Below are 54,875 nucleotides of genomic sequence, written 5' to 3'. Positions count from 1 at the left end.
GCCACCGACGGTCGACTCGTCATGGGAACCTCCTGTGGCCACCCTGCCAGATGTGCCCGGTTTGCTCCCAATGGAGGAAGGGCAGACCCCGGAGGGGGTTCACACTGCGCGTGGGACGACACCGCACCGGCGCCTCACCCTACGCACGCGGGCGTCGAGGACGCCACATGCGAAACATGCGTTGGTCGAGCCACGTCGGCCCACAACTGACCTCGACACCGTCGTGGACGAACCCCTGCCGCAGGTAGAAGGCCTCCGCCCGTGGGTTCTTCCACATGCACCACAGGTAGGCCTCCTGCTCGGGAGGCAGGGCGGTCCGCAGCAGGTCCTGGGCCAGACCCGAGCCCTGTGCGTCGGGCGTCAGGTAGAGCTGGGCCAGCTCACGCTGGACGGGAGGTTCGGGCAGTCCGAGATCACGCTCCCACTGCGCCGGACCGGCCGCGATCGTGCAGATCCCCAGTACGCGGCCGGCCTCGTCGGTCGCCATCCAATGGGCGCGGAAGTCGACGTCGGCGATGTCGCGGGCGTAGTCAGCGACCAGCTCTTCGAACCTCTCCAGCCGGCGGTCGAAGAACTCCTGTGGCATGAAGTGGGCGTAGGCCGCCGCCATCGACTGTTCACGACAGCGCGCATACGACTCGGCATCGCCGGGGGTGGCCCGGCGGATGCTGACCGTCCTGTCGGGGGGCACTGGCTCAGACCTGCAACCGCGGGTCGGCCGCCTCGAGCCGCTCGCCGGTCTCGAACCAGCCCGCCGGCCGGCGATTCACGACCGGTGCCTGCCGACCGTTGGCGGGGGCCACCCACTGCACGGCATTGGCGATCACCCGCCGCACGTCGGGATGGAAATAGGTGGGGTACTCCTGGTCACCGGGACGGAAGTAGAACACGCGGCCGCGGCCTCGGGTCCACGTGGCGCCCGAGCGAATCACCTCACCGCCACTGAAGGACGACACGAAGATCAGCTGGTCGGGGGCGGGAATGTCGAAGGGTTCCCCGTACATCTCCTCGGAGTCGATCACGATCGGGTGCGGGACGCCCTGGGCGATGGGGTGGGAGGGGTCGACGGTCCAGACCAGCTCACGGTCGTCCGACCCGCGCCAGTCGAGGTTGCACGAGGTTCCCATCAGCTGGATGAACGGCTTGGAGTGGTGGCCCGAGTGCAGCACGATCAGGCCGAGGCCTGACTGGACGGCCCGCTGGACGCGGGTGGCGGTCTCGTCCGAGACCTCGTCGTGGCGGGCGTGACCCCACCACAGCAGCACGTCGGCGCTCGCCAGCAATTCATCGGTGATGCCCTGGGAGTCGTCCTGGAGCACCCGGGTCTCGACCTCCGCGCCCTCGCCGAGGTGGGTGCGGATGCCTTCGGCGATGGCGGTGTGCATGCCGTCGGGGTAGATCTCGCGGACTGGCTCGTCGTGGTTCTCGTGGAAGTTCTCTCCCCACACGACGACGCGGATCGGCTGGCTCATGTGACTCCTGCTTGGGTGATGCTCGGTCTGGTCTGCGTCGCAAGCCTAGGGGGGCTGGCGGTGGCGACGACCCCGGGTTGCCCGGTGGACGCCTGACTGGGTCCATGGCCCGCACCGCGCGATTGGGGAAGAGGTCCAGAAATGGCCGCCAGTGGTGGAGCCGGCCCGATTCGCGTGCCATGAGCGCAGCCCAGACCATTTCTGGACCACCGGGGCCTGCACGAACCCAACCCCTGACGGTTCGGCCCGGGCCTGATTGACTGGAAGCATGCTTGTCGCCTTCTCCGTCGCCCCCTCGGGCCGGCCCTCTGATGCCACCCTTCGCGAAGGCCAGCCCCGCGACGACCAGACCCCGGACGGCCAGAACCGCGTTCACCAGAACCGCGACGATGCCTCCGTGCATGACGCCGTGGCGGCGGCCGTCAGCGTCGTGCGCGCCTCGGGACTGCCTCACCGCACCGACTCGATGTTCACCACGATCGAGGGCGAGTGGGACGAGTGCATGGCCGTGGTGAAACAGTGCGTCGACGCCGTACAGCCCTTCGGGTCACGGGTCGCCCTGGTGCTGAAGGCCGACATCCGCCCCGGGTACACCGGTGAGCTGACGGGTAAGCTCGAGCGTCTGGAGCAGGCCATCGCCGATCGGGGATGACGGCCACCACCCCAGCGGACGACGAACGGGGCGCCCACCTGCTGGTGGGCGCCCCGTTCCTGTCGACGGGTCGGTCGGCTCAGCCGATGCCGAGCTTGGCGGTGCAGGCGGGCCATGCACCCCAGCCCTGGCTGGCCTGGACCTTGGTAGCCACGGCGATCTGGGCCTCACGGCTGGCCAGGTCAGCGCGGGAGGCGTAGGCGCCACCCCCGTAGGCGAGCCAGGTCGACGAGGTGAACTGCAGGCCACCGTAGAAGCCGTTGCCGGTGTTGATGTGCCAGTTGCCGCCGGCCTCGCACTGCGCCAGGCGGTCCCAGACGCTACCCGAGGGCACCGAGCTGGCGGCCTTCTTCGTCGTGGTCGCCGGTGAGCTGGTCGTCCGCGAGGTGGTGGATGCAGGGGCGGGGGCCGGGGCCTTGGTCCCGACCTTGACGATCTGGTTCACGGGCTTGACGACCTTCTGGTCGTTCAGCTGGTCGGCGAACTGCTTGCCATCGCTGGTCCAGCGGGTGCGCCAGTTGGTGATCGATCCGTCCTTGCCCTGCTGCACGACCTTGGTCTTGCCCTGGGCGAGGGTGGGGTCGTTGACCTTGACGACGCTGAAGGGAACCTTGGCGCTCTTGGTGTAGGCGACCTTGGCCACGTCAGCGAAGGTGATCACCTGTCCCTCGGTGAGCTCACTCGAGGTGTCGGCCGAGACCTTGTCGTAGGAGTCCACGGAGATGTTGGCGGCCTTGAGAGCGTCAGCGACGGTTCCCACGACCTCGACCTTGACGTCACCCTTCGCGGTGGAGATCGTGACCGACTTGGCGGTGTCCACCGACACGGTCAGACCCTGGCGACCCAGCGGGGTCGAACGGTTGACCGAGACCTGGTCCTTGGGGTCGAGCAGGGCGAACTGGGCCAGCGCCTGGTCGAGGGAGGTGGCGGTCGTCCACCTGGTGGTGGTCTTGCCGTCGATGGTGAGGGTCACGGGACGTCCGTACTTCACGGAGATCTCCAGGCCGTCCGAGACCTTGGTGTCGAGGGAGGGCTGCACCACGTCGTGCTGGGACAGGGTGATTCCCTGAGCGGCGAGGGCGTCACGCACATCCTTGGCCCGGACGTCGGCGGTGCTGGTCGCACCCTCGATGTCGAAGGTGACCGAGTCAGTGGCGTAGGCCCTGGAGATGCCGACACCGCCGAGGGCAGTACCGGCTGCGAGCACGGTGGCGAGCGCAACCTTGGCGCCAATGGGGAACTTCACGCGGGACCTCTTCTTGGAAAGATTCGGGGACGGCTCGGTCACCCGAGCAGGTCCTACCCTAACCTCTTGTTGAGAGAATCCCAAAGAAATCCTGAGAGTAACCCCCGAATGGGTGAGCCGATTGGACGCCACGCCGAGGTCGGGGAACGTTCCGTGACTTCTCTCCACGCCCCACTGCTCGCCGCTCTCCAGCCATCGCGACACCCGGCTGACCGGGCCGCCGGGCCGCGGTCCAGAAACGGACCCAAGCCGCTCGGAACCAGACGAGACAGGGCCCCAGGGCGAGATCGGGTCCGTTTCTGGACCGACCCCGCCCGGCGCCCTGGTCTGCCTGGTCAGGCGCGGGGCGTGAACCTGCGCAGGAGGAGCGAGTTGAGCACGACGAAGACCGAACTGAAGGCCATGGCGGCGCTCGCGATCATCGGGTTCAGGAACCCCAGCGCGGCCACCGGCAGAGCGACCACGTTGTAGAAGAAGGCCCAGAACAGGTTGATCTTGATGGTCCGCAGGGTGGCCCGGCTCAGGCGCACCGCGTCGGCCGCCAGGACCATGTCGGGCCGCATCAGGGTGATGTCGCTCGCAGCGATCGCCGCGTCGGTTCCCGACCCCATCGCCATGCCGAGGTCGGCCTGGGTGAGAGCGGCCGCATCGTTGACCCCGTCACCGACCATGGCGACCCTTCGTCCCTGGGCCTGGAACTCGCGGACGATGTCGACCTTGTTGGCCGGCAGCACGGAGGCCCGCACCTCGTCGATGCCGAGGCTGTCGGCCACCACCCGGGCGGCCGCCTCGTGGTCGCCGGTCACCATGACCGGCGTCAGGCCGAGCGCCTTCAGTTGGCGGATGCCCTCGGCAGACGTGGTCTTGATGGTGTCGGCCACCCCGATCACGCCGAGCACCTCGTGCTCGGTGGCGACGAAGACCAAGGTCTCACCGCGACCGGACGCCGCCTGGGCCGCGTCCTCGACCTCGGCGCCGAGTGCGAGGCCGTTGTCCTCCAGCAGGCGCTGGTTGCCGACCAAGTGGACGACACCGTCGATCGTGGCCACCACGCCTCGTCCCGGGTGGTTCGAGAAGTTGGACACCTCGGGCAGCCCACGGGTGCCGGCGGCCGCGACCACGGCCCTGGCGATCGGGTGTTCGGAGTGGTTCTCGAGAGCGGCGGCGACCAGGGTGAGCTGCGACTCGGTGGTGCCCGCAGCCGGGTGGGTCGACGCCACGGACATCTGGCCCTCGGTCAGCGTTCCGGTCTTGTCGAGCACCACGGTGTCGATGGACCGCGCCTGCTCGAGCACCTCGGGTCCACGGATGACGATGCCGAGTTCGGATCCTCGTCCGGTCCCGGCCAACAGGGCGGTCGGCGTCGCGAGGCCCAGGGCGCAGGGACACGCGATGATCAGCACGGCGACAGCCGCGGTGAAGGCGAAACCAACCTCGGCGCCAGCCACGAGCCAGCCAATCAGGGTGACCAGGGCGAGCCCGATGACGATGGGCACGAAGATGCCCGAGATCCGGTCGGCCAGGCGCTGGACGGCAGCCTTGCCTGTCTGGGCCTGCTCCACGAGCCGGGCGATGTGGCTCAGTTGGGTGTCCGAACCGACGGCACTGGCGCGCACGAGCAGTCGACCGGAGGTGTTGATGGTGGCGCCCACCACCAACGACCCGGGGCCGACCTCGACCGGCACCGACTCGCCGGTGATCAGCGAGGCGTCGACGGCCGAGTTGCCCTCGACCACCTCACCATCGGTGGCGACCTTCTCGCCGGGGCGCACCACGAAGTGGTCGCCGACCACCAACTGGTCGATGGGCAACCGGGTCTCGACCCCGTCGCGAACGATCGAGGCCTCCTTGGCACCCATGGTGAGCAGGGCGCGCAGGGCCGCGCCCGCGTCGCGTCGTGAGCGGGCCTCGATCCAGCGGCCCAACAACAGGAAGGTGATGATGCCGACGGCGGCTTCGAAGTAGGTGGCGGTGCCGGCGTGGTGACGGTCGAGGGTGAACCCGAAGTCGTGCCGGTAGGCCGGGTGGCCCGCAGAGGTGAACACCAGCGCGTAGAGGCTCCACAGGGTCGCGGCCGAGGTGCCCATCGAGATGAGCGTGTCCATGGTGGTCGCCGCGTGACGTGCGTTCACCCAGGCCGACTTGTGGAAGGGCCAGGCAGCCCACGTCACCACCGGCAGGGTCAGCACGAGTGAGACCCACTGCCAGAAGGGGAACTGCAGGCTGGGCACCATCGCCAGCAGGATCACGGGAACGGCGAACACCGCCGCCACGATGAGACGACGTCGGTAGGCACCCGCGCGATCGGGAGGAGTCGAGTCCGGTTCGGGAAGGTGCGCGCCGTAGCCAGCCTCCTCGACCACCTTGATCAGGTCGGCGGCGGTGAGGCCCGTGGGCGCGAGCACCAGGGCCTTGTCGGTGGCGTAGTTCACGGACGCGTCGACACCCTCGACCTTGCCGAGCTTCTTCTCGATGCGCGCCGCACACGAGGCGCAGGTCATGCCGTCGATGTCGAGTTCGATGGACTGTCGGGTGTCACGCACGGTGTCGGTGGTCATGGGTGTCCTTCATGGGTTTCTGGCCGGCCTGGGGCACGGCGGGGCCCACCCGTGCGACAGGAGGCCGCAGCGAACGGGAGGGGGAAGGGTGGGCCGCCGGGGGGACGGACGACCCACCCTGCAGGACGGCGAGGTCGAAGGGATCGACCAGCGGTCGGTCAGGCGGCCGAGACGGCGTAATTGCCGGCCTCGGAGACGGCCGCCTTGACGGCCTCGAAATCGAGGGGCTGGTCGGACTCGACGATCATCGATCCGCCGTCGAGCTCGACGTTGACCGAGGTGACTCCCTCGACCTCGGAGACCTCCTCGGTGACGTGCTTGACGCAGTTCCCGCAGGTCATGCCGGTGACGGTGTAGGTGGTGATCATGTGAACTCCTGGTGGTGGACGGTCAGCTCTTGACGAGCCTGGTGATGGCATTCATGGCCTCGGCGATCTTGGCGTCGGCCTCCCCGCCTCCGTGGCGTACCGCCTCGGAGACGCAGTGGCTGATGTGCTCGTCAAGCAACGCGAGGGCAAGTGACTCCAGGGCGCTGGTCATCGCCGACACCTGGGTGAGGATGTCGATGCAGTACTTGTCGTCCTCGACCATCCGCTGAAGACCGCGGGCCTGACCCTCGATCCGCTTGAGACGACGCAGGTGCGCGTCCTTGTTGTCGTGGTAGCCGTGGTGATGGGTGACTACGTCTTCGCTCATGGCTCCTCCTTGCTCACCCCACCATACCCCTCTGGGGTATCGCGGCAAATAGGGGGGCGGGGTATTCCTGGTCCATGTGCCCGCGCCAGCGCGGGGCGGGACCTGCGAGGCCCGAAGCAACCCGGTTCACCGACCCTGGACCATGATCGACATTCCAACGCGCCAAGGGCGTCTCGCCTAGACCGCCCGTGACCAACCATGATCATCTTCCGGTGGATGGAGCTGTGGACAACCACAGGCCCCCGCGCCCCGGAATGGAGGGCCGTCCCATCCCTGCCGCCACTTCGGGTGACCGGCCCGACCCTCGAGACGCGTAGAACTGCGACGGGAGAGTTTTCTCACGATTCCGAAGAAATGTTGATCGTGCCTTGTCAGCCCGCTGTTGGCCGACCAAGGTGAACGGATTGTCAACAGCCGGGGCCTCGACACGCCGGGCTTGTGCACAGTTGTCCACACGCTGCCCACAGGGTGCACGGATTGTCCACATCCCCCTGTGGACAACTTCTCCCCCGACCGGTTGCGCTCTCACCCCCCCGTGCGTAGCGTGTGCGCAGTCCGTACGCGGGCCGCCCATGGCCTGTGAGCCAGAAGTGTCAGACCCCAGTTGGACCATGGGGCCATCCGATCCGCAGGAGTGCGGCGGCAGAGCAGGAGGTGCCCCGTGAGCCAGGACGATTTCGGTGAGGGTGGCATCGACCGCACACCACCCCAGGACCTGGCGGCCGAGCAGAGCGTGCTCGGGGCCATGCTGATGAGCAAGGACGCCATCGCCGAGGTCACCGAGATCCTGCAACCACGTGACTTCTACCGTCCGAACCATGAGGCGATCTTCGACGCGATCGTCGAGCTCTTCGCCCGCGGTGAGCCCGCCGACCCCATCACCGTCGCCGATCTGATGAACAAGAAGGGCACTCTGGGCCGAGCCGGCGGGCACGTCTACCTCGTCGACCTGCTGCAGAGCGTGTCGGTCGCCGCCAACGCGGTCTACTACGCCGAGATCGTGCGGGACAAGGCAACCCTGCGGCGTCTGGTCGAGGCGTCGATCAAGATCGCCCAGATGAGTTACGCCGGTCAGGGCGACGTGAACGACATCGTGGACTCCGCCCAGCAGGAGGTCTACAACGTCTCGACGGGCAAGGTCGCCGACGACTACCAACCGTTGTCGATGTTGATCGAGCCGACCATCGACGAGATGGAGGCCATCGAGTCCCGCGATGGCGTGATGAGCGGGGTGCCCACTGGGTTCCAGGAGATGGACGAGTTGACCAACGGCCTCCACCCCGGGCAGATGATCATCGTCGCGGCACGTCCGGCGGTGGGGAAGTCGACGTTCGCCCTCGACCTCGCCCGTGCCTGCTCGATCAAACACCGCCTGACCAGCGTCTTCTTCTCCTTGGAGATGGGACGCACCGAGATCGTGATGCGGCTGCTCTCCGCCGAGGCACAGGTGGCCCTGCACGCCATCCGTTCGGGCAAGCTGAACGACCAGGACTGGGACCGCGTGGTCGCCAAGACCCAGCAGATCTCAGAGGCGCCGCTGTTCATCGACGACTCCCCCAACCTGACGATGATGGAGATCCGGGCCAAGGCGCGCCGCCTCAAGCAGCGCCACGACCTCAAGCTGGTGATCATCGACTACATGCAGTTGATGAGCTCGGGCAAGAAGGTCGAGAGCCGCCAACTCGAGGTCTCGGAGTTCTCCCGCCAGATCAAGCTGTTGGCCAAGGAACTCGAGATCCCCGTGATCGCCCTCTCCCAGCTCAACCGAGGCCCCGAACAGCGCACCGACAAGCGTCCACAGATGAGCGACCTGCGTGAGTCGGGCTCGTTGGAGCAGGACGCAGACATGGTGATCCTGCTGCATCGCGAAGACATCTACGACAAGGAGTCACGCGTCGGTGAGGCCGACCTGATCGTGGCCAAGCACCGCAACGGCCCCACCGCAACGGTGCCGGTCGCGTTCCAGGGCCACTACTCACGCTTCGTCGACATGCAGCGCTGAGCGGCGTCGTAATGTGTGGATCATCGCCACCCCGAGGGTGACGAGACCGCAGGAGGAAGACATGGGTTACGCACTCAGCACCATCGTCTACAAGCCGTTCGACCAGACCCTGGCCGCGACACGCGAGGCCCTGGCCGCCCAAGGGTTCGGCGTGTTGACCGAGATCGATCTGGCGGCCACGCTGCGCAAGAAGCTCGAGGTGGAGATTCCTCCGCAGGTCATCCTGGGCGCCTGCAATCCCCCCAGCGCCTACGCCGCGCTGCAGGCCGAGGAGTCCATCGGCGTGCTGCTGCCGTGCAATGTGGTCGTCCGTTCGGTGGACGAGGCCTCCACCGTCGTGGAGGCCATCGATCCGCAGACCATGCACGAACTCACGGGCAACGAGGCCATGGCGCCCGTCGCCGAGCGGATCGGTGGCATGCTGCAGGGCGCACTCGACAGCCTGACCAGCTGACGCTGCTCACAGGCGACTCTTCGCCTCCTTGAGCAACTGGGCGGGTGCGATCCACATGGAGGGGTAGTCCCCCTGCCACCGCTGCACCCCGCTCGCATCGATCAGCACGAACCCGTGCCCCGGCAGCCCTTCGTGCATGCCGGTTCCCAAGGTGCCGTAGGCCTTGGAGACGCTGCCGCCCTCGTCCAGCAGGTAGGTCGAACGGACGCCGAACTGGTCAAGGTCTGGCTGGATCTGCTCCTTGGTGTTCATCACGATCGGCAGCACCGTGATGCCGGCCTTCGCGAAGCCGGGGTCCTTCTCGATCTCTGCCATCTGCTGGGTGCAGGACCCGCAGCCGGCACCCTCGTTGAAGTAGAGGAGCACGGGCTTGCCGCGGTAGTCGGACAGCGAGACGGTGGTTCCCGCCGTGGTGCGCAGGCTGAACGCGGGCGCCTGGCGCGACACTGACGAATCGGTGGCACGTGAGTTCAACAGCCCGACGGTGACCAGCCCGGCGATCACCACGAGGACGACCACGGTCGCCACCCGGCTGACCAGGCGCCACCTGGCCCGGTGGGCGTCCTCCATGGCGCGCTGGTTGCGCAACGTCTCGCGGGCGGTGAGCGCGGCACTCTCGCGGTTGGCGCGCCGGGTTCGGCGAGAACTGGTGGTCATGATCGGCTCCTCGGGGCAGATGGTTCGGTGGGATCGCTGCTCGGCACCTCGTGGCAGCTCACCGCGGGCGGTGGCGCGGTCCGCCGGTCACGCAGGGTGAACCAGACGAACAAGCCGGCCAGGGCGAGCAGTCCCAGACCGAGGACGGCCTCGGGCACCGGTTCGAGCCAGCCGAGCAGGCTGCGGGCCGCCCGGGTGACGCCGGCGCCCGCAGCCCGTTGGAACCAGGTGGCATTCCCGGTCATGGTCGTCGAACTGGCAAGGGAGATCACGGCGACGCCCATGGTCATGAAGGCGAGTGCGACGATGACGTTCACCGTGGTGGTGCGCAGGGTTCGGCCCGCCACACGAAGCGCGATAGGACGCGACCGACCCCATCGGCGTTGGTCGAGCCGGGCGACGTCCCACAGCAGCGCCATGGCCAGGAGTGGCAGCACCATGCCGAAGACGAAGGCGAGGCCCAACACCATCCCACCGGCAGGATTGCCCGCCAGCGCCGAGAGGGTCATCACCCCGGCCAGCACGGGGGCGCAGCAGCTCGAGGCGATGCCCGAGAAGACGCCGAGGCTGAAGAAGGTCGCCGAGTCGCCGCGGGTGGTGTCCGGGGCCCGCAACAGGGAGGGCATCGACCACATGCGGCCAGACAGTGCCAGCAGGCCCAGGCCGATCATCAACAGCCCACCCGCCCAGTAGAGGGGCTCGTGATAACGGGCGATGGCTCCCGCGAGGATGCTGACGCCGAGGGTGATCGGTACCAGCACCAACGCGAGCCCGGCCGCGAACACGAGGGTCAACGGCAGCAGCCGCCACCGATTGTTCTTGACCGCCGCTGCCAGGTAGGAGGGGGCGAGGAAGACGATGCAGCAGGGAGCGAACAGTGCCACCGTGCCGGCCAGGAATGCCGCGAGGACGCTGCCGGTTCCGAGGAGTTCGGCGCCCATCATCGACCCCGGCCTGCTGGAGCCAGGCGTTCGAGGGCCCGGTCGAGCTTGCGGCGGGGCAGTCGTCCGGCCGAGAACCACTCACCCTCGACCAGCACCAGCGGGAACATCGCCGGGCGGTGCCTCATCAGCAGTTCTCGTCCTCGTGCAGAGTCCGCGTCAACGAGTTCGACCCCTGCCTCCCCGCGAGCGGCGCGCTGGGCCAGTTCGGCCCGGGCGTCCTCGCAGAAGTGGCAGCCGGGAGCGATGAGCAGGGTCACCTGTGGTGGCACGGGAGCGGTCTCGGCTCCATGCCCGGGGTGCGCAGCGATGTTCACCCCACCAGCGTCCCGGCCTCGCCCGGTGGGCCCGGTCAAGCCAAGGTCAAGATTCTGTGTAGCGCAGCTCAGTCATCATGCCTGCCTCGGCGTGGTAGATGTTGTGGCAGTGCACGGCCCATCGTCCGACGTTGTCGGCGTCCAGATCGATCGCCAGTCGCTGCACGGGTGCCAACAGCACGGTGTCCTTGCGCAACCCCGAGGGCAGGGCGAAGGTGTGGCCGTGCAGGTGCAGAGGGTGGGTCATCATCGTCTGGTTGGTCACGTCGATCCTCAGCCGCTGACCCTGCTGGACGGTGAGCGGGTCGTTCTTGCCGAACGGCGCCCCGTTCATGCCCCACACGTACGGCTTCATCGATCCGTCGAGGCTCAGCTGCAGCGTCGCGTCGGGCACCCGGTCGGGCAGCTTGGCCGACTCAGCGGGCAGCAACTGTGACCCGATGAACACCTCACCCGACAGTTCCGCCGGGCGCACGTCAGCTGCGGGCGACGATCCGGCGCCCGTGCGGACCACGGCCATGGCCTGACCTCCCGACGTCTTCCCGAAGGGGGCAGCCACCAGCGGGAAGACCCCGTCAGCGAGGGTGACCACGGCGTCGTAGCGCTCGCCCATGCCGATGTGGAACGCACCCACCTCACGTGGCACCACCGGGTGACCGTCGGTGTGGGTGAGAGTCATGCGATGACCGCCGAGTGCGACGGTGAAGATGGTGTCGGAGGCCGCGTTGATGATCCGCAGCCGCACCTTCTGGCCCGGCTTGGCCGTGAACCTCTCGGGAGCTGCAGGCACCCTGCCGTTCACCAGGAAGTGCGGATAGGTGACATCGCCGGCATCTCCCCAAGGGGCCATGGCGGTGCCCCCACCCCCCATGTCGTGGCCACCCATGTCGTGCCCACCACCCATGCCGCCCATGTCGTGCGAGCCGCCGCCGTCGTCGACCAACTTCTTCAGCACGTCGTCGGGGGTCCGGCCGGTGCCGTCAACCCAGTCATCGAGGACCACGACCCATTCGTCGTCGTGACCACCGGGTTCGTTCGGGTCCTCGATGACCAGCGGCGCGTACAGGGCGCGGTCGAGTTGGACCCCCACATGGGGATGGAAGAAATAGGTGCCCGGGTCAGGCGCGGTGAACTCGTAGACGAAGCGGTCGCCCTGCTTGACCGCGTCCTGGGTCAGTCCCGGAACACCGTCGGCGGCATTGCGCAGGCGCAACCCGTGCCAGTGGATGCTGGTGTCAGCGGGGAGCTTGTTCTCGAGGCTGATGCGCAGGAAGTCACCGGCCTTGGCGCGGATCAGCGCACCCGGGACCGTGTCGCCGTAGGCCCAGGTGGCAACGGTGGGCCCACCCAGGTCGAGCGTCGTCTCGCGGGCCACAAGGCTCTTCTGCACGAGTCCCTGTCCGGCCGACGGCGAGGCAGAGGGCACCGGTCCGATCGGGTGGGTCGACCCGTGCGTGGCGTCGGTGGTGGAGCACCCGGTCAGGGTGGCCGCCAGACCGGCGCTCCCCACCAGTCCGGCCCCTCCCAGAAGGGTGGCGCGGCGTGACAGACGATGCACGGTGACTCCCATTCCGGTCCCGGGTGGGGGACCCTCCCCATCCACCGTGCCATCCCTGGCACGCGGATCGGGTCTGGGGAATGTTCAGGTTCGGTCAAGATTGGCCGGACGACCTCGGCCCCCGATGCCGGTCCCCCGTGCGAGCGGGGGCAGACTGGCCTGGTGAATCCCCCTGTCCCAGCCACGGTTCCGGCCCCGCCCACGGTTCTGGTCGTCGACGACGAGAAGCCCCTGGCGGGGATGATCGCGGCGTACCTGTCCCGTGAGGGTTTCGGAACGCTGCTGGCCCACACGGGCCCGGATGCGCTCACCCTGGCCGAGCATCAGGCCCCGGACGTGGTCGTCCTCGACCTGGGGCTGCCCGGCATGGACGGCCTGGAGGTGTGCCGCCGGATCCGCACCTTCAGCGACTGCTACATCATCATGATCACAGCCCGGCAGGACGAGGTCGACACCCTGATCGGCCTTTCGGTGGGCGCGGACGACTACGTGAACAAACCCTTCAGCGTGCGTGAGCTGGTCGCCCGCGTCCAGGCGGTCCTGCGTCGTCCACGCACGTCGGGTGGCTCGCACCCGCAGGAAGCGCCTGTCCGGGTGTTCGGCGACCTGCACGTCGACGTTGCCGGGCGGGAGGTGAGCCTGGCCGGGGTGCCGGTGGAACTCACCCCGACCGAGTTCGACATCCTCGCCACCCTCACCTCGAGGCCACGGCTGGCCTTCAGCCGCAGGCAGATCCTTGACCTGGTGTGGGGTGACACCTGGGTGGGTGACGACCATGTGGTCGACGTGCACGTGGCCCACCTGCGGCAGAAGCTCGGGGACGACTCCGCGGACGCCCGCTACGTGCGCACCGTTCGTGGTGTGGGTTACCGGATGGGTCCGGCATGAGTGCTCGGCGCCCCGCCAAACAGAGGTACCCTGCCAAACAGAGGTACCCTGCCAACCAGAAGTACCCCGCCAACCAGAGTCTTGCCGGACGACTCATGGTCGGTCAGACCATCGTGCTGCTGGCGAGCGTGCTGACGGCCGGGCTGGTGGCCTCACTCGTCGGGCCCCCGATCTTCCATGATCACCTGGTCGAGGCCGGTCACACCGCCCGATCACCCGAACTGACCCACATCGAGGCCGCCTACCGGGAGGCGAGCGCCATTGCGTTGGGCGTCGCGCTGCTGCTCTCGCTGCTGTGTGCCCTGGTGGTGTCATGGTTGGTCAGCCGTCGACTGCGTCGCTCCCTGCACGACCTCACCGAGACGGCTCGAGAGGTGTCCCAAGGGCGATACGGACGGCGCGCTCCCGTGACCGGCGGCGGTTCGGAGCTGGACTCGTTCGCCGTAGCGTTCAACTCCATGGCCAGCCGGCTGCAGGACGTCGAGGCGACCCGGAGGCGTCTGCTGTCTGATCTCGCCCATGAGCTGGGCACCCCGATCGCCACGCTCAGCGCTTACCACGAGGGGCTGGCGGACGGCGTGATCGAGCTGGACGCCGACGCGCGGGCCGTGTTGGTCTCCCAGACGGCACGACTCTCGCGCCTGGCCGAGGACATCGACGACGTCTCCCGGGCCGAGGAGGGACGGCTCCGACTGGAGCTGTCACGCCAGCCCTTGGAGGACCTGATCACCGCCGCCCTCGACGGGGCCCGAACGGCCTTCGCCGAGAAGGGGGTCGACCTGGTGCGCTCCCCGGGTGGGGGTGCGGTGGTCGTCTGCGTCGACCCCTCCCGGATCGGCCAGGTGCTCGGCAATCTGCTCACGAACGCCTTGCGCCACACCCCGGCCGGGGGACGGGTCATGCTCGGGGCATCGCGCTCGGGCGAGAACGAGGTCGCCATCCGCGTCAGTGACACGGGCGAGGGCATCACCGAGGAGCAGCTGTCCCACGTCTTCGAACGGTTCTTCCGCGGCGATTCCGCTCGCGACCGCGACCGCTCGGGGTCGGGCATCGGGCTGACGATCAGCCGAGCCATCGTCCTCGCGCAGGGCGGGACGATCACCGCCAGCAGCGACGGACCCGGGCACGGCGCGAGCTTCGAGATCTTGCTGCCCCGCGCCTGAGGGAACATCCATGGGCGATGATGTCGAGAATCGTGAGGCAGCCTCGTCCCACCAGTGACGCCGCCCACCAGGGCCGCGCGAGACAAGGGAGATGACCATGGCCAAGTACCTGTTGCTCAAGCACTACCGCGGCGCCCCCAAGGGGGTGAACGACCACCCGATGCACGAGTGGACCCCCGAAGAGGTGACCAACCACATCCAGTACATGCACGACTGGTCGGCCAGGCTGGAGCAGACCGGGGAGTTCGTCGACGGCCAGGCGCTGTCGCCGGACGGCACCTTCGTCCGCTCCGACGGCGAGGGACGACCCCCCATCACCGACGGGCCGTTCGCCGAGACCAAGGACCTCATCGCCGGCTGGATGGTGATCGACGTGGATTCGTGGGAGCGGGCCCTCGAGGTCGCGGGGGAACTGTCCGCGGCCCCGGGATACGGCGGCAAGCCGATCCACGAATGGCTCGAGATCCGTCCCTTCCTGACCGAGCCCCCCACCGTCACCGAATGACACTTCCCACCAGCACCCCTTGACCGGAACCGGCGTGACCAGCGTGGACGAAACCCTGCTGCGAGCCCTGGTGCCCACGGTGATCGGTGTCCTCGTCCGCCGCGGCGCCCCGTTCGCGGCGGCCGAGGACGCCGTGCAGGAGGCCTTGGTCAAGGCATTGACCAGCTGGCCGGACGACCCACCGGCGCATCCGCGTGCCTGGCTGGTGACGGTGGCATGGCGTTCCTTCATCGACGCCAGCCGTTCCGAGGGGGCCCGCCGAGACCGGGAGCTGCGGCTCGAACTCGAGCCGGAGCCGGGAGCGGTGAGCGATGCGGACGACACCCTTCAGCTGTACTTCCTGTGCGCCCACCCGAAGCTGACCTCGTCCTCGGCAGTCGCTCTGACCCTGAGGGCCGTCGGTGGGTTGACCACACGGCAGATCGCCCGGGCCTACCTGGTGCCCGAGGCGACCATGGCGCAGCGGATCAGCCGGGCCAAGCGGACCATCGCCGACACCCGCCTCACCGAGCCCGGTGACCCGGCGACGGTGTTGCGGGTGCTCTACCTCGTCTTCAACGAGGGCTACTCGGGCGACCTCGACCTCGCGGCCGAGGCGATCAGGCTCACCCGGCAGTTGGCCTCGGTCAGTGCGGACGAGGAGGTGGCGGGCCTGCTGGCACTGATGCTGCTGCACCATGCCCGTCGCCCGGCCCGAAGGCTGCCGGACGGAACCCTGGTGCCGTTGGCGGAGCAGGACCGGTCATTGTGGGACACGGCCCTGATCGCCGAGGGGGTCGACCTGCTGCAGGGGGCGCTGGCTCGTGACCGGCTCGGGGAGTTCCAGGCGCAGGCGGCCATCGCCGCGTTGCACGCCGATGCGAGCCGGGTCGAGGAGACCGACTGGGTGCAGATCGTGGAGTGGTACGACGAACTCGTGCGGCTCACCGACAGCCCCATCGCCAAACTGAACCGGGCCGTGGCCGTGGGGGAGGCCGACGGTCCCCGCGCCGGGCTGGCGCAGTTGGACGAACTCGACCCGGCCCTCCCCCGCCACACGGCAGCCCTCGCGCACCTGCACGAGCGCGCGGGTGACCGGCGGGTGGCGGCTGCGCTGTATGCCCAAGCTGCCGGGCTGGCTTCGAACACGGCCGAGCGGGACCACCTGATGCGACAGGCAGCCCGGCTCGGACAATCCGCCGGGCTCGCCTGAGGATCAGCCCAGCACCAGATCAGCCCAGCACCAGATCAGCCCAGCACCAGATCAGCCCAGCACCATCCAGCGATGGCCGAAGGGGTCACGGAAGACGAGGATCCGGCCCGTGGGTCCTCCGGGCTCGGGGCCCCGGGTGATCCGGGCTCCCCCGGCTGACACCGAGTTCGCCAAGGAGTCCAGGTCGTCCGCCGAGACGACGAGCGTCACCGCGGCGCCGCGTTCGGGAAGGGGAGCGGCGACGTCGAAGGCCTCGAACTCGTCCGACATCATCACCCTGCCGCCGAAGGCGGTGAACTCGCAGTGACCGACCGACCCGTCCTCGCCGACCATGGGTGCGCCGCTCACCCGGGCGCCCAGGTGCTCGACATACCAGGCGAGGGCGGCGCGTGAGTCGGGGACGCAGATGTAGAGGTCGACCATGGCACCACTCTGCCCCGCGGTCGGCCCGCTGTCAGCAGATGCCTCCCAACCCCTGGGTCTGGCGCCTGGTCCGTTCGGATCAGACCTCCAGCAACACCTTGATGGCGCGTCGCTCGTCCATCGCGCGGTAGCCCTCCGCAGCGTCCTCAAGTGGCAGGCGCAGATCGAAGACCTTGCCGGGGTTGATCTCCCGACGCCAGATCAGGTCGATCAGGTGTGGCAGGTACTCCCGGACGGGAGCGGGACCTCCGTGCAGGTGCACTCCCGAGAAGAACAGTTCGGCACCGGGGAGGTTGACATCGTGGGCCACCCCGACGTATCCGACGTGACCTCCCGCACGGGTGGCCCGGATCGCCTGCATCATCGATTCCTGGGTGCCCACCGCCTCGATCACACTGTGGGCGCCCAGGCCATCGGTCAGCTCCTTGATGCGGGCCACACCTTCGTCCCCACGCTCCTCCACGATGTCGGTGGCGCCGAACTCCCGCGCCAGCGCTTGGCGGTCGACATGGCGCGACATGGCAATGACTCGTTCCGCGCCCAGCTGCCTCGCCGCCATTACTCCCATCAGTCCGACGGCACCGTCACCCACGACTGCGACCGTCTTTCCCGGGCCGACCTCGGCGGCCAGAGCCGCGAACCAGCCGGTCCCGAGCACGTCGGACGCTGCCAGCAGTGACGCCATCACGTCCTCGTCCGGTGTTCCAGGGGTGGCCACCAGCGAACCGTCGGCCATCGGGATCCGGGCGCGCTGGGCCTGGGTGCCCACTTCGGAGCCGGTGAAGATGCGGTGCACGCAGTGGGACTGGTACCCGGAGCGGCAGATCTCGCAGGTGTTGTCGGAGAGGACGAAGGACCCGACCACGAAGTCCCCGGGCTTGACCGAGGTCACCTCCGAGCCGACCTGCTCGACGAAGCCCACGAACTCATGGCCCATCGGCTGGTGGTCGACCGGCTCGGCGCCTCGGTACGGCCACAGGTCCGAACCGCAGATGCAGGTGGCGGCCAGCCGGACGACGGCATCGGTGGGGTCGACGATGCGGGGGTCCGGGCGGTCCTCGACGCGTACGTCCCCGGGGGCGTGCATGACAACTGCTCGCACGGTGGTCTCCTTCTTGGGTCTTCTGGGTGGGCCGTCTCGACCCGTCACCGCCAGTCAACCCCCGCGCCGGTCGGGGCGGGAGTCACTGGCATGAGGTGTACCGGTAGGGACCCCCACAGCCGTCGCCCTCGCTCTAGCGTGTGATGCATGCCCGAGCAGCCCTCCCATGCGAGCGAACCCCGGGGCACGGGTGAACGCCCCACCCTTGACCAGCGAGCCGAGGTGCGTGAGTTCCTCACCACCCGACGCGCCAAGGTCTCGCCTGCCGAGGCCGGGTTGCCCTCCGGCGGCGACAGGCGGGTGCCCGGACTGCGACGAAGCGAGGTGGCCCAGCTCGCCGGTGTCAGCATCGAGTACTACACCAAGCTCGAACGCGGGTCCCTGGGCGGGGCATCGGCCTCAGTGCTCTCGGCCATCGCCCGGGCACTGCGGCTCGACGATGCCGAGAGAGCCCACCTGTTCAACCTCGCGCACGCGGCAGACGGTACCGCGGCGGGCATGCGAGCCCAGCGGCGCAGCCCCTCGATCTGGACGCCGCCCCCGGCGCTCGGGTGGGCCCTCGACAACTACGTCGGCCCGGCATTGGTCCGCGATGGCCGCATGGACCTGCTGGCGACCAACCAACTCGGGCACGCCATGCACCAGGCCATGTACGACGTCACCCCGACCGGACAGGTACCCAACTTCGTCCGGTTCACCTTTCTGCACCCCACCGAGGCCCACGAGTTCTACCCCGACTGGCTGACGGCCGCCGAGATCGCAGTCGCCATCCTGCACACCGAGGCCGGGCGCGACGCCCACGACAAGCAGCTCCAGCGGCTGGTCGGCGAGGTCGCGACCCGCTCCGAGGAATTCCGCACCTTGTGGGGACGACATGACGTGCGCACCCATGGCGCCGGCACCAAACGTTTCCACCATCGGGTCGTCGGCGACCTCGAACTCGCCTACGAGTCCTTGGAGCTCGCCTCCGAGCCCGGGTTGAGCCTGACCCTCTACGCCGCTGAACCGGGGTCGCCCACCGCTCACGCGCTGGACCTGCTGGGCTCGTGGACTGCTGCTCCCGCCGCGCGCACCGGAACCCCCGCGGGATCGTGAATCAGTTGCCCTGGCTCAGCCCGATCACCAGATTGATGGTCGACCCGATGATCACGACGCCGTAGACCCACGACAGCAGGCAGTGGCCGGAGACCACTCGCCTCAGCGCCGAGGTGGTGGTGGGGGTGTCCGAGACCTGGTAGGTCATGCCGAGGTTGAAGGAGAAGTAGACGAAGTCGCTGAACCGGGGCGGTTCGTCGGTGTTGAAATCGATGTCGGTGGTCTCGCCGTAGTAGTAGAGGCGGGCGTAACGCAGCGCGTAGACCGTGTGGATCGTGACCCACCCCACCCCGACGGCCACGAAGCTGATCAGGGCATCGACGGCGGTCTGGGACTTGCCTCCGGCGATGAGCGCCCCGATCGCCAGCAGGCTGGCGAGGGCGGAACCGATGGCGATGACGTCGGCGATGCCCGCGCCGGGGTCATCGGTGGCCATGCGCTGGCGGGTGGCATCCGGGCCGAGGCGCAGGTCGCTCACCAACGTGGGCAGGGCGAAGCCCAGCCCGAAGCCGATGTAGCCGAGCAACACATCGGCCAGCATGGGCAGTTGGGCGACGAGGTTCGACAGCACCCCGACGACCACGCCGATCACGACGCCCACGGCGAGGTGCCTGACCACCCTTCGTCCGAAACGTTCGCTCGCGTCACCGGCAACCATGGTCCACCCCTCGGATCGGTCCAGAAATGGTCACCACGTGACCATCCGTCCGCCATCCTCCCGCCGGACGCAATCCCGGGGCCGATTCTGGACACGTGTCGCGAGAACACCCGCACAGTCAGGAACACCCGAAGGCGTTCGGGGGGCGCGCCCCGGTCCAGTTCTGGTTCAGTCCTCGTAGCCGATCAGCCACCGCAATCCGTAGCGATCGGCCACCTGCCCGTCCGTGGCACCCCACGGGCGCTTGACGAGCGGATCCAGCACGCGTCCACCGTCGGCGAGCGCGTCGAACCAGCGGGTCAAGGTCGCCGGCTCCGCGGTGCCCAGCAGTGCGAACATGCCCCCGGTCATCGAGAAGGCGTCCTCGTCGGCGCCGGCATCGCTGGCGAACAGGGTCACCAATCCGTCGGTCAGCATGCCGTGGGCGATCGCGTCACCGGGCCCGTCGGTGCGCGAGAACTCCTGGTAGGTGTTGAGTTCCAGGCGTCCGCCGAAGACGCCTTGGTAGAACTCGAGCGCCTCCATGGCCGTGCCGGGGAACAACAGGTACAGGTGCGGAGCAGTCATGCGCAGACCCTACGGGCGAGCCGGCGAGGGCGCACGGCCTGTGCCAGTTCCCCTGTGCCAGATACCCTGCACCACGGTCGCCCGTGCGCGGCCGCGACGGGACGGGTGCCCGAGGAATGTTTCGCACCGCGCACAGGTTGCTTCAAGCATGAAGATTGACATCTGGTCCGACATCGCCTGCCCTTGGTGCCACATCGGGCTCACCCGGTTCGAGCGGGTCCTGGCCGACTTCGAGCACGCCGACGAGGTCGAGGTGACCGTCCACTCCTTCCAGCTCGATCCGACCCTGCCCGAGCAGTACGACGGCACCGAGCTGCAGTACCTCTCCGAACGCAAGGGCCTGCCCGCGGCCCAGGTCGAGCAGATGTTCGCCCACGTCAACGAGGCGGCCGCCACGGAGGGGCTGCACCTGAACTTCGACACGGTCAAGGTCGCCAACTCGCGCAAGGCGCACCGGGTGCTGCATGCCGCCCGATCAGACCGGGCCGCCGACGCCCACGCGCTCGAGACCAGCCTGCTGCGCGCCCACTTCGTCGACGGCGAGCGCATCAGCGACCCCGAGGTGCTCGTCCGCCTCGCCACCGAGGCCGGCCTCGACGAGACGACGACACGGGCCGCCATCGACTCCCCCGAGCACGACGCGCTCGTGCAACAGGACATCGACACCGCGGCGATGATCGGTGTCACCGGGGTGCCCTTCTTCGTGCTCCACGAGAAGTACGGCATCTCGGGCGCACAGCCAGCCGAGGTCTTCGAGCAGGCGCTCGCGCAGGTGTGGGACGAGGCGCACCCGACGACAGGTCTTCGGCCGATCAGCATCGCCGGCAGCGAGAACGCGGAGGCCTGCGGGCCCGACGGCTGCTGAGGGTCCGTGCCCGGGATCCGGGGCCTCGACCGTCGAGGGGGTGGAACGGTCCGGATGGAGGGCCAAGCGGCCCCCACGACGACCTAGAGTGGGCGATCATGCGTGCCGACGACACCCCCGACGAGCCCCGCTGGCTCGATGCCGACGAGCAGCGGGCCTGGCTTGCCCTGGCCCGACTGCTGGTGCGGCTGCCAGCCCTGCTCAGCGCCCAGTTGCAGCACGACTCCGACCTCACGCACTTCGAGTACACCGTCCTGACCTGCCTCAGCGAGGCCGACGACCGCACCCTGCGCATGTCGGAGCTCGCGCAGCTCTCCGAGGGGTCCCTGTCGAGGCTGTCGCAGGTGGTCGGCAAGCTCGAACAGCGGGGCTGGGTGATCCGCCGTCGCAGCCGGGACGATCGCCGCGCCATCCTGGCCACGTTGACAGACGCGGGCATGGAGGCCGTGGTGGCTGCCGCCCCCGGTCACGTCAACGCGGTGCACCAACTGGTGATCGATCCGCTCACCCCCGAACAGCTCGAGCACCTGCGCTCCGCCTGCGTCTCGATCATGAAGGCAGCGGAGGGTGAACTGCCCTGGTTCCCCGGTATCGACCACGGACGTCACGCGGGCACCGGCTCGAACGGCGGAGCGGCCGAAAGAATTGCGCTCGGAGGATGCCGAGACGGCCTGACTGCAGGCCCTTGAGACATGACAACGGCGGGGTCGCGACCATTCGTGCGACCCCGCCGTTGTCCACCACAGCTGAGGGTGATCAGCTTCGGAAGGCGTCCTTCACCTTCTCGCCAGCCTGGTTGAGGTCGGCCTTGGTCTGATCGGCTCGGCCCTCAGCCTCGAGTCGCTCATCGTCAGTCGCCTTGCCAGCGGCTTCCTTGCCCTGACCAACGACCTTGTCCTTCGCGTTCTCCAGCTTGTCATCGACACCCATGTGCGTTTTCCTTTCTGGATCTGCGGCGGTTGCCACAGGCGGTTGCCATCCACGCTAGCGCGAGGGACCCCACCTCAGTGCACCCTTCTGGGTGGATCGGGCCCGTCGACAGCTGACGCGTTGATGGGGGGCCAGCCCCACCCCTCTCAGGGAAGATTTCGGCTGGGTGCTGCTCTCGCCTCAAGTTTTTCGGCTTCAGGTATGGATTACTGATGATTGTCGTGTCAGACTCCGTTGATGACGACATCCACGCTGGCCGCCACAGCCACCGGAGCGATCCCTCCTCGAGCCATCTCCGTGCTCATGTGCGAACCCCGGTACTTCGAGGTGAGCTACGCCATCAACCCATGGATGGACCCGAGCACAGGTGCTTCGTCCGAGCTGGCAGTGGAGCAGTGGCGCAGGTTGGTGGACGTCTATCGGACGCTCGGTTTCGACGTTGACCTCATCGAGCCGATCCCCGGCCTGCCCGACATGGTCTACGCCGCCAATGGTGCGTTCACCCTCGACGGCATCGCCTACGGGGCATCCTTCACCCATCCTCAGCGCCAGCCCGAGAGCGCTGCCTACCTGCGCCGGTTGGAGGAACTGGGGTTCGACTGTCGGGAGCCGCACTTCGTGAACGAGGGCGAGGGCGACATCCTGGTCGTCGACGACGTGCTGCTGGCAGGACACGGGTTCCGCACCGACCCCCGAGCCCACCGGGAACTGCGCGACGTCTTCGGCCGCGAGGTGGTCAGCCTGCGCCTGGTCGACCCCCGCTACTACCACCTCGACACGGCCATGTCGGTGGTGGCGCACTCGGTCGCCTTCCTGCCCGATGCCTTCGACGGACCCAGTCAGGCCGAGATCCGACGTCGCTTCCCCGATGCCATCGAGGTCGGCGCCGACGAGGCCGGGGTGCTGGGCCTCAACTCCTTCGGCGACGGGTCCTCCATCGTCCTCACCGACCCGGCCCCCCGGTTCGCGGCGGCCCTCGAGGCTGCCGGGCACACGGTCGTGGGGGTGGCACTCCCCGAACTGCTGAAGGGTGGCGGCTCCGTCAAGTGCTGCACCCTCGAACTGCGTCGCTGACGCAGGAAGGACGACATCATGTCCGCCACCGAACGGGCGATCGAGCAGGTCGAGAGGCATGCCGCGCACAACTACCACCCCCTTCCGGTCGTCATCGCCGCCGCGGACGGTGCCTGGGTGACAGATGTGGAGGGCGGACGACACCTCGATTGCCTCGCCGCCTACTCGGCGGTCAACTTCGGCCATTCCAACCCACGCCTGGTCGAGGTGGCGAAGGCCCAACTCGACCGGGTCACCCTGACCAGTCGGGCGTTCCACTCCGCGGGCATCGGCCCGTTCGTCGAGGCACTGGCCCAGCTGTGCGGCAAGGAGATGGTGCTGCCCATGAACACCGGCGCCGAGGCTGTGGAGTCGGGCATCAAGGTGGCTCGCCGATGGGGGTATCTCGTCAAGGGAGTACCGGCCGACCGGGCCGAGATCATCGTCGCCCACGGGAACTTCCACGGCCGCACCACGACCATCATCAGCTTCTCGGACGATCCTGACGCGCGCGAGGGATTCGGCCCGTTCACCCCCGGCTTCGTTCTGGTACCCCACGGCGACGCCGCGGCACTCGAGGCCGCCATCACCCCGAACACCGTGGCGGTGCTGCTCGAACCGATCCAGGGGGAGGCGGGAATCCATGTGCCCTCCCCCGACTACCTGCGCGAGGTGCGCCGGATCACGCGAGAGCGTGGCGTGCTGTTCATCGCCGACGAGATCCAGTCAGGTCTGGGACGCACCGGCGAGACCTTCGCCTGTGACCTGTGGGGGGTCGTCCCCGATGTCTACCTGCTGGGCAAGGCGTTGGGCGGTGGCATCGTCCCCGTCTCGGCCGTGGTCGCTGATGCCGAGGTGCTCGGGGTGCTGACCCCCGGCTCCCACGGCTCGACCTTCGGAGGCAACCCACTGGCGGCAGCCGTGGGACTGGAGGTGGTCCGCATGCTCGAGGAGGGCACCTTCCAGGAGCGCGCGCGGCGCCTGGGCCACAGGCTGCATGACGAGCTCGCCGGGCTGGTCGGGCACGGGGTGACCGAGGTGCGCGGGGCGGGTCTGTGGGCGGGGATCGACATCGACCCGGCCGTGGGTTCGGCGCGCGACGTCTGCCTGCGCCTGCTGCGGGGCGGTGCCGGGCTCACCAGTGTGCTGGCCAAGGACACCCACGGCCAGACGGTGCGGTTGGCTCCCCCACTGGTGGTCACCGAGGACGAGATCGACCTGGTGGTCGCCGCCTTCCGTGCTGCCGTCACCGGGGTGTGAGACGCTGGTCACCGCCCCCCAGGGGCCCGGACGAGGGAGCCGTACCCGGACCATGGACAAGACGGCCATCACCCCACTCCCCCACCTGAACCAAGGAGTGCCTGATGGCATGGATCGTCCTCGTCGTGTCCGGACTGCTCGAAGCCGTGTGGGCCACAGCCCTCGGCAAGTCCCAGGGTCTCACCCGGCCCGTCCCCTCGATCGTGTTCGGTGTCGCCGTCGTGGCCAGCATGGTCGGGTTGGCCCAGGCCATGCGCACGCTGCCGGTCGGAACCGCCTACGCCGTCTGGGTCGGCATCGGTGCGGCCACCACCGTGGCCTGGGCCATGGCCACCGGTGCTGAGCCGGTCAGTCTGGTGCGGGTGCTGCTGATCGTGGTGCTCGTCGGCTGCGTGGTGGGGCTGAAGTTCACCCACTGACCGCCCGGATCGCCGGCGGCATGGGTCATCAGCGCGCATGGGTCATCAGCGCACATGGGTCGTCAGCGCAGCAGTCCCAGTTCGCGCGCGCGGGCAACGGCACCGGTACGCGAGTCGACCCCCAGCTTGCTGAACGCCCTGACCAGATGGGTCTTGACGGTGGCCTCGGTGACGAACAGGTGCTTGGCGATCTGGCGGTTCGTCGCTCCCTGCGCGACCAGGCAGAGCACCTCGAGTTCGCGGTCGGAGACCTCGACCCTGGGGCCCCTCAGGGTGGCCGTCACCCGCACCGTCTGTTCGGGTGAGAACACGTCGTGCCCCATCGCCGCGGCGCGCACCGCCTCGATGATGCGCTCCGGCGAGGCATCCTTGAGCAGGTATCCGGACGCCCCGGCCTCGACCGCCCGCACGATGTCACGGTCGTGGTCGTAGGTGGTGAGCACCAGCACGGGCACGCGAGCACTGAGTTGGCCCGCCAGCCAGACGCCGTCCTGGGTGAGGTCACCCAGCCGAAGATCGGTGAGCACCAGGTCGGGGGGGTGGGTGTCGACAGCGGCCAGCGCCTCCCGGGCGGTGGCCACGCCCGCCACCACGTCGAGATCGGGCTCACTGCGCAGCAGGGCCTGCAACCCCTGACGGACGACCGGATGGTCGTCGACGAGCACGATGCGGATCACGAGCCCACTGTAGGAGGCTGCGTCGCTGGTTCCGACCCTCGAGGCGGCTACCCTCGGAGCGTTTCGAGCGAAGGGGAGCGCCCATGGCGACCAGGAGTCTTGTCCGAACGATCATGGTGGCGCTGCTGGCGACACTGACGGTGGCCGGGACCACTGTTCTCGCCGCCCCACCCGCCCACGCCGAGCAGGCCGGAAAGCTGCTGCTGGTGCTGGACTCGTCCGGTTCGATGGCCGAGAAGGCTGCCGATGGCAAGACCCGCATGGAGGCCGCCAAGGCCTCCCTCAACACCGTGATCGACTCCCTCGACCCCGCCGCCAACGTGGGACTCCGGGTCTACGGGGCGAAGGTGTTCGACCGCAACGCGGGCAACGCCTGCGCTGACTCCCAGCTCGTCGTCCCGATCGGCCGGAACAACAAGGCTGCCCTCAAGGGGGCCGTGGCCACGTTCAAACCCTTCGGCGAGACACCCATCAGCTACTCCCTCGAGCAGGCGGGGAAGGATGTCGGCAATTCGGGACAGCGCTCCATCGTCCTCATCTCCGACGGCGAGGAGACCTGCAGCACCAATCCGTGCACCGCGGCCCAGAAGTTGGCCAACCAGGGCATCGACGTGCGCATCGACGTGGTCGGGTTCGACGTGGCGGGCAAGGCCAAGCAGCAGTTGCAGTGCGTCGCCAAGGTGGGCCGCGGCCAGTACACCGACGTGAAGGACACCGCCGAGCTGACCGACCAGCTCAACCAGGCGAAGAAGCGTGCCTCGGAACCGTTCGAGGTGTCGGGAACCCCCGTACAGGGAGCCCCGGACGCCGCCTCAGCGACCCCGATCACCGCTGCCACCTGGACCGACACCATGCCGGCGCCGGGAAAGAAGAAGTTCTACCGGCTCGACCGCACCATGGACCGGTCCACCTTCTGGGCCGGCCTCACGATGACCCCGACGCTGACCCCCGACAAGAACTACGCCTTCACCTCGATGAAGGTCGTCCCCCAGGACGCCGGCTACCCGACCTGCGGCTCCGGCTACCCCTATGCCTGGACCACGCGCGGACGCACCGCAGGCCTGATGACCGGACGCGCCAACTCGGCGGGACGCCGGGACGACTCCATCACCGAGTGCCAGACCAGCCAGTTGGTGCTGCAGATCGAGGCGGACGACGCCGACGACGCCCCCGACCTGTCGAAGCAGAAGTTCCAGCTGAACGTGTTCGAGGAGCCTCCCGTCGAGCAGGAGTCGTCGCTGCCGACGGCCGTTCCCGAGGACAAGCTCCCGTGGACGCCCATCAAGCCCGTGAAGGCCACCCCGGTGGTCACCGCCACCAGCCTGACCAAGGCGCCCAGCGTGCAGCCGGGCACCCACACCTTCGACATCGTCCCCGGTGAGTTCCGGGTGCTGAAGGTGCCCGTCGGGTGGGGGCAGCGCCTCGAGGCGACCCTGTCGACCGGCCGACTGCCCCAGTACAAGGGCAAGGACGACTACGACAAGATGGAACTGACCCTGCTCGCACCGCTGGGCGGCGAGGCCAACGCCCGCTACGACAAGCCCCCACACGCCGACTCCGACATCGTCTGGGACGACGGGGTCAACCTGGCCGCAGGGACCCGTGAGGTGCGCTACCGCAACCGTCACTCCCTCGACGAGGCGAGCGTGGCCGCTGGCCTCGCCGGCGAGTACTACGTGGTGGTGACGTTGTCGAAGAACCCCACCTCGCCCGCGAACACCATCCCGGTCACGCTGACGCTGCAGAACATCGGCACCGCCGGCACCGGGGCGCCCACCTATGAGGAACCGTCGCTGCCGAAACCCTCCGGGAGCCCCTCGGCTGAGCCGACCTCCGACCCGACCTCGGCCTCGTCGGGTGACCCCACGTCGGAGGCCTCGCAGTCATCGAGGCCGACCGGGGCCAACACCCCCCGTGACGGTGGACGCAACTGGCCGCTCATCGCGGGGCTCACCCTGCTGGGGCTGGCTCTGGGCGGGTTCAGCGTCTGGTACGCCAACCGCACCCGGCGTCGCGCCTGACTGGCGCCACGCCAGTCGAGTGGCAGCCTGCGAGCGTGTCGAGACCCGTGAGCTCACAGGCACGCCCTCAGCCCTGCGCGCCCGCCCCGGTGCGACGCCGAGGCCACCAGATGCGGTGCCCGATCAGCGTGAACAGGGCCGGAACGATGACCGTGCGCACCACCAGGGTGTCGACCAGCACCCCGAGGCACACGATGATGCCCAGCTGGCCCATCACGACCAGGGGGAGCACCCCCAGTGCCGCGAAGACAGCGGCCAACACGATGCCTGCCGAGGTGATCACCGCGCCGGTGTGGCGGACGGCCTCGACCGTGGCCAACCGGGTGGCGTCCTTGCCCGAGCGCAGTGCGTACTCGGAGCGGATCCGTTCGACGAGGAAGATCGTGTAGTCGATGCCGAGTGCCACCAGGAACAGGAAGGCGAACAGCGGGACCTCGATGGCGTAGGCGGGCTTGTCGATGAACGTCCGGCTCAACCACCAGCCGGCACCCAGGGCAGCGGCCGCGCTGGCGGCGTTGACCGTCAGCAACAGCAGCGGCGCGATCGCGGAGCGGGTGAGGGCCGTCACCACCACGAAGCAGACCAGCAGGATCAAGGGGGCGATCACCTTGAGGTCACGGCTCTGGGCCTCGCGCTGGTCGAGGTCCTGGGCGGTCTGCCCGCCCACCACCGCAGTCGGGTCGATCGCAGCGGCGGTCGTCCGCAGGTCACGCACCAGCTGGAGCGACTCGGCGGTGCCGGGCACGGGGCTGCCGGTCACCTGCAGCGACACCCGGCCACGAGCCTCGTCCGCGCCGGTCGGCAGCACCCGGACGACACCGGGCTCGGCCGCCAGGCCCTTCAGCAACGCCGCCTGGCGATCACTGGCCGCGACCACGGTCAGGGGGGAGGTCTCCCCGGCGGGGAAGTGCGAGGCCACGGTCTCGAGACCGGTGGCCGACTCCGAGGCCACGCGGAACTGGTCGGCCTGGTCCAGACCGACCCGCACCCCCAACAGCCCGGTGGCGAACACACCCAGCACCGCCAGGCCCGCGACCAGGGAGACCACCGGACGAGCGGTGACCCCGCGGGCGATGGCGCCCCAGACACCCGGCTTCTGCACCTGGTCGGAGTCGACCCGAGGCACGAAGGGCCAGAAGATCCGGCGGCCGACGATCGCCAGCAGGGCAGGCAGTCCCACCAGGACAGCGATCAGCGCGCAGAGCAGCCCCGCCGCGCTCGCCAGGCCGAGCCCACGGGTGTTCGGGAGGGCGGCGAACAGCAAGGTCATCAGGCCACCGACGACGGTGAGGTTGCTGGCAAGGATGGCGCCGAGGCTGGCCCGCCATGCCGTCCAGAGCGCGACGCGGTGGTCGCTGTGCCGGTGCAGTTCCTCCCGGTACCTGCTGATCAACAGCAGTGCGTAGTTGGTTCCGGCCCCGAAGACGAGCACGCTGACGATGCCCGGCTCCCCGTGCCACCCCGACACGATCGCCAGCGCATTGGTGAGGGTCTGGGCCAGCCGATCGGCGATGCCGACCACCACGAGGGGGATGAGCCACAGCACCGGGGAACGGTAGGTGATCAACAGCAGCACGGCGACGATGCCGACGGTGACCGCCAACAGGGTGAAGTCCGCGCCCTCGAAACTCGCTGCGATGTCTGCGCCGAACGCGGGACCTCCGGTGATCTGCATGGTCAACTCGTTCGGACGCTGCTCGGCCACGGCAGCGCGCAGTTCCTTGACCTGCTGCTTGTTGGCGGCGTCGTCCTCGGTGGCGGGCACCGGCACCAGCGTGATCGCGGCCTTGCCGTCCTCACTGATCGTGGGCTTGGGCACGGCCTTCAGGGCGCCAGCCACTGTGGCGACCCCACCCAGGTCGGCCTGGGTGAGCGCACCACCGTCCGTCCGCGTGGTGACCAGCAGGACGACGGAGCGGTCTGAGCCGGGGAACGATGCCAACTGCTCGGCAGCGATCCGGGACTGGGCCTCGGTCGGCAGGTTGGCGTCACGGCTGGCGGTCGACAGTGATCCCAGCACCCCGCTCAGTCCGACGAAGACGACCAGGTAGGCGACCAGCACCACCCAGGCGCCGACCTTGCCCACCATGGTCCTGCTCGTCAGCGCCTTGCCCTGCTTGCTCATGTGCATTCCTCAACCCGCCCCGATGGCTTCTTCGAGGTTAGGTGCGGGGCACCTCCCGGCGCGTGGGCGGATCGTCCATCGTCTGGTTGACAACGAACCGGCGAGGCCGGGGTGGGGGTTCCCGCGCGTGTCCAGAAATGGCCCCGACTCGCGTCCGTGGACCAGATCCAGCGGCACCTGCCGATCATGGGTCCACTTCTGGACATGGAAGAGGGGCGCCACCGTGTGGTGGCGCCCCTCCATCGGGCGTCTGTGACTCAGGCAGCGTCCTGGTCTGCCGCTTCCTCGGCGAGGGCGTGCTCGACAGCCGTGAGCAGGCCGAGCACCTGGTCGGCGACGGGCGCGACGAGGGCCGCGGGGTCGGCCACCAGTCCGTTCTCACCGGGGGCGTTGTCGCCGAACGGGATGGCGACGGGCTCGGTGACCAGCTGCATCTGGTAGTTGGGGATGATGCTGGCGAGCTGGGCGTTCGCGCGGCCCGCGCCTCCCCAGCCGTAGCCGACGAGGCCGGCGGGCTTGCCATTCCACTCGGCGAAGACCACGTCGAGGGCGTTCTTGACCGAGGCGGGATAGCCACCGTTGTACTCGGGGGTGACGAAGATGAAGGCGTCGGACTCATCGACGACCTTGGCCCAGGCGCGGGTCGACTCCAGCTCGTAGCGGCCCATCCGGGGCGGGAGGGTCTCCTCGGCGAGGGGCAGGTTCTGCTCCTTGAGGTCGACCAGGCGCACCTCGTGGTCCGTGGCGTTCTGCAGCAGGGGCAGCAGCTCACGCGCGACCTGCTCGCCCACCCGAACGGGGCGGGTACTGCCGATGACAACCGAAATGGTGGACATGTGGTTCCTCTCAGTTGGCCGTACTGCGGCCTGACGTGTTCCGCCTCCCCAACGCAGTTGAACACTCAATCATTCCCGCGGAGGTCGGGATTTCGCCGAATGGGACGCCCACCGTGGTGGGCCCGTGCGCAGCTCGTCAGGCCGGAGGTGTCGCTTCCACGACCGTCCCGGTGCGCTGGTCGTCCTGGCCCGAGGACGTGACCACCAGCCGCCAGCCGATCTCGTCCAGACGTCGTCGGATCAACTCAAGCCCGTAGCCGGAGCCGGTCCGTCGGGGATCGAACCCTCGTCCGTCGTCGGAGACCACCAGGCCCTGCGGTGACACCTGCACCGTGCACCGGTGTGCTCCGGAGTGACGGACGGCATTGGCCACGGCCGACTGGGCGACCCTCAGCAGGGCAACCTCGACCTCGGGCTGGAACCGCCGGCCCGCCAAGTCGTCCTCGAGTGTCACCAACAGGTCTGGGGTGGACGAACGATCCGCCAGGCGCGCCAGGGCCGCCACCAGGGTGGTGTGCGTCAGGTCGGCTGGCGCCAGGGCGGCGACGAGTTGGCGGGCCTCGGCGAGCCCCGAGAGGGACGACTCGCGCGCCTGCACCACCAGGGGCTCCGCAACTGCCGGGCTGTCCGGGAGCGCGCGCAGCGCGGAGGCCAACAGCAGGCTGATGCCCTGGAATTCCTGGGCGAGGGTGTCGTGGATCTCGCCGGCCAGTCGTTCGCGCTCGGCCATCACCCCCGCGTCGTGTTGGGCGGCGGACAGGTCAGCCCTGGTGCTCTCGAGTTCGGTGATCAACCGCTGACGGTGGTCGCTCTCGCGCACGAGGGCGTTGAAGGTCATCACCGTGGCGACCGCGACCGCGGCACCGATGGTGGGCCCCAGCACCAGCGGCCACGTCAGTCCGCCGTAGTGACGGGCCATCCCGGCCTCGGTGGCGACGAGTTCGACCACGAGGGCCACCACACCCAGACGCATCCCGAGCAGGTGGAGCGACAGGAAGAAGAGCGGGAAGGCGACGTAGGCCGCCCCCACCGAGAGCCACAGCAGCATGAGCCAGGCCAGCAGGAGGGCCACGAACCAGATCAGCAGGGTCACCCGCTGGCGCCCGCGCAGGTCGTGGGCATCGGCTCGTCCATCACGCAGCACCGGCAAGGCCACGACCCCCACGAGGTGGACGAGCACCATCACCACCGCGGCCGCCCACGTGAGACCACGCGCCTGGTCAGTGCTCGGGAGGACGGCGACGGTGCCCACGGTGAGCGCGATCACGAGCGCGTGCAGTGCCCAGCGGATCCGGGTCACGGCGTGGGCTTGCACCCGTCCAGACTAGGGGGCTCGACCGGGGCGAGCGTCATGGGGCGCGGCCCGTGCTGGGTCCCCCTGTTCCGGGCTGGATGCCCGCGTTCCGTGCTGGATGCCCGCGTTCCGTGCTGGATGCCCGCCTTCCGCACTGGATGCCCGCGTTCCGCACTGGATGCCCGCGTTCCGTGCTGGATGCCCGCGTTCCGAGCACCTGCCCTCGTCCGGGGACAGGGCAGATGAGCACAACGAGGGCAACTGGTTCCAAAGGCGGGCAACTGGTCCCGGAGGAGGGCAACTGGTCCCGGAGGCGGGCAACTGGTCCCGACCCCGACGGCCCACCCCTCGGCGGCCCACCCCTCCGCTCTATAGTTGAACTCTCAACTAAGTGGAATGCCGAAGCATCCCCCGGCGTTGAGACGGACGAATCGGGAACCACCCCCGCACCAGACTCCAGGTCACCACATTGGGAGACATCATGCAGTTCGGACTCTTCACCGTCGCCGACGTCACCACCGACCCGACCACCGGCAAGACACCCAGCGAGTACCAGCGCATCAAGGCGCAGGTCGAGATCGGCAAGCTGGCCGACCAGGTCGGCCTCGACGTGATGGCCTACGGGCAGCACCACAACCCGCCCTTCGTCGCCTCGTCCCCCACCACGACGATGGCCTATGTGGCGGCGCAGACCGAGAACATCCTGCTGTCGACCGCAACCACGCTGATCACGACCACCGACCCGGTGCGCATCGCCGAGGACTACGCCACCCTGCAGCACCTGACCGACGGACGCATGGACCTCATGCTCGGACGCGGCAACACCGGCCCCGTCTACCCGTGGTTCGGCAAGGACATCCGCAAGGGCATCGAACTGGCCATCGAGAACTACGACCTGCTGCACCGGCTGTGGCGCGAGGACGTCGTCAACTGGGAGGGCAACTTCCGCACCCCGCTGCACGGTTTCACCTCCACCCCGCGTCCGCTGGACGGTGTGGCCCCGTTCGTGTGGCACGGCTCGATCCGCAGCCCCGAGATCGCCGAACAGGCCGCCTACTACGGTGACGGGTTCTTCTCGAACCACATCTTCTGGCCGGCCAGCCACACCAAGGCGATGGTCAGCCTCTACCGTCGTCGCTACGAGCACTACGGTCACGGCGCCGCCCACCAGGCGATCGTCGGGCTGGGTGGCCAGGCCTACATCGCCCCCACCTCGCAGCAGGCCGTTCGCGAGTTCCGTCCCTACTTCGACAACGCCCCCGTCTACGGCGGTGGACCCTCGCTGGAGGACTTCACGGAGCAGACCCCCCTGGTCGTCGGGAGCCCCCAGCAGGTGATCGAGAAGGTGCTCGGATTCCGTGACTACGTCGGTGACTACCAGCGCCAGCTCTTCCTGATGGACCACGCCGGCCTGCCGCTGCCGACCGTGCTGAAGCAGATCGAACTGCTGGGCACCGAGGTCGTCCCCGTGCTCCGCAAGGAGTTCGCCGCCCTCAAGCCGGCCGACGTACCGGACGCCCCGACCCACCGCTCGCTGGTCGAGGCCGCGGGAGGACCTCACGAGAGCATCGACACCACCCCCAGGACCGACCGGTGGACCGGTACCCGCGCCGAGGACGCCAATCACCTCGAGCCCGCCAATCACCTCGAGGCCGCCAATCACCTCGACCCCGCCAATCACCTCGACAGGGTCACGACCGGGCTCAGCCAGGAAGGAAACCACTGATGCGCCGCATCACCATCGTGCAGGCCGGCCTGCGCAACCCCTCCACCACCGCCATGCTGGCCGACGAGCTCAAGGTCGCCGTGCAGGATGCGTTCGTGATGGCCGGGGACGAGGCCGAGGTCACCGTCGTCGACGTGCGCAGCCACGCCCATGCCGTGGTCGACAACATGCTCACCGGGTTCCCGTCGCAGGCACTCGAGCAGGCGATCGCGTCCGTCACCGAGGCGGACGGCCTGGTCGTCGTCACCCCGACCTTCTCCGCTTCGTACTCGGGCATGTTCAAGAGCTTCATCGACGTGATCGAACCGGGAGCCCTCGCCGACAAGCCGGTGCTGCTGGCCGCCACCGGGGGCACGGAGCGCCACTCGCTGATGATCGACCACGCGCTTCGTCCGCTGTTCGCCTACCTCGGGGCTGACGCCGTGCGCACCGGTGTGTTCGCCGCGACCGCCGACTTCGGGGACGCCGAGGGCTCGCAGGTCTCGACCCGGGTGGCCCGGGCCGCCGGTGAGTTGGCGGCCCGCGTCGTCGGGTCCGGGCGATCCGTCGCGGTGGAGCAGTCGCTGGCAGCGACAGAACCGGTCGGCGACGACGAGGTACCGGGGTTCACGCCTTTCGAGCAGTTGCTGGCCCGCGTCACCCGCTGACCAGCACCCGCCCATCGACCCAGCCCCATCCCCCCACGCCCCCACAGCCCATCTCCCCCGCACCCGGATCCACTGACCGGCAGAGGGACTGTGATGGGATGGCTGGCGTGGAGCACGACGACCTGATCCGGTTGCGGCGAGCCCGCGACCGGATCGATCGCGACTACGCCGAGCCGCTCGACGTGCCGGCCCTCGCCTCGGAGGCGCTGATGTCGGTCGGCCACTTCCAGCGCCAGTTCAAGGCCGCCTTCGGCGAGACGCCCCACCAGTACCTGATGACCCGGCGGATCGAGCGCGCCCAGGCCCTGCTGAGGCACGGCACGATGAGCGTCACAGAGGTCTGCATGGCCGTCGGGGCCACCTCGCTCGGCTCGTTCTCGGCGCGGTTCACCGAGTTGGTGGGCATGACACCGAGTCAGTACCGCGCCTCCTCCCATGACGAGTGGGCCGGTATCCCCGGCTGCTTCGCCAAGCACGCGATCCGGCCCCGCCGCAGCTGACCCCACCGGCAACCGGTCAGGAACGGAGAAGCCTCCGCCCCTGGCCCGCCGTAGCGTTGCGGTCATGACGAACTCACTCACCCTGGCCAATTGCTTCATCACCGTCGACGATCCCGAGGCCGCGCTCGCCTTCTACCGCGACGTGCTCGACCTCACGGTCGTCAAGGACGTCAAGAACGGCGACTTCCGCTGGCTCACCTTCTCGACCCCCACCCAGCCCGAACTCGAGATCGTGGTGCAGCAGATCGGCGTCGGCGGCCTGCCCATGTCGGACGAGGACAAGCAGGCCCAGGCGTCCCTGCTCGCCAAGGGACTGCTGTCGGCACTCATCTTCTCCGTGGACGACGTCGACGCACTCTTCGAGAAGGTGCGGGCCTCCGGCGCCGAACTTCTGCAGGAACCGCAGGACCAGTTCTACGGTGTGCGCGACTGCGCCTTCCGCGATCCGGCCGGGAACATGGTGCGGTTCAACCAGGTGCTGCCCCAGCCGGCGGGCGGCCAGGCTTCGGGGGGCCAGGCGTCGGGGGGCCAGGAGAGGGTGCAGGCCTGAGATGTGCCTACCGGCGGCCCTTCGAGGGCAGGTACCTGTGGGTGACCGCGCTGCGCGCCACCACGGCGCGCAGCTCGGCCGGGTCGTCGCCGAGGAGACCGGCGACCCGCGCCTGCACGAGCAGGTTGCCCAGGGCAGTGGCCTCGACGGGACCGGCGACCACCGGCAGTCCGACTCGATCGGCCGTGAGCTGGCAGAGCAACCCGTTCTGGGCCCCACCGCCCACCAGGTGCACCACCTCGACCTCGTGCCCGGCCAGCGCAGCGGCCTGGCGCACGGCGTCGGCGAAGGCGGCGGCCAGCGACTCGACCACGAGTCTCACGGTGCCGGCGCGCGAGGTGGGCACCGGTAGAGCGTGCTCGCGGCACCAGTCGACGAGACGGTCGGGCATCGTTCCTCGTCCGGCGTCGTTCGGGGCGAGGAAGCGGTCGTCGTCCACGTCGACGAGACCGACCGGAACGGGTAGCCGCCCGGCCTCGGCGAGCAAGCCCTCCAGGTCGTCGGCCGCGCCCCAGGCCCGCAGGCACTCCGTGATCAGCCACAGGCCCATCACGTTGTGCAGGAATCGGGTGGTCCCGCCCAGCCCACCCTCGTTGGTGAACCCGGCCAGGCGGGCGTCCTCGGTGATGACGGGGCGGTGGAGCTCGAGACCGACCAGGCCCCAGGTGCCACAGCTGATGTAGGCGAAGCGGTCGCTGACGGCGGGTACTGCGGCGACCGCACTGGCGGTGTCGTGGGAGGCGACCGCCACCACCTCGGACGAGTACCCGACCCGTTCGGCCACTGCGGGCAGCAGTGACCCCAGTCGTGTTCCCGGGTCGACCAGCGGCGCGAGCAGCCCGGTTGGCAGGCCCAGCCTCCGCATCAGGTCGAGGTTCCACCCACGGGTCAGCGGGTCGAGCAGTCCGGTGGTGGAGGCGTTCGTCCGCTCGGTGACCTCGACCCCGCACAGCCAACTCGCCAGCAGGTCGGGAACGAGCAGCATCCGATCGGCGGCCTCGAGCCAGCCGGGGGCTTCGGCCGCCAGCTGGAAGCAGGTCGTGAACGTCAGGTGCTGCAGCCCGTTGAGGCGGTACAGCTCGGCCGGCCCGATCTTGGCGTGGACCCGCTCGACCCCACGCTGACAACGGTCGTCGCGGTAGTGGAAGGGAGGATGGAGGAGGCCACGCGTCCCCCCGCCGGTGGTGCCGACCAGCCCGTGGTCGACCGCCCACGAGTCCACGGCGACGGAGTCGACGGCACCTGCCCGGTGCAGACCCTCGAGAACCTGCTCGAACAATCCCGCGACGTCCCAGTGCAGACCGTCCTCCATCCGCGCCGGCTGGTTCGGGAAACGGTGCACCATGCCGAGCTCGGCCCTCCGGTCGGGCGTCAGTGACCCCACCACGACCCTCCCACTGGAAGCGCCCAGGTCGGCGGCCGCGAACCGCCCCCCAGCAGCGCTCACGGCAGGGCTCACCGCAGGAAGGCGGCCGCAACCCCGGCGTCGACGGGGACGTGCAGGCCGGTGGTGTGGGAGAGATCGGGTCCGGTGAGCACGGCCACGGCATTGGCGACGTGCTCGGGCAGGACTTCTCGCTTGAGCAGGGTGCGTTGGGCGTAGAAGGCGCCGAGGTCGTCCTCGGCGATGCCGTAGGTCTTGGCCCGGTTGGCTCCCCATCCCGAGGCGAAGATGCCGGACCCACGCACCACCCCGTCGGGGTTGACCCCGTTCACCCTGACCCCGTGCTGCCCGAGTTCCACGGCGAGCAGGCGCACCTGGTGGGCCTGGTCGGCCTTGGTCGCCGAGTAGGCGATGTTGTTGGGCCCGGCGAACAGCGAGTTCTTCGAGGCGATGTAGACGATGTCTCCGCCCATCCCCTGCTCGACCAGCACCTTCGCAGCCGCCTTCGCAACCAGGAAGGAGCCCTTCGCCATCACGTCATGCTGCAGGTCCCAGTCGGCCTCGGTCGTCTCGAGCAGCGGCTTCGACAGCGACAAACCGGCGTTGTTCACCACCAGGTCGAGCCCACCGAAGGCCAGCACCGCCGCGTCGACGGCCGCCTGCACCTGGGCTGCGTCGGTGACATCGCACTGCACCCCGATCGCCACGTCGGAAGCGCGGGCTCCCTTGCCTGACTGGGCAGCCGCCCCCACCTCCTCGGCCACCTGCTGCGCCTTGGCGAGGTCGAGATCGGCCACCACCACGCAGGCACCGTCGGCCGCGAGTCGCTGGGCCGTGGCCTTGCCGATGCCGGACGCCGCCCCGGTCACGACCGCGATGCGGGTGGCGTGCGACTTCGGGCGGGGAAGCCGCTGCAACTTCGCCTCCTCGAGCGCCCAGTACTCGATCCGGAACTTCTCGGCGTCGCTGATCGGGGTGTAGGTCGACAGGGCCTCCGCTCCCCTCATCACGTTGATGGCGTTGACGTAGAACTCGCCGGCGACCCGGGCGGTCTGCTTGTTCTGGCCGTAGCTGAACATGCCGACTCCCGGCACCAGCACCACCAGGGGATCGGCACCCCGCATCGCCGGTGACCCAGCGGTGGCATGGGCCTGGTAGTAGGCGGCGTAGTCCGCCCGGTACTGCTGGTGCAGGTCTCGCAGTCGCGCCAGTTGTTCGTCCAACGTCGCGGTCGCGGGCAGGTCGAGCAGCAACGGCTTGACCTTCGTCCGCAGGAAGTGGTCGGGGCAGGAGGTCCCCAGACCGGCGAGCCTCGGGTGCTCGGCCCGGGCGAGGAAGTCGAGCACCACCTCGGCATCGGTGAAGTGCCCCACCATCGGACGGTCGGTGCTGGCCAGTCCGCGCAGGGTGGGTGCGAGAGCCGCCGCCCTGTCCCGACGGTCTGCCTCGGGCAGGGCTTCGTGTCCGGCCAGCACCGGGCCGAAGGGGTCGGGTCGTCCGTGCTCGGCGATGTGGCGTTCAGCGGTCTCGATGATCCACATCGAGTTGGCCTCGCACTCCTCGGAGGTGCTGCCCCAGGCGGTGATCCCGTGGCCACCCAGGATGCAGCCGATCGCCTGCGGGTGCGCGCGGTGCAGGGCGGCGATGTCCAGACCCAGTTGGAACCCCGGTCGGCGCCACGGCACCCAGACCACCGAGCCCCCGAAGATCTCCTCGGTCAGCCGCTCGCCGTCGGCTGCGGTGGCCAGGGCGATGCCGGCGTCGGGGTGCAGGTGGTCGACATGGGCTGCGTCGACGAGCGCGTGCATGGCTGTGTCGATGCTGGGAGCAGCCCCACCCTTGCCGAACAGGCAGTGGTCGAAGGCTGCCACCATCTCGTCCTCACGATCGACCCCGGGATACACGTCGACCAGCGAGCGCACGCGGTCGAGGCGGAGCACGGCCAACCCCGACTCGGTGAGCGTGCCGAGGTCACCGCCGGATCCCTTCACCCAGAGCAGGTCGGTCTCGGTTCCGGTGACCGGGTCGTTCGCCCGGCCCTTGGCCGAGGTGTTGCCGCCGGCGTAGTTGGTGGTGCGGGGGTCGGCACCCAGTCGGTTGGAGCGTGCGATCAGGGTTTGGGCGGTCAGGGATTGGGGGGTGGTGCTCATGGGTCCTCTGCTGGTCGTGGGAAGGGGGTCGGACGAGCGCCGTCAGGCGCCCCACCCGGCCTGGGTACCGCCCACCCGGGCGGCCTCGATGGTGGACTGGTAGCCGGATTCCCGCTGGGCCCGCATCGGGTCGGCGGGCAGGCCCCTGCTCTCGCGCCACTGCGCGAGGGCCGGTCGCACGTCGGTCTGGAAGGCGTCGACGAAGATCTCGTTGGCCGTCAGCACGTCGCCCTCGGCCTCGGCGGCGGCCAGCGCCTCGCGGTCGAGCAGCAGGGCGCGGCCCGACATCTCCTGCACGTTCAGCACCGAACGGATCTGGCCGAGGATCTTGTTCTCGACGTTGTGGCACTGGTCGAGCATGAACGCCACGTCGGGGGAGTTGAATCCCCCGCCCCTGATCACCTCGACCAGGATCCTGAACAGTTGGTAGGGGTCGGCCGCGCCGACGATCAGGTCGTCGTCGGCGTAGAAGCGGGAGTTGAAGTCGAAGCTGCCCAGCCGGGAGAGGCGGAGCAGCTGCATGACGATGAACTCGATGTTGGTGCCCGGCGCGTGGTGCCCCGTGTCGAGGCAGACCACGGCCTGCTCACCGAGGGCTGTCACCTGGGCGTAGGCCGTGCCCCAGTCAGGGACGTCGGTGTGGTAGAACGCCGGCTCGAAGAACTTGTACTCCAGCACCAGGCGCTGGTGAGGGGCCAGCCGGTCGTAGATGGCCTGCAGGGACTCGGCCAGGCGGTCCTGCCGTCCGCGCAGGTCGGCCTGCCCGGGGTAGTTGGACCCGTCGGCCAACCAGATCTTCAGGTCACGGGAGCCGGTGGCCGCCATCACCTCGAGGCAGCGGTAGTGGTGGTCGATCGCCTGTTGGCGCACCGCGCGGTCGACGTGGGTGAGCGAGCCGAACTTGTAGACGTCGTCCTGGAAGGTGTTGGAGTTGATGGTGCCCAGCCGCACCCCCTCCGACTCGGCATGCTCACGCAGCGCCCCGAAGTCGTCGACCAGGTCCCACGGGATGTGCAGGGCGACGCTGGGCGCGAGCCCGGTCATGCGGTTGACCTGGGCGGCGTCGGAGACCTTCTCGAAGGGTGTGCGTGGGGTGCCGGCAGTGGTGAAGACCTTGAACCGGGTGCCGGAGTTGCCGAAGGCCCAACTCGGCAGTTCGATGGCCTGCCGCTCGAGTTGGGCCAGCACCTCGGCGGGCAGGGAACCGGCGTCGGTCAGGGTCATCGTTCGTCGCTCCGTTGCTTTTGAATCGTTTCAATCGGAGCCTAGGTGTACCCGGTCACAGTGGTCAAGGGTGCGCCCGGGGGGTGGGTTAGGGTGACGCCGTGGTCAGTGTGCGTGATGTGGCGACCGAGGCCGGGGTGTCGGTCGGAACCGTCAGCCACGCGCTGAACCACCCCGAGCGGGTCTCCCCCGAGAACCTGAGCCGCGTGCACGCCGCGATCGAGCAGTTGGGGTTCGTGCGCAATGACGCCGCCCGCCAGCTTCGTGCCGGACGCAGCCGCAGCATCGGCCTGGTGGTGCTCGATGCGGGAAATCCGTTCTTCGCCGAGGTGGCCCGCGGGGCCGAACTGGCCGCGGCCGCTGCTGGCTTGTCGGTGCTGGTCGGCAACAGTGTCGAGGACCCCGCCCGCGAAGCGTCCTATCTCGACCTGTTCCGGGAACAGCGGGTGGGTGGGCTGTTGATCACTCCGACCTCGGACGACCCCTCCGCACTGCTCCGCCTGCACGAGTCGGGCACCCCGGTGGTGCTGGTCGACCGAGACCCCGGCGACAGCCCGTTCTCGTCGGTCTCGGTCAACGACGTGCTGGGCGGCGAACTCGCGGCCGAGCACCTGCTGGCCCGGGGCAGGCGCCGGATCGCCTTCGTCTGTGGGCCGTCGTCCTTGACCCAGGTGAGGAATCGGCTCGAGGGTGCCCGCCGCGCCGTGGAACGGTGTGCCGGAGCAACCCTTGAGGTGATCGAGCGTCCGGCGTTGACCGTGCTCGAAGGACGAGCGGCCGGCGACCTGCTCGCCGACCGGAGCCCGGTCGATCGTCCCGATGCGGTGTTCTGCGCCAACGACCTGATGGCCGTCGGGTTGCTGCAGGCGCTGGTCATGTCGGGGCGGGTCCGGGTACCGGACGAGATCGCGCTGGTGGGCTACGACGACATCGACTTCGCCAGCGCCACCGTGGTGCCGCTGACCTCGGTGCGACAACCCGCACGGCTGATCGGCACCACCGCCGTCGACCTGCTGTTGCAGCAACTGGGCGCGCGCGGGGCTGAGCGACGGGCCGTCCGCTTCGAACCTGAACTGGTGGTGCGGGCCTCCAGTGGTGGCCAGGTGGGCTGACCCTCGGGTCGTGCGCCCGGTCCCGGCATGAGGCGTCACGCCAGGAATGATTCAGTCCGAGAGATCCGCCACCGTGGCGTCGAACAGCGCGATCACGTCCTCGGCGGCGACCGTCAGGCCCACCCCGTGACCACCGCCTCCCAGCGAGACGGTGCGTCCGACCACGGACGAGTCGACGTACACCGGCAGTGCCTGGGACGAACCGAACGGCGTGATCGTCCCCCGCTCGTAACCGGTCACCGCGAGCGCGGTGGCCGCGTCGGGCATCGACAATCGGTTGGTGCCCACCAGGGCTCGCAACTTGGGCCAGCTGAACTGTCGGTCGCCCGGCACCAGCACGAAGATGTGGGAGTCGTCGGGCATCCGGACGACGAGGGTCTTGAGCAGATCCCTGGGCTCGATCCCCCGCGCGGCTGCCGCCTCCTCCACGCTGGTGACGCGACCGTGGCGGGTGACGATGAAGGGGATCCCGGACTCCCGTGCAGCCACGATCGCCCGGGTGTCGGGGGTCGGGCTGTCGGGGGCCGGGCTGTCGGGTGCAGGGGTGTGGTCGGCCATCTCAGCCCCGCAACCTGGTGACGAGGTGGGTGAGTTGGTCGAGCAGGGTCGTCATCGAGCGGCTCCTGCGCTGGTCGGGACGGAACCCGTCGGGGCCGAACTCGTTGAACGTGCTCATCGAGACCTGCTGGCGTACGTCGACCATCTGGAAGTTCGAGACGATGGTGCGCCAGTGCTCCACGGCCCGCACGCCCGAATCGGCCCCGTAGCTGACGAAGGCGACCGGCTTGAGGGTCCACTCGGGAGCGATGGAGTCGAACGCGTTCTTGAACGCTCCGGGAACAGAGTGGTTGTACTCGGGGGTGACGAAGATGAACCCGTCGAGGTCGTCGATGGTTTGACTCCAGCGGGTCACCTGGGGACTCTCGTAGTTCCGGTTGGCGGATCCGGGAACCGTGGGCGAGGTCAACACCGGAAGCTCGAAGGTCTTGAGGTCGACCACCTCGAACCTGAGCCCAGCCTCGGCCGCGCCCCGGTGCTCGTCGGCACGGTCCTTCACCCAGCGGGCGACTGCCTCGCCCTTGCGGCCCTCCCGCACTGATCCGATGATGATGCCGATCCGCATCTGCTGCTGGTTGGTTGGCATGGTCTCGCTCATCGACTGCTCCTCGTCCGCTCGTGTGGGGCGCGCTCCACCGTAGCCCCGCTGCCCGCGCTGGGTGTGAGGGCGGTCAGGTGCGTCAGTCCTGAACCCGGGCGGGGCAGCCGACGGGGGTCACCTAGAGTGAACCCGTGGCCGTACACCCCTCCCCCGCGGAACCCCAGTCTCCCGGTTCGCCGGACGAGACCAAGCCGCACCACCCCCGGGTGGGCGGGCGGGTCACGCTGGTCGGCGGAGGGCCGGGCGACCCCGGTCTGGTGACCCTGGCGGGAGCAGCGGCGCTGATCCAGGCCGATGTCGTGCTCACCGACCACCTCGCCCCCAGCGATCTGATCTGGGAACTCAACCCAGACGTGCAGGTCATCGACGTGGGCAAACTGCCACGCGGAGCCTTCACCCCGCAGGAGTCGATCAACCAGCAACTGGTCGACCTGGCCCGCCAGGGCAAGGACGTGGTGCGCCTCAAGGGCGGCGACTCCTTCGTCTTCGGACGAGGCGGCGAGGAATGGCTGGCGTGCACCGAGGCCGGCGTCGAGGTGCGCGTCATCCCCGGGGTGACCTCGGCCGTTGCCGTGCCCGAGTTGGCTGGTATCCCAGTCACCCATCGCGGGGTGACGCAGGGATTCGTGGTCGTCTCGGGGCACGTCGCACCCGACGATCCCCGCAACCAGGCCGACTGGGGCGCCCTCGCCGCCACCGGTATGACCCTGGTGGTGCTGATGGGCGTGAAGTCCCTCCCGTCGATCGCCGAGACCCTGATCGCCCACGGACGACCCGCCGACACCCCCGCATCCGTGGTCGCCAACGGTGGCCTGCCCAGCCAGCGGCGGATCGACGGCACCCTGGCCACCATCGCCGCACGCGCCGCGGAGGAGCGAGTGGCCCCGCCGGCGGTCTGCGTGATCGGCGAGGTCGTCCGTGCCCTCGGCTGAGTACGTGAGCTCGGCTGAGTCCGTGAGCTCGGGTGGTGCAGGCGCGACGGAATTCCCCCGGGTCGGACGGGGCGACCTGGTCGAGGGGCTGAGACTCATCCTCGCCCTGCTGACCGTGGTTCCCGTCGGACGCCTGTCACAGATCACAGCCGGCTCGGCGCGCGTCGCCATGCTGGGCGCTCCGCTCGCCCGCGCCGTGATGGGAGCACTCGCGGGGGCCGTACTGCTGGGTGCGTCCCTGGTGGGTCTGCCGCCGCTGGTGGCGGCGTTGCTGGCCGTGGCTGCGCTCATGCTCGGCAACCGCGGCATGCACGTCGACGGCCTCAGCGACACCGTCGACGGGCTGGGTGCCGGCTGGAACCGCGAGCGGGCCCTCGAGGTGATGCACCTGGGCAATGCAGGACCCATGGGGGTGGCGGCCATCGTCGTGACCGTCGGGGTGCAAGCGGCAGCCTGGTCGGCGCTCGACTGGGCCTCACCGGGGGCGGCCGCCAGGTCGGCCCTGCTGGTGGCCACCCTGGTCACGTGCTCGGGCGTGGCCGCAACCCTTGCCGCCGCGCGAGGGGTTCCCGCGGCCCCGCAGTCGGGGCTCGCCCGCGAGGTGTCCTCCGTCGTCCCCCTGTCGTTGGTGGTGACCTGGCTGCTGCTGGCCGCCGTGGCGATGACAGCCGCTGCCACGTGGGCGGGTCTGGCCTGGTGGACCGGACCTGCGGCCATCGTGGCCGCGGCCACCGTGGTCGGGTGGCTGCTGTGGCGATCGGTCCGTGTCTTCGGCGGGGTCACCGGCGACGTGATGGGTGCCTGCATCGAACTCGCCCTGACCGCCGCCAGCGTCGCGGTGCTCGTCCCACTGGGGCGCTGACCGGTGCGAACCCTCGTCACCGGCGGCACCCGGTCGGGCAAGTCGGCGATCGCCGAGGGCCTGGTGCCCGACCGTTCCACCCTGCGGCCCGACCAGACCGTCGTCTACGTGGCGTGCGGTCCCTCGTCCGACGACGAGGACTGGAACCACAGGGTCGCCCTGCACCGCCGGCGACGACCCGCCCACTGGCAGACCTGGGAGACCGTCGACCTCGCGGAGGCGATCGACCGCCTTGCCGGGCCCTGCATCGTGGACTGCCTCGGCACCTGGCTGACCGCGCAGTTGGACGACCTGGACGCCTGGTCGAGACCGGCCGATGAGATCACTGCCGAACTGCGCTCCCGCGTCGACGCCGTGGCCCAGGCCGTGGCGCGGTGTCCGCATCCGCTCGTGGTGGTCACCAACGAGGTCGGCCAGTCCCTGATCTCGATGGAACGCTCGGGACGGTTGTTCACCGACTGGCTGGGCTGGCTGAACCAGGCCGTGGCCGCGAGCTGCGACCGCGTGGTGCTGGTGGTCGCGGGGTGCCCGCTCGTGGTGAAGGGCGAGGCCTGGGAGCAGGCCTCGCCCTTCGATCAGGCGTGATCACCGCGGATCCGCCGGAGCGGACCACCCCGGTGGGGTCAGACGCGGACGGTGTGGGTCAGTGCAGGTCGTGGTCGATGCGCTCGTCGCGGACGACCTCGTGGCGGGTCCGCTGACGCTGGGCCTGCAGGATGAAGGACAGGATGATGGCCGCGACCCCCGCGATCATCAGGATCCAGCCGAGGGTGTTGTCGCTCACGCCGGGGATGTTGACCTGGACGGCGAAGGTCAGGATGGCCCCGACGACGACCAGGAAGATTCCGAGTCCGATCCACATGTTGTTTCTCCTCAAGTCTGGCGGCACCGCCGACCCACCCACGGGTGGGGGATCCCGGAGCACGCGCTCTGAGTGAAAAACTACACACAGGTGCCCCCGCCACGCGCAGGAGCCGCGCGACGCGGCGTCAACCCACCCTTGAGGGTGGGTCGCGCCGCGTCTCGGACGGAGGTGAGGTTCAGTGCCAGGCAGCCCGCACGTACTGCGGCGGGTAGAGCCGGCCGGAGACCTCGTCGGCCACACCCAGCTCGTGGGCCGCGCGCTGGGGCCACGACGGGTCACGCAGGGCGGCTCGTCCCAGCAGCACGACGTCGGCCTGGCCGCCGTCGATCACTTCTTGTGCCTGCTCGGGCTCGGTGATCATGCCCACCGAACCGGTGACCACTCCCGCCTCGGCCCGGATCCGGGCCGCGAAGGGCACCTGGTAGCCGGGCCCCACCGGGATCGGCACGGTCACGTTGCCGCCCGACGAGACGTCGACCAGGTCGACACCGTGCTCGCGCAACACGTGGGCCAGTTCCACGGACTGGTCGACCGTCCAGGCCGGGCGGTCGTCGACCCAGTCGGTCGCCGAGATGCGGACGATCACCGGCACCTGGTCAACGACCCTGGCCCTGACCGCGTCGACCACCTCGACCAGCAGACGGCTCCGGTTCTGGAACGAGCCGCCGTGGTCGTCGGTGCGGTGGTTCGAGAGCGGAGACAGGAACTCGTGCAGCAGGTAGCCGTGGGCGGCGTGGATCTCGAGCACCTCGAAGCCGGCCTCCACCGAGCGTGCGGCCGCAGTGGCGAAGGCCTCGACGAGGGCCCGGATCTCGTCCGTGCTCAGCTCCTCGGGCTGCAGCAGCCCGGGAAAGGCAGTGTCACTGGGCCCGACGGGGGTCCAGCCACCCTCCTCGGTGGGTGCGACGCCGTTGGCCTCGCCCGGGAATCCGCGGCGGGTCGAGGCCTTCCGTCCCGCGTGCGCCAACTGGATCGCGGGCGTGGCTCCCTGGGAGCGGATGAATGCGGTGATCCGAGCCCAGGCGGCCACCTGCTCGTCGTTCCAGATGCCGGTGTCCTGGGGGCTGATGCGTCCCTCGGGAACGACCGCCGTGGCCTCGGTCATGACCAGACCGAACCCGCCCTGTGCCCTCGCCCCCAGGTGGACGAGGTGCCAGTCGGTCGGGATGCCGTCGCGTGCCTCGACGGAGTACTGGCACATCGGGGCCAGCCAGATGCGGTTGCGGATGGTGGTGTTGCGCAGCGTGATCGACGCGAAGAGTGAGCTCACGTGGGGGGCAACACCGCTCGCGGCGATCGTGTTCCCAGCCCGTGGTGGAGGGCTGCGAGTTCCGTCCACCGTTCGACCCATGCCGCGGGTGGCCCGTGAACTACGGTGTCGTCCATGAGCATCGCGGACACGCACCGGCAGTACGCCGCACACTTCACCCATCTCGTCGAGAACACCCCCGACTGGAACCTGCAGTCGCCCGTGGCCGACTGGCGTGCCCGCGACGTCGTCGAGCACCTCACGAGCTGGCTGCCGGGCATGATGCGATCGCTGGGTGTCGAACTGGCCGACGTCACCGACCGCAACCCGGTGCGAGCCTGGGCCGACCTCACGGCCCAGGTGCAGGCCCTGCTCGACGATCCCGAGCGCGCCGGCCAACTCGTCCAGGACTTCTCCGGTGGCCAGTCGACGGTCGAGGACCTGCTCGCGAAGTACTACCTGCCTGACGTCTTCATGCACACCTGGGACCTCGCCCGCGCCACCGGTCAGGACGCGACCCTCGACCCCGACACCACCCAGAACCTGGTCGAGGCCATGACCGGTGCGGCCGACATGCTGCGCGCCAGCGGCCAGTACGGCGATCCGGTCGTGCTCGACGACTCCCACCCGATGCAGGACAGGCTGATCGCGCTGATCGGACGAGACCCCCACTGGACGGCCCCCGTCGTCGACACCCCGGACGGTCAGATGCCCGCCGGGGCGATCGACGAGACGACCGAGGAGGTGGTGCTGCCGGTCGACGAACTGATGTCGGACCCGCAGGACCCCGATGCCCGTCGAAGCGTCGGCCGAGCATGACTCGGCCCAGCGGTACCACCGGCCAGCCCGCCACTCCTCCCCCCGACGACAAGGACTGGACCTTCGTCACCACCCGGGGCTGCCCCGACTGCGGATTCATGCCCACCCGGGTGGACGAGGTCGGTGCACGGGTGCGCGCGACCATCGATCCCTGGCGCCACCGCCTCGCCGCCGACGACGTGCGCCAGCGCCCGACCGAGACGACGTGGTCTCCGTTGGAGTACGGCTGTCACGTGCGTGACGTCTGCATCCTGTTCCGCCAGCGTCTGGCGTTGATGGTGACCAGCGACAACCCGACCTTCGCCAACTGGGACCAGGACCAGGCTGCAGTTGAGGGCCGCTACTGGGACGAGGACCCGGCCACCGTCGCCGAGGAGTACGCGGTCGAGGCCGAGCGCACCGCGGCGGCGTTCGACGCGGTCACCCCCGACCAGTGGGACCGTCCGAGCCTGCGCAGCAACGGCTCGTCCTTCACGGTCGAGACCTTCGCCGCCTACTTCCTGCACGACCTCGAGCACCACGCCCACGACGTCGGTATCAGTCGGGCAGGGTAGGGCCGAGACCCACGTCGTCCCCGGGCCCGCTCAACCGCGCGCGTTCAGCACCTCGTCCAGGTCGTAGCTGACCGGTTCCTCCAGCTGCTCGTAGGTGCACGAGGCCGGGTCACGGTCCTCGCGCCAGCGGACGAACTGCGCGGTGTGGCGGAAGCGGTTGCCCTCCATGTGGTCGTAGCGCACCTCGACCACCCGCTCGGGGCGCAACGGCGTGAACGAGAGATCCTTGTTGGCGTTCCACCGCGAGTAGGCGGACGAACTGGGCGTGCGCGGGAACGACTGGTCACGGTTGTCGGGCAGTTGGTCACCGGTGGCGGCGTCGTCGGTCTCACCAGCCCAGTTCCACGGGTGGCCGGCGAAACCGGTGACCAGGGGCTGCAGTTCCTCGAACAGTTCCTTGCGCCGCTCCATCGGGAAGGCCCCGATCACGCCCACCGAGTTGAGCGTGCCGTCGGCGGCGTAGAGCCCCAGCAACAGCGACCCGATCCGGTCGTCGCCGGAGGCGTGGGTGCGGTACCCGGCGACCACGCAGTCGGCGGTGCGCTCGTGCTTGATCTTGTACATCGCCCGCTTGTCCTCGAGGTAGAGCACGTCGACAGGCTTGGCGATCACCCCGTCGAGCCCGGCTCCCTCGAACTGCGTGAACCAGCGTTGGGCGACCTCCCTGTCCCGGGTTGCCGGGGTGAGGTGGATCGGTGGCTTGGCCTTGGCGAGTGCCTTCTCGAGCGCCGCCCGGCGTTCAGCGAAGGGTCGGTCGGTGTAGTTGGTGGGGCCGAGGGCCAGCAGGTCGAAGGCCACGAACGAGGCGGGCGAGGACTGCGACAACTTCTTCACCCGACTGGCGGCCGGGTGGATGCGTTGCTGCAGGGCGTCGAAGTTGAGCCGGTCGCCATGGTCGGGGTCGACCATCACGATCTCTCCGTCGATGACGCAGGGGTCGGGGAAGTTGGCCTTGATGGCCTCGACCAGTTCGGGGAAGTAGCGGGTCATGGGTTTGGAGTTGCGCGAGCCGATCTCGACCTCATCACCCGACCTCCAGATGAGCGAGCGGAACCCGTCCCACTTCGGTTCGAAGATGACGTCGGACTTCGGGAACTCCTTGACGGGCTTGGCCAGCATCGGCCCGAACGGGGGCACCACCGGCACGCCCCAATGGGCGTCCCGTTCGGCCTTGGGCGCCATGTACTCCTCGTCGTCGCGGTCCTTGCGTCGCTTCGAGGGCTGCACCCGCGGCGGCTCGCCGGGCATCTTGGGGTAGTCGGGTGGGAAGTTGAGCTCGCCCAGGCCTCGGGCCAGTTGTTCCTCCCACAGACCGAGAGCTCCCCTCAGCTCACCCACGGCCTCGTCCATCGGGAGCCAGGCGTGGCCGCGCTCGGCCACGATTGCGGGCACGGTCCGCACCGTGAAGTCGGCGGGGGAACAGTCCTTGAGCTCCTCCCAGGTCACCGGGAACGAGACCGGGGCCCCCGGCAGTGGACGAGCCGAGTAGGCGCCGGCGATCGTCCGGTCACGGCAAGCCTGGTTGAAGTCGACGAAGACCCGCTCCCCGCGCTCCTCCTTCCACCAGGACGAGGTGACCAGGTCGGGCAGCCGGCGCTCCAACTCGCGGGCGATGCCGATCACCCCGTGGCGCACGTCGAGGAACTCGTGGTCGGGTCGGATCCGGGCGAAGACGTGCACCCCGCGGTTGCCGGAGGTCTTCACCCAGGCGGTGAGACCGACCTCGTCCATCACCTCGCGGAGCGCGAACGCGGCCTCCACCGCGTCGGTGAAGCCGCGTCCGGGCTGGGGGTCGAGGTCGATGCGGAGTTCGTCGGGATTGTCGAGGTTGGCGGTGCGGACCGGCCAGGGGTGCATGGTGATGGTCGACATCTGCGCCATCCAGACGGCGTCGGCGATCTCGTCGACCACCAACTGCTCATGCTTGCGTCCGCTGGGGTACGTGCACATCACGGTGCGCATCCACGACGGCAGCCCCTGGGGCGGACGCTTGGAGTAGAACGGTTCCCCGGTGATGCCGTCGGGGAATCGCTGCAGGGTGACGGGACGGTCTCCGATCGCCTGCAACAGTCCCGGTTCGACCGCGAGCAGGTACTCGGCCAGTTCGGCCTTGGTGACGGCGCGACCGTCGGGCATCTGGTCAGCCGGCCACAACTCCTTGTCGGGGTTCGACAACTTCACCTCGCGGGTGCCGCCGCCTGATGCGGGAACCTGCAGCATCTCGGTCATGGGCTCGAGCGTAGACGGGGGCACCCGGGTTGGGGGGCAACTTCGGCGCTGGCATAGGCTCGCCACCGCAACCCGTGCGGGTTGCCCAGGACGAAAGGCGTGCAGATGACGGTGGACGAGGCGAACCCGACCCAGGTCGAGGCATCCGCACCCCGGTCACGGACCCGCTACGTCCTGTTCAGCGAGATGCTCGTCTTCGCGATCCTGAGCCTGGTCGCTGCCTTCGTGCTGAGCTACGACGCCATCCTGATCGCCCGTGACCCCAATGTGGTGTTGAGCTGCAACATCAACCCCATCCTCAACTGTGTGAAGGTCGGCTCCACCTGGCAGGCCAATGTCTTCGGCTTCCCCAACGCCTTCCTCGGGCTGATCTCCGAACCGGTGGTGATGACGATCGCGGTCGCCTCACTGGCCGGGGTGCGGTTCCCCAAGTGGTTCATGTTCACCGCCAACGCGGTCTACCTGCTCGGCGTGATCTTTGCCTACTGGCTGCTCTTCCAGTCCACCTTCGTGATCGGCGCCCTGTGCCCCTGGTGCCTGCTGGTGACCATCTCGACCACCTTCGTCTTCTGGTCGATGACCCAGTGGAACGTGCACGAGGGCAACCTGTACCTTCCCGAACGCTGGCAGCAGAAGGCCAGGGCGGCCCTGGACGCGGGGATGTTCACCGCGGCACTGGTGGTCTGGTTCGGCATCATCGTGATCATCGAGATCATCGAGTGGTTGCCGTCGTTCCTGTGAGCCGCCCTCACATGATCGTCCACTGCAGTCTGGGTGCGAGGTCCCGCCAGGATCACCACCGTGGTTCGACCAACCCTCGAAAACGGGGGGTTGGTCGAGCCACCGTGGTGATCCTGGTGGAGCCTCGGGGTCGACATCGCGGGGGCGACGGTGAGTGACGGTCCCCGCCCAGCAGCCGAGCAACCACTGACCGGCGGCAACGCCACCGCGGGGGTCGTGCGCGTGGAGGACCCGCTGACCGGGCCACTGGCCGGTCTGGGGCCCACCGTGAGGAAGCCGTGGCTGCCCCAGTCCGACCTCGTGACCGCCTACTGCGAGCACCTCCGCCGGGCTGGTGTCGATCTGCCCGCCAGCCACGGACGAGACGCTGCCGGACGAGCGGTCACCGAGTTCGTGCCGGGAACTCTTGCCCTCGACCTCCCCCCGCTCGACCTCGACCAGCTGCGGCGGGTCGGTCGACTACTGCGGGCCATCCACGACGCCAGCCCCACCGCGGACGACCCCGACTTCGAGCGCTGGCCGGCGATGTTGATCCCGAGCCCCACGCGGCCGGAGCTGATCTGCCACAACGACGCCACCCCGTGGAACCTGGTGATGGCAGGTCCGGCGCTCACCGATCGCTGGGTCTTCATCGACTGGGACGGAGCCGGTCCCAGTACCGGCGCCTGGGACCTTGCCTACTCCGCACAGGCCTTCGCGGGTCTCCATCCCGACCAGTCACCCGCCGAAGGAGCCAGCCGGCTGCGGGCCATCCTCGTCGACGGCTACCGGTCGTCCGAGGAACTCGCCGCCAGCCTGCCCGAGCTGCTCGGCCAGCGCGCGTGGGCCATGCATGACCTGCTCGAACGCTCCCACGCTGACGGCGACGAACCGTGGTCGTCGATGTTCACCAGCGGCCACGGGGACCACTGGCGAGCAGTCGCCGAGCACTGCACCCGACACGTCGGGAGCTGGCGTCAGGCCTTGTCGAAGCGCTGATCCGTGGCCGTGGGCGCAGCCGGCGACAGATCCGACTGACCTGACAGCGCCCAGCTGACCAGGAGGCCGAATCGCTCGGCCGACTCGGTGCCGGGCTCGGCGGCGTAGGTGTTGAGACGAAGGCCGGGATCGGCGGCCAGGTCCATGGCCTCGTAGTTCAGCGTGAGCTCACCGACCAGGGGGTGGTTGAACCGCTTGACGCCGGACCGGTGCAGTCGCACCTCATGCTTGGCCCACAACTGCCTGAAGCGCTCGCTGCGGGTCGAGAGCTCGCCCACCAGTCGACTGAGCGCGGGATCGTGAGGGTTCTCCCCCGCCATCGACCGCAGCACCGCGGCCGAGTTGTTGGCGATCAGCTCATAGTCGACGAAGAACTCGCGGGCCGACTCCTCACACAGGAAGATGTAGCGGCTGGTGTTGCCCCCGGCCTGCTCGAAGACAGGCGCGTAGAGCAGGCGTCCGACCGCGTTCGTGGCGAGGATGTCGAGCCGCGCGTTGCGCACGTACGCGGCCGACCCGCCCATCTGGTCGAGCAGCCACTGCACCTGCGGCCGCACCACCCGCTTCGGCGCCGTGCGGGTGGTGCGACGGTGGGTGGCGTTGCGGGCCAGGTCGTAGAGGTGGGTGCGCTCGGCCTCGTCCAACTGCAGTGCGGACGACAACGAGTCGAGCACCTGCTCGGAGACGCCACCCAGATTGCCGCGTTCGAGCCGGACGTAGTACTCGAGGCTGACGCCGGCGAGCATGGCCACCTCCTCGCGGCGCAGACCGGGAACCCGGCGGTGGCCACCGATCACGGGCAGGCCCGCCTGCTGGGGGGTCAGACGGTTGCGGCGCGAGATCAGGAAGTCCCGCGCCTCGGTCTTGGTGTCCATGGGCCCATCACACCACGCTCCCCGAACGGTTCACAGGTACCGCCGTTGCCCCCCTGCGACCATCGGACGAGGGTGGGGCCGGGGCCCACTGTCGTGTTCGACTGGATGAAGACCTCGACGAGCAGCGCTGATGGCCGCGAGGAGTGGTTCGGGGCGCGCTCGTAGCGCGATCACCGGCCGATATGTGAAGCTCTCAACGGCACGCCGCCACCCCAACACGACCGTGGTGGAGAGGGACAAGAAGAAGTAGCGGCATCTCCCCTGACGAAGTCGTTACATGGCCCCACACCCCCGTCCGGGTGTGGGGCCATCCCCATGCCCGGGTCGACCGCAAAGATGGCCGTGCAAGCCGTTACCGTAGGCCGGAAGAAGGCTCGGTCGAACAAGAGGAAACCATGGCAACGAGGACCACGATCCACAACGTGATCGACGACTTCCGAGCCGCGGGGTCGAACTCTGAGCGGGGAACTCGGTTCGAACGGCTGATGGAGGGCTACTTCCGTACCGATCCGACCTTGGCCAGCACTTACGACGAGGTCACGTCATGGGCGCGCTGGGACCACAACGAGCATTCCCATGATTCGGGGATCGATCTGGTGGCCAGGAATCGTGACACCGGTGCGTGGACGGCGATCCAGTGCAAGTTCTATGACCCGAAGCACACGCTGCAGAAGGCCGACATCGACTCGTTCTTCACCGCTTCGGGCCGGTCGTGGGACAACATCGTGTTCGACAACCGCATCATCATCTCCACCACTGACCGGTGGTCTCACCACGCCGAGTCAGCGCTGCAGAAGCAGACGGTGCCAGTGCAGCGGATCGGGTTGACCGAGATCGGTGAGTCACCGATCGACTGGATGCTCCACTCGCGCGCCGCCTTGGACTTCGAACCCCGCCGGGCCGCGCGCTACCGCCTTCGACCCCACCAGAAAGAGGCCATCGCCAAGATCCAGGCCGGGTTCGACTCGACTGACCGCGGCAAGTGGATCTCCGCCTGCGGGACGGGAAAGACGTTCACGTCGTTGAAGTTGGCCGAGCAGCGCTGCGCCGACAACGGTGGCCATCTGAAGGTGTTGTTCCTGGCCCCGTCCATCGCGCTGGTGTCGCAGACGCTTCGCGAATGGCTGGCCCAGAGCCAGACCGACATCCGCCCGTTCGTGGTGTGTTCGGACACGAAGGCCTCCCACCAGGCCGAGGACATCTCGATCCACGACATTCCCCTGCCCACGACCGACGCCGACAAGCTGGCCGCCCAGATGGCCGGCGGGGCACGACGGGGGAAACGGATGACGGTGGTGTTCTCCACCTACCAGTCCATCGACGTCGTCGCCCGAGCCCAGCAGCAGTCGGGGGAGGCGTTCGATCTGATCTTGTGCGATGAGGCCCACCGCACCACCGGGGCGAAGTTGCCTGGGGTGACCGACGATTCGGCGTTCGTGAGGGTCCACGACAACACATACCTTCCGGCCGGGAAGCGGCTGTACATGACCGCCACCCCCCGCATCTACGGCGAGGAGGTGAAGAGGAAGGCCGTCGAGGTGTCCGCCGAGCTGTGCTCGATGGACGACGAGGCCCTGTACGGGCCCGAGTTCCACCGTCTTGGCTTCGGCGAAGCGGTGGAACGCAAGCTCCTCACCGACTACAAGGTGATGATCCTGTGCGTCTCCAACGAGGCCGTAAGTGACAGCCTGCAAGGAGTGTTCGCCGACGGGGATGGGGAGATCAACCTCGACGATGCCTCCAAGATCGCAGGCTGCTGGAACGGATTGGCCAAGCGCACCACCGAACTCGACTTCGGTCCCGACCCCGTCCCCATGAAGCGAGCGGTCGCCTTCGCCTCCTCAATCGCCTCCTCGAAGGCGTTCGCCCAGACCTTCCCCGCGATCGCCGACACCCTCAGCGACGACGGTGACCCCGACACCCCCGAACTGCTGGTCGATGCCCACCACGTCGACGGCACCATGAATGCCCTGCTGCGAGGTGAGGAACTGGCCTGGCTGAAGGCCCCCGTCCCCGATGGGGAATGCCGCATCCTGACCAACGCCCGCTGCCTCTCCGAGGGCGTGGACGTCCCCGCCCTGGACGCGGTGCTGTTCCTGTCGCCCCGCAACTCCTTGGTCGACGTCGTCCAGTCCGTCGGCCGTGAATGGAGAGACGGCAGCGACTGCGTACGGCCGCCTGATGCATAAGACTTGGGATTACGGCCCTGGCTTCGAACGCGAGTTCAGATTGCCGAGTGGCAAGCGTGTCGACGGCATCAACTTCGACTCACGTCAGGTCGTCGAATTGAAGCCCGACAACCCTCGTGCGATCCGCCTTGGTCAGCGACAACTCCAAGGCTACCTCGATGAACTAAACGAGGCCTATCCCGGCAGAACGCCGTGGACAGGCGACATTCAGACCTACCCGCGGAGATGACCTATGCCAACCCTCGTCCAGTCGACCGTCGACGCCTACGCGAAGAGCAGGGGTTTCGTGAAGCGAGCAGGCTCGTGGTATCTCAAGCGTGAAGACATCATCTTGGTTCTCAACCTTCAGAAGTCGAACTACGGGCGCCAGTACTTCCTGAACATCGGGCTGTGGCTGAACGTCCTCGGCACGGAGCAAGCGCCCCAAGAGCAGCACTGCCACATTCGGTCGCGACTATCGCGCATTGCCGCAGATGCGGGTAGAGCAGGTGACCTGATGGACGC

General features: G+C 68.9%; 58 protein-coding genes and 1 riboswitch (2 of these 59 running past the window's edge). Of the genes, 29 read left to right on the top strand and 29 right to left on the bottom strand.

Going from position 1 to position 54,875, the window contains the following annotated elements; translation table 11 throughout:
• The 3 genes from QQZ11_RS06120 to QQZ11_RS06110 form a co-directional block, all read right to left on the bottom strand.
• A protein-coding gene (locus QQZ11_RS06120) for a (Fe-S)-binding protein (protein WP_284549268.1) crosses the window boundary here: on the bottom strand, positions 1-23 show its 5' end (the start). It extends 730 nt beyond the left edge of the window; the window shows 23 of its 753 coding nt (coding positions 1-23); its start codon is at positions 21-23; the stop codon falls past the left edge of the window.
• Between the two features lie 116 nt (positions 24-139).
• Positions 140-691 (bottom strand): GNAT family N-acetyltransferase, encoded by a 552-nt coding sequence (locus QQZ11_RS06115; protein ID WP_284549266.1) that lies wholly within the window; start codon positions 689-691, stop codon positions 140-142.
• Positions 692-695: 4 nt separating this feature from the next.
• On the bottom strand, positions 696-1,472 hold the full coding sequence (locus tag QQZ11_RS06110) for a ThuA domain-containing protein (protein ID WP_022908709.1): 777 nt from the start codon (positions 1,470-1,472) through the stop codon (positions 696-698).
• Between the two features lie 268 nt (positions 1,473-1,740).
• Between QQZ11_RS06110 and QQZ11_RS06105 the strand changes: the two genes are divergently transcribed.
• Positions 1,741-2,124, top strand: a complete 384-nt coding sequence (locus tag QQZ11_RS06105; protein ID WP_284549264.1) for a thiamine-binding protein — start codon at positions 1,741-1,743, stop codon at positions 2,122-2,124.
• 79 nt (positions 2,125-2,203) lie between these two features.
• Here the strand turns inward: QQZ11_RS06105 and QQZ11_RS06100 are convergent, their stop codons facing one another.
• From QQZ11_RS06100 to QQZ11_RS06085, 4 genes are all read right to left on the bottom strand, one after another.
• Positions 2,204-3,370: a resuscitation-promoting factor gene (locus tag QQZ11_RS06100; protein ID WP_284549262.1), complete on the bottom strand. Its 1,167-nt coding sequence runs from the start codon at positions 3,368-3,370 to the stop codon at positions 2,204-2,206.
• Positions 3,371-3,705: 335 nt separating this feature from the next.
• A complete protein-coding gene (locus QQZ11_RS06095) occupies positions 3,706-5,928 on the bottom strand; it encodes a heavy metal translocating P-type ATPase (RefSeq protein ID WP_284549260.1) in 2,223 nt (740 codons plus the stop codon).
• 158 nt (positions 5,929-6,086) lie between these two features.
• Entirely contained in the window at positions 6,087-6,296 is a 210-nt protein-coding gene (locus QQZ11_RS06090; protein WP_022908713.1) for a heavy-metal-associated domain-containing protein, read from the bottom strand.
• Positions 6,297-6,318: 22 nt separating this feature from the next.
• Complete coding sequence (locus QQZ11_RS06085; RefSeq protein ID WP_022908714.1) at positions 6,319-6,624, bottom strand: metal-sensitive transcriptional regulator; 306 nt, start codon at positions 6,622-6,624, stop codon at positions 6,319-6,321.
• Between the two features lie 661 nt (positions 6,625-7,285).
• Between QQZ11_RS06085 and dnaB the strand changes: the two genes are divergently transcribed.
• Positions 7,286-8,626 (top strand): replicative DNA helicase, encoded by a 1,341-nt coding sequence (gene dnaB / locus QQZ11_RS06080; protein ID WP_022908715.1) that lies wholly within the window; start codon positions 7,286-7,288, stop codon positions 8,624-8,626.
• Between the two features lie 61 nt (positions 8,627-8,687).
• Positions 8,688-9,080 (top strand): DUF302 domain-containing protein, encoded by a 393-nt coding sequence (locus QQZ11_RS06075; RefSeq protein ID WP_284549258.1) that lies wholly within the window; start codon positions 8,688-8,690, stop codon positions 9,078-9,080.
• A 6-nt stretch (positions 9,081-9,086) separates the two neighbouring features.
• On the opposite strand, the gene QQZ11_RS06070 is transcribed toward QQZ11_RS06075, so the two are convergent.
• The 4 genes from QQZ11_RS06070 to QQZ11_RS06055 are packed head-to-tail and all read right to left on the bottom strand — an operon-like array spanning position 9,087 to position 12,553.
• Positions 9,087-9,737: a peroxiredoxin family protein gene (locus QQZ11_RS06070; protein ID WP_284549257.1), complete on the bottom strand. Its 651-nt coding sequence runs from the start codon at positions 9,735-9,737 to the stop codon at positions 9,087-9,089.
• On the bottom strand, positions 9,734-10,678 hold the full coding sequence (locus QQZ11_RS06065) for a cytochrome c biogenesis CcdA family protein (protein ID WP_284549255.1): 945 nt from the start codon (positions 10,676-10,678) through the stop codon (positions 9,734-9,736). The genes QQZ11_RS06070 and QQZ11_RS06065 overlap by 4 nt, the downstream gene beginning before the upstream one ends.
• On the bottom strand, positions 10,678-10,995 hold the full coding sequence (locus QQZ11_RS06060) for a glutaredoxin family protein (RefSeq protein WP_022908719.1): 318 nt from the start codon (positions 10,993-10,995) through the stop codon (positions 10,678-10,680). The genes QQZ11_RS06065 and QQZ11_RS06060 overlap by 1 nt, the downstream gene beginning before the upstream one ends.
• 46 nt (positions 10,996-11,041) lie before the next feature.
• Complete coding sequence (locus tag QQZ11_RS06055; RefSeq protein WP_446698817.1) at positions 11,042-12,553, bottom strand: multicopper oxidase family protein; 1,512 nt, start codon at positions 12,551-12,553, stop codon at positions 11,042-11,044.
• 162 nt (positions 12,554-12,715) lie between these two features.
• On the opposite strand from QQZ11_RS06055, the gene QQZ11_RS06050 reads away from it, so the two are divergent.
• The 4 genes from QQZ11_RS06050 to QQZ11_RS06035 all read left to right on the top strand — a co-directional run bounded on the left by QQZ11_RS06050 (position 12,716) and on the right by QQZ11_RS06035 (position 16,301).
• Positions 12,716-13,441, top strand: coding sequence for a response regulator transcription factor (locus tag QQZ11_RS06050; RefSeq protein ID WP_284549251.1), 726 nt, complete (start codon positions 12,716-12,718; stop codon positions 13,439-13,441).
• Positions 13,438-14,604: a sensor histidine kinase gene (locus QQZ11_RS06045; protein WP_284549250.1), complete on the top strand. Its 1,167-nt coding sequence runs from the start codon at positions 13,438-13,440 to the stop codon at positions 14,602-14,604. Before QQZ11_RS06050 ends, QQZ11_RS06045 begins: the two co-directional genes overlap by 4 nt.
• A 91-nt stretch (positions 14,605-14,695) precedes the next feature.
• The gene (locus QQZ11_RS06040) at positions 14,696-15,109 is read left to right on the top strand and encodes a YciI family protein (protein WP_022908723.1); all 414 of its coding nucleotides are present in this window, start codon (positions 14,696-14,698) and stop codon (positions 15,107-15,109) included.
• Positions 15,110-15,128: 19 nt separating this feature from the next.
• Positions 15,129-16,301 (top strand): RNA polymerase sigma factor, encoded by a 1,173-nt coding sequence (locus QQZ11_RS06035; protein WP_284549248.1) that lies wholly within the window; start codon positions 15,129-15,131, stop codon positions 16,299-16,301.
• 51 nt (positions 16,302-16,352) lie between these two features.
• On the opposite strand, the gene QQZ11_RS06030 is transcribed toward QQZ11_RS06035, so the two are convergent.
• Positions 16,353-16,724 carry a VOC family protein gene (locus tag QQZ11_RS06030; RefSeq protein WP_284549247.1) on the bottom strand — a complete coding sequence of 124 codons (372 nt, stop codon included), beginning with the start codon at positions 16,722-16,724 and terminating at the stop codon, positions 16,353-16,355.
• A gap of 79 nt (positions 16,725-16,803) precedes the next feature.
• A complete protein-coding gene (locus QQZ11_RS06025; protein WP_284549246.1) occupies positions 16,804-17,826 on the bottom strand; it encodes a zinc-dependent alcohol dehydrogenase family protein in 1,023 nt (340 codons plus the stop codon).
• Between the two features lie 147 nt (positions 17,827-17,973).
• On the opposite strand from QQZ11_RS06025, the gene QQZ11_RS06020 reads away from it, so the two are divergent.
• The gene (locus QQZ11_RS06020) at positions 17,974-18,921 is read left to right on the top strand and encodes a helix-turn-helix transcriptional regulator (RefSeq protein ID WP_284549245.1); all 948 of its coding nucleotides are present in this window, start codon (positions 17,974-17,976) and stop codon (positions 18,919-18,921) included.
• A 1-nt stretch (position 18,922) separates the two neighbouring features.
• On the opposite strand, the gene QQZ11_RS06015 is transcribed toward QQZ11_RS06020, so the two are convergent.
• On the bottom strand, positions 18,923-19,579 hold the full coding sequence (locus QQZ11_RS06015) for a DUF1345 domain-containing protein (RefSeq protein WP_022908728.1): 657 nt from the start codon (positions 19,577-19,579) through the stop codon (positions 18,923-18,925).
• Between the two features lie 168 nt (positions 19,580-19,747).
• On the bottom strand, positions 19,748-20,146 hold the full coding sequence (locus QQZ11_RS06010) for a VOC family protein (protein WP_284549242.1): 399 nt from the start codon (positions 20,144-20,146) through the stop codon (positions 19,748-19,750).
• 148 nt (positions 20,147-20,294) lie between these two features.
• On the opposite strand from QQZ11_RS06010, the gene QQZ11_RS06005 reads away from it, so the two are divergent.
• Together QQZ11_RS06005 and QQZ11_RS06000 are read left to right on the top strand one after the other, a co-directional pair.
• Positions 20,295-21,011: a DsbA family oxidoreductase gene (locus QQZ11_RS06005; RefSeq protein ID WP_022908730.1), complete on the top strand. Its 717-nt coding sequence runs from the start codon at positions 20,295-20,297 to the stop codon at positions 21,009-21,011.
• A 98-nt stretch (positions 21,012-21,109) separates the two neighbouring features.
• Positions 21,110-21,700 (top strand): MarR family winged helix-turn-helix transcriptional regulator, encoded by a 591-nt coding sequence (locus QQZ11_RS06000; RefSeq protein ID WP_284549241.1) that lies wholly within the window; start codon positions 21,110-21,112, stop codon positions 21,698-21,700.
• A gap of 67 nt (positions 21,701-21,767) precedes the next feature.
• On the opposite strand, the gene QQZ11_RS05995 is transcribed toward QQZ11_RS06000, so the two are convergent.
• The gene (locus QQZ11_RS05995; RefSeq protein ID WP_022908732.1) at positions 21,768-21,941 is read right to left on the bottom strand and encodes a CsbD family protein; all 174 of its coding nucleotides are present in this window, start codon (positions 21,939-21,941) and stop codon (positions 21,768-21,770) included.
• Between the two features lie 237 nt (positions 21,942-22,178).
• On the opposite strand from QQZ11_RS05995, the gene ddaH reads away from it, so the two are divergent.
• The 3 genes from ddaH (at position 22,179) to QQZ11_RS05980 (ending at position 24,673) form a co-directional block, all read left to right on the top strand.
• Positions 22,179-23,015 (top strand): dimethylargininase, encoded by an 837-nt coding sequence (ddaH, locus tag QQZ11_RS05990; RefSeq protein WP_284549239.1) that lies wholly within the window; start codon positions 22,179-22,181, stop codon positions 23,013-23,015.
• Positions 23,016-23,033: 18 nt separating this feature from the next.
• Positions 23,034-24,254 (top strand): ornithine--oxo-acid transaminase, encoded by a 1,221-nt coding sequence (rocD, locus tag QQZ11_RS05985; RefSeq protein ID WP_284549237.1) that lies wholly within the window; start codon positions 23,034-23,036, stop codon positions 24,252-24,254.
• A gap of 8 nt (positions 24,255-24,262) precedes the next feature.
• Positions 24,263-24,324: riboswitch (guanidine-III (ykkC-III) riboswitch) on the top strand.
• A 34-nt stretch (positions 24,325-24,358) separates the two neighbouring features.
• The gene (locus QQZ11_RS05980) at positions 24,359-24,673 is read left to right on the top strand and encodes a DMT family transporter (RefSeq protein ID WP_284549235.1); all 315 of its coding nucleotides are present in this window, start codon (positions 24,359-24,361) and stop codon (positions 24,671-24,673) included.
• A 62-nt stretch (positions 24,674-24,735) separates the two neighbouring features.
• Here the strand turns inward: QQZ11_RS05980 and QQZ11_RS05975 are convergent, their stop codons facing one another.
• Positions 24,736-25,350 carry a response regulator gene (locus QQZ11_RS05975; protein ID WP_284549233.1) on the bottom strand — a complete coding sequence of 205 codons (615 nt, stop codon included), beginning with the start codon at positions 25,348-25,350 and terminating at the stop codon, positions 24,736-24,738.
• An 83-nt stretch (positions 25,351-25,433) separates the two neighbouring features.
• Between QQZ11_RS05975 and QQZ11_RS05970 the strand changes: the two genes are divergently transcribed.
• The gene (locus QQZ11_RS05970; protein ID WP_284549232.1) at positions 25,434-27,371 is read left to right on the top strand and encodes a vWA domain-containing protein; all 1,938 of its coding nucleotides are present in this window, start codon (positions 25,434-25,436) and stop codon (positions 27,369-27,371) included.
• A gap of 67 nt (positions 27,372-27,438) precedes the next feature.
• On the opposite strand, the gene QQZ11_RS05965 is transcribed toward QQZ11_RS05970, so the two are convergent.
• From QQZ11_RS05965 to QQZ11_RS05955, 3 genes are all read right to left on the bottom strand, one after another.
• Positions 27,439-29,496, bottom strand: coding sequence for an MMPL family transporter (locus tag QQZ11_RS05965; protein WP_284549230.1), 2,058 nt, complete (start codon positions 29,494-29,496; stop codon positions 27,439-27,441).
• Positions 29,497-29,753: 257 nt separating this feature from the next.
• Positions 29,754-30,332, bottom strand: coding sequence for an NADPH-dependent FMN reductase (locus QQZ11_RS05960; RefSeq protein ID WP_022908738.1), 579 nt, complete (start codon positions 30,330-30,332; stop codon positions 29,754-29,756).
• A 136-nt stretch (positions 30,333-30,468) separates the two neighbouring features.
• Positions 30,469-31,647, bottom strand: coding sequence for a sensor histidine kinase (locus tag QQZ11_RS05955; protein ID WP_284549229.1), 1,179 nt, complete (start codon positions 31,645-31,647; stop codon positions 30,469-30,471).
• 460 nt (positions 31,648-32,107) lie between these two features.
• Between QQZ11_RS05955 and QQZ11_RS05950 the strand changes: the two genes are divergently transcribed.
• From QQZ11_RS05950 to QQZ11_RS05935, 4 genes are all read left to right on the top strand, one after another.
• Positions 32,108-33,352, top strand: a complete 1,245-nt coding sequence (locus tag QQZ11_RS05950) for an LLM class flavin-dependent oxidoreductase (protein ID WP_284549228.1) — start codon at positions 32,108-32,110, stop codon at positions 33,350-33,352.
• Positions 33,352-33,999, top strand: a complete 648-nt coding sequence (locus tag QQZ11_RS05945; protein WP_284549227.1) for a CE1759 family FMN reductase — start codon at positions 33,352-33,354, stop codon at positions 33,997-33,999. Before QQZ11_RS05950 ends, QQZ11_RS05945 begins: the two co-directional genes overlap by 1 nt.
• 98 nt (positions 34,000-34,097) lie before the next feature.
• Positions 34,098-34,499 carry a helix-turn-helix transcriptional regulator gene (locus QQZ11_RS05940; RefSeq protein ID WP_022908742.1) on the top strand — a complete coding sequence of 134 codons (402 nt, stop codon included), beginning with the start codon at positions 34,098-34,100 and terminating at the stop codon, positions 34,497-34,499.
• Between the two features lie 64 nt (positions 34,500-34,563).
• Entirely contained in the window at positions 34,564-35,049 is a 486-nt protein-coding gene (locus QQZ11_RS05935; protein ID WP_284549226.1) for a VOC family protein, read from the top strand.
• A 7-nt stretch (positions 35,050-35,056) separates the two neighbouring features.
• Here QQZ11_RS05935 and QQZ11_RS05930 read toward each other — a convergent pair whose 3' ends face one another.
• The 3 genes from QQZ11_RS05930 to rhaI are packed head-to-tail and all read right to left on the bottom strand — an operon-like array spanning position 35,057 to position 39,807.
• Positions 35,057-36,496 (bottom strand): rhamnulokinase, encoded by a 1,440-nt coding sequence (locus QQZ11_RS05930; RefSeq protein WP_284549225.1) that lies wholly within the window; start codon positions 36,494-36,496, stop codon positions 35,057-35,059.
• 8 nt (positions 36,497-36,504) lie between these two features.
• Entirely contained in the window at positions 36,505-38,583 is a 2,079-nt protein-coding gene (locus QQZ11_RS05925) for a bifunctional aldolase/short-chain dehydrogenase (RefSeq protein ID WP_284549224.1), read from the bottom strand.
• Positions 38,584-38,625: 42 nt separating this feature from the next.
• Complete coding sequence (gene rhaI / locus QQZ11_RS05920; RefSeq protein ID WP_284549223.1) at positions 38,626-39,807, bottom strand: L-rhamnose isomerase; 1,182 nt, start codon at positions 39,805-39,807, stop codon at positions 38,626-38,628.
• Positions 39,808-39,908: 101 nt separating this feature from the next.
• On the opposite strand from rhaI, the gene QQZ11_RS05915 reads away from it, so the two are divergent.
• Positions 39,909-40,919, top strand: a complete 1,011-nt coding sequence (locus QQZ11_RS05915) for a LacI family DNA-binding transcriptional regulator (RefSeq protein ID WP_284549222.1) — start codon at positions 39,909-39,911, stop codon at positions 40,917-40,919.
• A gap of 51 nt (positions 40,920-40,970) precedes the next feature.
• Here the strand turns inward: QQZ11_RS05915 and QQZ11_RS05910 are convergent, their stop codons facing one another.
• Positions 40,971-41,477, bottom strand: coding sequence for an aminoacyl-tRNA deacylase (locus QQZ11_RS05910; RefSeq protein WP_284549220.1), 507 nt, complete (start codon positions 41,475-41,477; stop codon positions 40,971-40,973).
• A gap of 1 nt (position 41,478) precedes the next feature.
• The gene (locus tag QQZ11_RS05905; protein ID WP_284549219.1) at positions 41,479-42,075 is read right to left on the bottom strand and encodes an NADPH-dependent FMN reductase; all 597 of its coding nucleotides are present in this window, start codon (positions 42,073-42,075) and stop codon (positions 41,479-41,481) included.
• Positions 42,076-42,284: 209 nt separating this feature from the next.
• Here QQZ11_RS05905 and cobA point away from each other — a divergent pair, with 209 nt between their 5' ends.
• From cobA to QQZ11_RS05890, 3 genes are read left to right on the top strand one after another with little or no spacing between them, the layout of a single operon-like run.
• A complete protein-coding gene (gene cobA, locus QQZ11_RS05900; protein ID WP_022908750.1) occupies positions 42,285-43,010 on the top strand; it encodes a uroporphyrinogen-III C-methyltransferase in 726 nt (241 codons plus the stop codon).
• A 4-nt stretch (positions 43,011-43,014) separates the two neighbouring features.
• Positions 43,015-43,872, top strand: coding sequence for an adenosylcobinamide-GDP ribazoletransferase (locus QQZ11_RS05895; protein ID WP_284549218.1), 858 nt, complete (start codon positions 43,015-43,017; stop codon positions 43,870-43,872).
• A 3-nt stretch (positions 43,873-43,875) separates the two neighbouring features.
• The gene (locus tag QQZ11_RS05890) at positions 43,876-44,457 is read left to right on the top strand and encodes a bifunctional adenosylcobinamide kinase/adenosylcobinamide-phosphate guanylyltransferase (RefSeq protein ID WP_284549216.1); all 582 of its coding nucleotides are present in this window, start codon (positions 43,876-43,878) and stop codon (positions 44,455-44,457) included.
• Positions 44,458-44,515: 58 nt separating this feature from the next.
• On the opposite strand, the gene QQZ11_RS05885 is transcribed toward QQZ11_RS05890, so the two are convergent.
• Together QQZ11_RS05885 and QQZ11_RS05880 are read right to left on the bottom strand one after the other, a co-directional pair.
• Positions 44,516-44,734: a DUF6458 family protein gene (locus tag QQZ11_RS05885; RefSeq protein WP_022908753.1), complete on the bottom strand. Its 219-nt coding sequence runs from the start codon at positions 44,732-44,734 to the stop codon at positions 44,516-44,518.
• 178 nt (positions 44,735-44,912) lie between these two features.
• Positions 44,913-46,007 (bottom strand): NADH:flavin oxidoreductase/NADH oxidase, encoded by a 1,095-nt coding sequence (locus QQZ11_RS05880; RefSeq protein WP_284549214.1) that lies wholly within the window; start codon positions 46,005-46,007, stop codon positions 44,913-44,915.
• Positions 46,008-46,121: 114 nt separating this feature from the next.
• Here QQZ11_RS05880 and QQZ11_RS05875 point away from each other — a divergent pair, with 114 nt between their 5' ends.
• Both QQZ11_RS05875 and QQZ11_RS05870 read left to right on the top strand, forming a co-directional pair.
• A complete protein-coding gene (locus QQZ11_RS05875; RefSeq protein ID WP_284549212.1) occupies positions 46,122-46,805 on the top strand; it encodes a TIGR03086 family protein in 684 nt (227 codons plus the stop codon).
• A complete protein-coding gene (locus QQZ11_RS05870; RefSeq protein ID WP_284549210.1) occupies positions 46,802-47,359 on the top strand; it encodes a DinB family protein in 558 nt (185 codons plus the stop codon). The genes QQZ11_RS05875 and QQZ11_RS05870 overlap by 4 nt, the downstream gene beginning before the upstream one ends.
• 30 nt (positions 47,360-47,389) lie before the next feature.
• Here QQZ11_RS05870 and QQZ11_RS13600 read toward each other — a convergent pair whose 3' ends face one another.
• Positions 47,390-49,588, bottom strand: coding sequence for an ATP-dependent DNA ligase (locus QQZ11_RS13600; protein WP_342395062.1), 2,199 nt, complete (start codon positions 49,586-49,588; stop codon positions 47,390-47,392).
• A gap of 105 nt (positions 49,589-49,693) precedes the next feature.
• Here QQZ11_RS13600 and QQZ11_RS05855 point away from each other — a divergent pair, with 105 nt between their 5' ends.
• Complete coding sequence (locus QQZ11_RS05855) at positions 49,694-50,329, top strand: vitamin K epoxide reductase family protein (protein WP_026377563.1); 636 nt, start codon at positions 49,694-49,696, stop codon at positions 50,327-50,329.
• Between the two features lie 150 nt (positions 50,330-50,479).
• The gene (locus QQZ11_RS05850; RefSeq protein ID WP_022908759.1) at positions 50,480-51,307 is read left to right on the top strand and encodes a phosphotransferase; all 828 of its coding nucleotides are present in this window, start codon (positions 50,480-50,482) and stop codon (positions 51,305-51,307) included.
• Here QQZ11_RS05850 and QQZ11_RS05845 read toward each other — a convergent pair.
• Positions 51,286-52,182, bottom strand: coding sequence for a helix-turn-helix transcriptional regulator (locus QQZ11_RS05845; protein ID WP_022908760.1), 897 nt, complete (start codon positions 52,180-52,182; stop codon positions 51,286-51,288). The two genes, QQZ11_RS05850 and QQZ11_RS05845, sit on opposite strands and share 22 nt — an antisense overlap.
• Positions 52,183-52,577: 395 nt before the next feature.
• Between QQZ11_RS05845 and QQZ11_RS05840 the strand changes: the two genes are divergently transcribed.
• The 3 genes in view from QQZ11_RS05840 to QQZ11_RS05835 are tightly spaced (at most 3 nt apart) and all read left to right on the top strand, a layout consistent with a single transcriptional unit that may run on beyond the window.
• Positions 52,578-54,371, top strand: coding sequence for a restriction endonuclease (locus QQZ11_RS05840; protein WP_022908761.1), 1,794 nt, complete (start codon positions 52,578-52,580; stop codon positions 54,369-54,371).
• Entirely contained in the window at positions 54,364-54,600 is a 237-nt protein-coding gene (locus QQZ11_RS13640; RefSeq protein ID WP_084707568.1) for a hypothetical protein, read from the top strand. Before QQZ11_RS05840 ends, QQZ11_RS13640 begins: the two co-directional genes overlap by 8 nt.
• Positions 54,601-54,603: 3 nt before the next feature.
• On the top strand, positions 54,604-54,875 hold the 5' portion of the coding sequence (locus tag QQZ11_RS05835; RefSeq protein WP_022908762.1) for a DUF4304 domain-containing protein. It continues 226 nt past the right edge of the window; 272 of the gene's 498 nt are visible here — the first part of the coding sequence; its start codon is at positions 54,604-54,606; its stop codon lies off the right edge, out of view.

The organism is Aestuariimicrobium sp. T2.26MG-19.2B (genome assembly GCF_950101875.1).
GTDB lineage: Bacteria > Actinomycetota > Actinomycetes > Propionibacteriales > Propionibacteriaceae > Aestuariimicrobium > Aestuariimicrobium kwangyangense.
The sequence above is the reverse complement of the archived record's forward strand: the minus strand, read 5'-3'. Positions and strand labels throughout refer to the sequence as shown.

Bases quoted from the DNA above. Each gene is read 5' to 3' on its own strand.
- QQZ11_RS05960 (WP_022908738.1), bottom strand. From the start codon at position 30,332: ATGTCCACCATTTCGGTTGTCATCGGCAGTACCCGCCCCGTTCGGGTG.
- QQZ11_RS06040 (WP_022908723.1), top strand. From the start codon at position 14,696: ATGACCATGGCCAAGTACCTGTTGCTCAAGCACTACCGCGGCGCCCCC.
- QQZ11_RS05995 (WP_022908732.1), bottom strand. From the start codon at position 21,941: ATGGGTGTCGATGACAAGCTGGAGAACGCGAAGGACAAGGTCGTTGGT.
- QQZ11_RS05885 (WP_022908753.1), bottom strand. From the start codon at position 44,734: ATGTGGATCGGACTCGGAATCTTCCTGGTCGTCGTCGGGGCCATCCTG.
- QQZ11_RS05910 (WP_284549220.1), bottom strand. From the start codon at position 41,477: ATGGCCGACCACACCCCTGCACCCGACAGCCCGGCCCCCGACAGCCCG.
- QQZ11_RS05950 (WP_284549228.1), top strand. From the start codon at position 32,108: ATGCAGTTCGGACTCTTCACCGTCGCCGACGTCACCACCGACCCGACC.
- QQZ11_RS06090 (WP_022908713.1), bottom strand. From the start codon at position 6,296: ATGATCACCACCTACACCGTCACCGGCATGACCTGCGGGAACTGCGTC.
- QQZ11_RS05870 (WP_284549210.1), top strand. From the start codon at position 46,802: ATGACTCGGCCCAGCGGTACCACCGGCCAGCCCGCCACTCCTCCCCCC.
- QQZ11_RS05935 (WP_284549226.1), top strand. From the start codon at position 34,564: ATGACGAACTCACTCACCCTGGCCAATTGCTTCATCACCGTCGACGAT.
- QQZ11_RS05925 (WP_284549224.1), bottom strand. From the start codon at position 38,583: ATGAGCACCACCCCCCAATCCCTGACCGCCCAAACCCTGATCGCACGC.
- QQZ11_RS05970 (WP_284549232.1), top strand. From the start codon at position 25,434: ATGGCGACCAGGAGTCTTGTCCGAACGATCATGGTGGCGCTGCTGGCG.
- QQZ11_RS06015 (WP_022908728.1), bottom strand. From the start codon at position 19,579: ATGGTTGCCGGTGACGCGAGCGAACGTTTCGGACGAAGGGTGGTCAGG.
- QQZ11_RS05845 (WP_022908760.1), bottom strand. From the start codon at position 52,182: ATGGACACCAAGACCGAGGCGCGGGACTTCCTGATCTCGCGCCGCAAC.
- QQZ11_RS06000 (WP_284549241.1), top strand. From the start codon at position 21,110: ATGCGTGCCGACGACACCCCCGACGAGCCCCGCTGGCTCGATGCCGAC.
- QQZ11_RS05940 (WP_022908742.1), top strand. From the start codon at position 34,098: ATGGCTGGCGTGGAGCACGACGACCTGATCCGGTTGCGGCGAGCCCGC.
- QQZ11_RS05905 (WP_284549219.1), bottom strand. From the start codon at position 42,075: ATGAGCGAGACCATGCCAACCAACCAGCAGCAGATGCGGATCGGCATC.
- QQZ11_RS06070 (WP_284549257.1), bottom strand. From the start codon at position 9,737: ATGACCACCAGTTCTCGCCGAACCCGGCGCGCCAACCGCGAGAGTGCC.
- QQZ11_RS05855 (WP_026377563.1), top strand. From the start codon at position 49,694: ATGACGGTGGACGAGGCGAACCCGACCCAGGTCGAGGCATCCGCACCC.
- QQZ11_RS13600 (WP_342395062.1), bottom strand. From the start codon at position 49,588: ATGACCGAGATGCTGCAGGTTCCCGCATCAGGCGGCGGCACCCGCGAG.
- rocD (WP_284549237.1), top strand. From the start codon at position 23,034: ATGTCCGCCACCGAACGGGCGATCGAGCAGGTCGAGAGGCATGCCGCG.
- rhaI (WP_284549223.1), bottom strand. From the start codon at position 39,807: ATGACCCTGACCGACGCCGGTTCCCTGCCCGCCGAGGTGCTGGCCCAA.
- QQZ11_RS06110 (WP_022908709.1), bottom strand. From the start codon at position 1,472: ATGAGCCAGCCGATCCGCGTCGTCGTGTGGGGAGAGAACTTCCACGAG.
- QQZ11_RS05980 (WP_284549235.1), top strand. From the start codon at position 24,359: ATGGCATGGATCGTCCTCGTCGTGTCCGGACTGCTCGAAGCCGTGTGG.
- QQZ11_RS06010 (WP_284549242.1), bottom strand. From the start codon at position 20,146: ATGACTGCTCCGCACCTGTACCTGTTGTTCCCCGGCACGGCCATGGAG.
- QQZ11_RS06105 (WP_284549264.1), top strand. From the start codon at position 1,741: ATGCTTGTCGCCTTCTCCGTCGCCCCCTCGGGCCGGCCCTCTGATGCC.
- QQZ11_RS05945 (WP_284549227.1), top strand. From the start codon at position 33,352: ATGCGCCGCATCACCATCGTGCAGGCCGGCCTGCGCAACCCCTCCACC.
- QQZ11_RS06045 (WP_284549250.1), top strand. From the start codon at position 13,438: ATGAGTGCTCGGCGCCCCGCCAAACAGAGGTACCCTGCCAAACAGAGG.
- QQZ11_RS05875 (WP_284549212.1), top strand. From the start codon at position 46,122: ATGAGCATCGCGGACACGCACCGGCAGTACGCCGCACACTTCACCCAT.
- ddaH (WP_284549239.1), top strand. From the start codon at position 22,179: ATGACGACATCCACGCTGGCCGCCACAGCCACCGGAGCGATCCCTCCT.
- QQZ11_RS06065 (WP_284549255.1), bottom strand. From the start codon at position 10,678: ATGGGCGCCGAACTCCTCGGAACCGGCAGCGTCCTCGCGGCATTCCTG.
- QQZ11_RS13640 (WP_084707568.1), top strand. From the start codon at position 54,364: ATGCATAAGACTTGGGATTACGGCCCTGGCTTCGAACGCGAGTTCAGA.
- QQZ11_RS06075 (WP_284549258.1), top strand. From the start codon at position 8,688: ATGGGTTACGCACTCAGCACCATCGTCTACAAGCCGTTCGACCAGACC.
- QQZ11_RS05840 (WP_022908761.1), top strand. From the start codon at position 52,578: ATGGCAACGAGGACCACGATCCACAACGTGATCGACGACTTCCGAGCC.
- QQZ11_RS06005 (WP_022908730.1), top strand. From the start codon at position 20,295: ATGAAGATTGACATCTGGTCCGACATCGCCTGCCCTTGGTGCCACATC.
- QQZ11_RS06020 (WP_284549245.1), top strand. From the start codon at position 17,974: ATGCCCGAGCAGCCCTCCCATGCGAGCGAACCCCGGGGCACGGGTGAA.
- QQZ11_RS06030 (WP_284549247.1), bottom strand. From the start codon at position 16,724: ATGGTCGACCTCTACATCTGCGTCCCCGACTCACGCGCCGCCCTCGCC.
- QQZ11_RS05965 (WP_284549230.1), bottom strand. From the start codon at position 29,496: ATGAGCAAGCAGGGCAAGGCGCTGACGAGCAGGACCATGGTGGGCAAG.
- QQZ11_RS06085 (WP_022908714.1), bottom strand. From the start codon at position 6,624: ATGAGCGAAGACGTAGTCACCCATCACCACGGCTACCACGACAACAAG.
- QQZ11_RS06095 (WP_284549260.1), bottom strand. From the start codon at position 5,928: ATGACCACCGACACCGTGCGTGACACCCGACAGTCCATCGAACTCGAC.